Below are 57,671 nucleotides of genomic sequence, written 5' to 3'. Positions count from 1 at the left end.
GACCGAATGCCCGATGATCGTATCCAAGGCGAATCGCCGGTTGGCACGGTAATTGTTTAACGGGATGCAAACGGCCTATCGGGGTCGGTTCGTCCGAGGGGATCGGCAAGGCGAATGAAGAAGATCGAGGCCATCATCAAGCCGTTCAAGCTGGATGAGGTGAAGGAAGCGCTGCACGAGGTTGGCGTGAGCGGGATCACCGTGACCGAGGCCAAGGGCTTCGGTCGGCAGAAGGGCCACACCGAACTGTATCGCGGCGCGGAATATGTCGTCGATTTCCTGCCCAAGGTGAAGCTGGAAGTAGTGGTCGAGGACGGCCTGGCCGAGCGCGTCGTGGAGGCGATCGCCGCGGCGGCACAGACCGGCCGCATCGGCGACGGAAAGATTTTCGTCATTCCGGTCGAGACCGCCTTGCGCATCCGCACGGGTGAGCGCAACGACGACGCGATCTGACGCAACGCAGCATTATTTCGAATCACGGGGCGTTCCGGGGCGATTGATTGCGCCGGAGCGTGGGGTTTAATCCAGAAAGGGCAGTTTCCGATGGCTACTACCGCCAGCACCATCCTGAAGCGGATCAAGGAAGAAGAGATCGAGTGGATCGATCTGCGCTTCACCGATCCCAAGGGCAAGTGGCAGCACCTGACCATGGTCGCGTCGATCCTGGGCGAGGACGAGCTGACCGACGGCCTGATGTTCGACGGTTCGTCGATCGAGGGCTGGAAGGCGATCAACGAATCCGACATGGTGCTCAAGCCCGATCTGGACGCGGTCTACACCGACCCGTTCTCGGCCACCCCGATGCTGGTCATCTTCTGCGACGTGGTCGAGCCGTCGACCGGCGAACTCTATGCCCGCGACCCGCGTTCGACCGCGAAGCGCGCCGAGGCGTATCTGAAGACCACCGGCATCGGCGACACCGTCTATGTCGGGCCGGAAGCCGAATTCTTCATGTTCGACGACGTGCGGTTCGAAAACAGCTATTCGACCAGCTACTACAAGATCGACGACATCGAACTGCCGGGCAATTCGGGTCGCGAATATGAAGCGGGCAACATGGGCCACCGCCCGCGTGCCAAGGGCGGTTACTTCCCCGTCGCCCCCGTCGACAGCGCCGTCGACATCCGTGGCGAAATGGTCACGACGATGCTCGAAATGGGCCTGCCCTGCGACAAGCATCACCACGAAGTCGCCGCCGCGCAGCACGAACTGGGCCTGACCTTCGGCACGCTGACCACGACCGCCGATCGCATGCAGATCTACAAATATGTCGTGCACCAGGTCGCCCATGCCTATGGCAAGACCGCGACCTTCATGCCGAAGCCGATCAAGGAAGATAACGGCTCGGGCATGCACACCCACTTCTCGATCTGGAACGGTGGTTCGCCGCTGTTCGCCGGCGACGGCTATGCCGGCCTGTCGGACATGTGCCTGTATTTCATCGGCGGCATCATCAAGCATGCCAAGTCGGTGAACGCCTTCACCAACCCGACGACCAACAGCTACAAGCGCCTGGTCCCGGGTTACGAAGCGCCGGTGCTGCTCGCCTATTCGGCGCGCAACCGGTCGGCATCGTGCCGCATCCCGTACGGCACCGGTCCGAAGTCGAAGCGCGTCGAAGTCCGCTTCCCCGACGCGATGGCCAACCCCTATCTCGCCTATGCGGCGCTGATGATGGCTGGTCTCGACGGCATCCAGAACAAGATCCATCCGGGCGAAGCGATGGACAAGAACCTGTACGACCTGCCGCCGGCAGAACTCGCCCAGGTCCCGACCGTGTGCGGCAGCTTGCGCGAAGCGCTCGACAGCCTCGAAGCCGATATGGACTATCTGCTGAAGGGCGACGTGTTCTCGAAGGACCAGATCGAAGCCTATATCGAGATCAAGCGCGGCGAAGTGGCGCGGTGGGAAATGACCCCCAGCCCGGTCGAATATGACATGTACTACAGCGCCTGAGGTTGCCGTGCCGGCAACCGGTGGCACGCAAGCGTGCCACCGGTGCTGTCGGCCGGCCTCGCCTTACGGCGAGGACCGACGACGTGGCTTCGCCACGTCGCGCTGATGGATAAGAGGCGTCGGGCGCATGCTCCGGCGCCTTTTTCCATTGTCCGATCTACCACGCATAACGCTCGCCGAAGAAGAAGCGGGACCCCGGATCAAGTCCGGGGTGACGATGGACGATGGCTTTCGATAACCGCAAACGCCCCCTAACCGCGCACGCCGGCTCGCCCGCCCCACCCACCAACGTCATCCCAGCGAAGGCTGGGATCTCCCGGTACGAGCCCACCGCAGGAGCCGCGAGAGACCCCAGCCTTCGCTGGGGTGACGGGCTGATTGTGAAGGGGATTAGGCGATCCCCCCTCACCCTCACCGCCACACAATCGTCACATCGCCATGCTCCAAGGCCCGCATTCGCCCGTCAACAGGAACGCCCATGACCGTCATCCTCGACCGCCGCACGTTGCTCGGCGGGTTCGCCATCGGCGCGGCCAGCCTGGGCGTCACGCCGTCGCGCGCGCGGAGTGCGAACCGCGCGACCTTCGCCGTCCTCGGCGACTGGGGGCGCGATACCCCCGAACAGCATCATGTCGCCGCCGCGATGGGCCGTACCGCCGCAACAGCACAGGCCGATTTCGTGCTGGCGATCGGGGACAATTTCTACACCGACGGCGTCGCGTCGGTAGACGATCCGCTGTGGCAGTCGGTGTTCGAGGGCGTCTATACCCACCCGGCGTTGCAGGTGCCGTGGTATGCGCTGCTCGGCAATCACGACTATCGCGGCAACCCGCAGGCGCAGATCGATTATGCCGCGCGCAGCAAGCGGTGGCGGATGCCGGCGCGCTATTATCAGGTCGCCGATGCGGCGCTGGTCCGCGCCGACGCCGATCTGTTCGCGATCGATACCTCGCCCTTCGTCGAACGCTATCGCAGCAACGACGGCGTGATCGGCAGCAACACGCGGTCCCAGGATACGAAACAGCAGCTGGCATGGCTCGACCATGCGCTGTCGCAGTCGCGTGCCAAGTGGAAGATCGTGACCGGCCACCACCCGATCCGATCCGGCGGCAGCGGCCATGGCGACCAGCCGGAGATCATCGCGCAGGTGCTGCCGATCCTGAACCGCCACGGCGTGCAGGCCTATATCGCGGGCCATGACCACGACCTTCAGCATATCCGTCGCGACGGGATCGACATGATCCAGTGCGGCGGCGGCATGGAGGCACGGCCGGTGCAGCCGGTCGAGGGCACCCGCTTCTGCCGCGCCGCCGCCGGCTTCGGCATGGTGCAGATCGCGGGGGACCTGTTGTCGTTCGACCTGCGCGACGAACGCGGCGCCAGCCTCTACAACGCGTCGATCCCGGTCCGCGCCCGCGCTACGGCATGACCGGCGGGGTGTAGGGCAGCGTAAACGCCAGCGCCCAGAGCAGGAACAGCACCAGCGGCAGGTGGACGATCAGCTGCAGGAAGCTGAACCCGACAATGTCGCGCGCCTTCAGCCCGAGAATGCCCAGCAAGGGCAGCATCCAGAACGGATTGATGAGGTTCGGCAGCGCCTCCGACGCATTGTAGATCTGCACCGCCCAGCCGAGATGGACCTGCAGGTCGTTCGCCGCCTGCATCACATAGGGCGCCTCCAGCAACCACTTGCCGCCGCCCGAGGGGATGAAGAAGCCGAGGATCGCCGAATAGACGCCCATGGTGATCGGGAAGGTCTCGGCGGTGTTCAGCGACACGAAGGCATGGGCGATGACGTCGGACAGGGTCGATCCGTCGGCGCTCCTGGCGGTCGTCATCATCGCGGCGATCGCGGCATAGAAAGGGTATTGGATCAGGATGCCCGCCGTCGCCGGCACCGACCGGGCGAGCGCGTTCAGGAAGCGTTTGGGCCGCCAGTGCAGCACCAGCCCCGCCATCAGGAACAGGAAGTTGTAGGTGTTGAGGTTGGAGATGGCGATCATCCACGGTTGCCGCGCGAACTCCTGCACCAGCCACCCGGCCGCCAGCAGGCCGATCAGCACGGTCAGCAGCGGCGCATGTTCCAGCCATTCGCCGGGCTGGGTCCGCGGCGGCAGTGCGTCGTCCTCGCGTGCCGGATCGATCCCCATGTCCTGCGCGGTCACCGCGCTGTCGCGACCGGGGGCGGAAGCGACCGCGATCACCGTCGACACCACGACCAGGATCGCGGCGATCAGCATCGATTGCCACAGGAAGATCGTCTGGCTGAACGGGATGACGCCGGTGATCGGCAGCAGCCCCGGTGGCAGGCTGGCCGGGTTCGCCTGTAGCTGCGCTGACGACGACGACAGTCCCATCGCCCAGGTCGCGCCGAGGCCGAGATAGGCCGCCGCCCCGCCTGCGCGGTAATCCATGCGCAACTCGGTCCGCCGCGCCACTGCACGGGTGAGCAGGCCGCCGAAGATCAGGCTCAAGCCCCAGCTGAGCAGCGAGGACAGCATCGTAGCGATGGCGATCAGCCCGATTGCGCCGCGTCCGCTCTTCGGGATCAGCGCCAGCCGATCGATCAGCCGCTGCATCGGCGCGGAGGTCGCGACGACATAGCCGCCGATGGTGACGAACACCATCTGCATGGTGAACGGGATCAGCGTCCAGAAGCCGTCACCGAAGCTCTTCGCAACCGACGCCACCGGCGCGCCATTGGCCAGCACCGCCGCGGCGACGACGACCACCGCCAACGCGACGAACACGAAGGCATCGGGAAACCAGCGTTCGGCCCATTCGGTGAAGCGCAGGGCGATCCGGGCAAGGCGGCCATCGGTGGCGGGGGCGGCGGCGGTCATCGGCGTCTCCGGTGGTTCGGACATTATACGAACCGCCCGGCCAATCGTTGCGCAGCCGGTTCGACCGCGGGTCAATAATCGCGGGAGATGCGGACGTTGGTGCTCTGCCGACCGATGGTGGAGATCGACGCCAGCAGCGACAGCCAGCGCGTGACCTGAAACTCGATCCGGGTGGCGGAATAGCCCTGCCCGTCGGTCACGATCTCCGCATAGAAACGCCGCGTCAGATATTTGCCGGCAGCGACCGAGGTCCCCTGTCCGGTCTGCGGGTCGGCGGGCAGGATGCGCAGGCGATCGAGGCCGGCGGCACGACGCACCGCGTTGATCGGGTTCAGCCCGCCCTCGCCATTCTGGAGCGCGGCGACGGCGGCTGCCAGCTGCAACGCCTCCGGTGCCGACAGGTTGGTGATCGAGGTGCCGAACAGCAGGCGGGACAGCAATTCGTCCTCGGGCAGCGCCGGCACGCTCTGGAAACTTATTTCCGGACGCGTGGCAGTGCCGGCAACACGAATGGTCGCGTTCAACCCCTGCGTATCGGCATTGGCGACGATGTCGAGCGCGGGGTCGGCCGGGCTTTCGCCGTTGAATCGCAACGCCCCGCGATCAAGCTGAAACTCCCGCCCGGCAAATTCATAATCGCCGCGGACCAGATCGGCGCGACCGTTGATGATCGGATTGGTCGGTTCGCCGGTGATGGCGAGGTCGGCGGACCATTCGCTGGTGAGACCCAGGCCGGTGACGATCAGGCCGCCGGGCGCACGGGCGCGCAGGTCGAGCTTCCACGGCACCACCGCCGCGCTCGCCTCGTCATCGCCGTCGGGGCGGTTGATCTCGCGGATGTTGAGGCGGGGGATCGGCGCGGTGGCGGTCGCGCGGCCGAGGCGATAGCGGCTGCCATCCATCCGGACCTCGCCCGAGATGGTGCCGCCCGCGCCGTCGCTGCGCACGCGGATCGGACCGGTGACGGTTGCCCCAATCGAGTCGGTATTGATGAGCCGCGCGCGGTCGGCGGTGAGCGACAGGTCGATGCCGAAGCCGCGCACCGCGGCGAATTCGAACGCGCCGGTGCCGGTCACCCGCCCCTGCCGACCGTCATTCGCCGCGAAGCGATCGATCACCAGCCGCGATCCGTCGAAGCGCCCCTGCGCCTCCACGCCGGTCAGCACGGTGCCGGTGATCGCGCTTTCGATGCGCGCGCCGCTGGAACGGAGCACGCCCCGGATGCGTGGGTCGTTCAGTCGGCCGGTCACGTCGGCGCCGACCGATACCGGGCCGGACAGGTCGAACAATTCGATGCCGGTCAGTCGCCATAGCGTGTCCGCCGGGCCGCCATAGCGTAGCTGCGCGAAGAGCGGCGCATTGCCCAGCCGGGTGGCGAGATCGCCCTGCCCCAACGGCGCGAGGCGTGCCTGCGCCCGGCCGATCGTCCTGCCGCCGCTGGCCATTACCGCACGCACGCCGGCGCGGTTCGCGTCGAGCACTGCCGCCACGCCGACGTCGATCGGCGTCGACGACAGCACCAGCCCCGACCGGCTCAAGCCCCGGATGGTCAGGTCGACCCGGCCGCTGGGGGTATCGCCGCGCGTGGCATAGGCGATCTTGCCCGACGCGCTGCCGCTCAGCCCCAGCCCCGGATAGCCGATGTCGAGCACCGCCAGCGGCATGCGCGTCACGTCCAGCGCCAGTTCGGTCGTGTCCGGCCCGACCGCGCCACCGACCGTCGCCGTGCCGCCGGCAAAGCTGAACCGGGTCGGTGCCAGCCGCCAGCCATCGCCTTCGCGCCGGACCACCGCCGGGGTTTCGAGCTTCAACGGCCGGCGGTCCAGCGTGCCCTGCGCGCTGATGCGATATTCGTCGGCGGTGACCTGGGTCACGCTCTGGATCGAGAAGGCGCGACCGCGCGAGCCGGCGATGGCGGCGCGGACTTCGCCGACGCCGTCGACCAGCTTCGCGCTGCCCGCCAGCCGCGGGATCGACAACTGGCCACGCCGGAACCCTTGCGCGGTCATCGTCGCGTCGAGCGTGGTGCCGCCATCCGCGAGCAGTACGCCCGCCTCAAGCCGGGCGCGCCGCACCGATCCGGCGACGCCGAGGCGCGCGCGCGTGGCGTCGAGCGCGATGTCGATCCGCTGGTCGCTGCCCTGCGGCGCGAAGTCGATCGTGCCGGCAATGCCGCCGCCATCGACGTTCAGCCGGCCAAGGAACCCTTCCGCGACGATGTCGACGCCACCGGTGGCGCGGGTGCCGCTGACCTCCAGTTCGTCGACCGCGATGCGTGCGGTGCCGCCGCTCGGCAACAGGATACGGCCGTTGGCGGTGAACGGCCCGAGCCGCGAGTTGCCCTGGGCACGATAGGCGAAGCCTTCCGCCGTCGGATCGAGATGGGCGACGACATTCGCCAGTCCCAGCGTGGCGTTGGGCGAGGCGAAGCGCAGGTCGAGCGTAGGCTTGGAGATATTGCCGTCGAGGACCAGCTGCACCGGGCCATAGGTCACCTGCCGTCCGCTGCCTTCGAAATGGAAGGTGCCGTCGCGGCGACGATAGCCGATGCCGGTCAGCGTCAGGCCGGGTGACGTGAGCCGCAACCCGCGCAGATAGAGGATGCCGTCATTGCCGCGCTCCAGCCCGGTCTCGATCCGGGGCAACCCTTGCGTCAGCGAGCGGAAGAAGCCGTTGTCGAGCCGGCGGACCTGCGCCATGCCGCGGCCGACGATCCGCGTGCCGCCGCCGGGGATCGGCACCGCCGTCAGCCGGGTCTGCACATCGACCAGCCCCAGTCCCGGAATCAGATAGCGTTGCAGTGCGCCGCTGATCCCGACCTCGTAGCGGCCGGTGGTCAGGTCGAGCGTCAGCATGATCCGCCCGTTAAGTTTGTCGGAGCGGACGATCAGGTCGTTGCCGACCAGCGTCCGGGCATCGACCGCGAGCTTGCCGGTCACCGACAGGTTGCGCAGGATACCGCCCGCAACATCGCCGACCCCGGTCACGCGCGCCGCCGCCAGCCGGATCGGCACGATCACCGGCGCCTTGGAAAAACGTCCCTGCCCGGCAGCCACCACCTGTTCGAACCCGGTCTGATCGAACGCCAGTCGGGCCGCACGCAGGCGATAGTCGAAGCGCGCAGTCGAGAATTCGCCGTCGAGGATCGCGCGCAGTTCGATGTCGCGCCCGGTCATGTTCGGGAACATCGCCGCCGGACGCAGCAGCCGTGCGCGCAGCCGCAGGTCGCGGAACGCGCTGGTGCCGAGATCGACGATGCCGTCCGCTTCCATCGCCAGCGCAGCGCTGCGCAACGCCAGCACGCCGTCGATGCGGCGGTCGGCGAAGGTCGCGCTGCCGGTCACGCGGACTTGGCGGGCGGTCAACCGCTGGAGCTTGCCCTGCAATAGCGATGACGGGGCGAGCGTCCCGCCCAGCGTATAGCGACCGGCGCGTACACCCAGCGTCAGGTCGACGATCCGCGCACGACCGGCATCGGCGACCGCCCGCCCGTCCCATGCCGACCAGCGCCCGTCGCCCGATATCTCGACCGACAACGGGCGGCGAATACCGCTGGCCGTCGCGAGCAGCCCGTCGCCCGCCCCGCGGGCACGAACGTCGACGTCGAACCGGTCGCGATCCGGTTCGGCGTCGAGGCGCAGGCGCAACCGGTCGCTGGCGGCGATATCGAGCGCGAGGTCGACCAGCGCCCGGCCCGAGCGGACATCCGCCTGCCCGGCCAGCTTGCCGATCCGCGGCGTGCCGGTGACCGCCTTGGCCAGTTCCAGCCGCTCGACGCTCAGCCGGCCGATGCGAATGTCGAAGCTCGGCAGGATCGGCGTCTTGCGCCCGGTCGGCGTCGGCTGCGGCAGTTTGGCAAGGATCGCGCGCGGAATGGTCAGGCTGTTGATCGACAGCCGGTTCGACACGAATTCCCACGGCCGCCAGTCGAGTTCGGCCAGCGGTGCGCGCAGGATCAGGCCCTTGGAATCATAGATCCGCACGTCGATCAGCCGTGCGCGGGTATAGATCGACCCGTCGATCCGCCCGATGCGATAGCGCAGGCCGTTGGCGGGCTTCATCGTCGCGATGCGGTTCGCGATCAGCCGGTGGCCGGGACCGGTGTCGATCAGCACCAGCAGCCCGGCGATCAGGACGATGATCGCCAACACCAGCTGCGCCAGCCGCCGGCCCCAGCCGATACGGCGCTTCGCCACGACCGGCGGCGACGCTGCGACGGGTTCGTCGGTCAAAATGCCTGCCCCAGTGAGACATAGACCGCGACGCGCGGGTCGCCACGCTGCGGGTTGATCGGCGTCCCGACATCGACGCGGATCGGACCGAAATTGCTGTAATAGCGCACGCCGACCCCGGCGCCGTAGCGCATGCCGGTGAAGCGCGGCAGCGTCGAGGTATAGATGTTGCCGGCATCGAGGAACGGCACGACGCCGAAATTGCCGAACGCCTTGACCCGCGCCTCCAGCGAGAATTCGGCAAGGCTGCGGCCGCCGATCGGATCGTTGTTGGGATCGCGCGGACCGATATCCTGAAAGCCATAGCCGCGCACCGACGCGCCGCCGCCGGCATAGAAGCGCCGCGACGGCGCCACCGCATCGCGCGGCGCGCCGAGGATCGACCCGATCCGGGTACGCGCCGCCAGCACGACCCGGCCGGTGATCGGACGATACACGCTCGCATCGATCTGCGCACGGGTATAGCCGAACACATTGCCCTGCAGCGACAATTCGGGGCTGATCCGCCCGCCCAGGCGGAAGCCGCGCGTCGGGTTGAGCAGGTCGTCCGAGCCGTCATAGTTGAGGCTGCTGGGCAAGGCGCCGATGAAATAGGTGCGGCGGCGCGGTTCGCCGGTCGCGACGATCACGTCGCGTTCGTCGGTCGCGACCAGTTCCCCGCCCAGCGACCAGGTCCAGGTCTTTTGGAAGAAGATGTTGGTCTGTCGCTCGAGGCTGCCCGACAGCGACAGCGTGTTCGCCTCGAACGCGTTGCGCACCAGGTGGGTCGCCGCCATCTGCGCGGTCAGCACCCGGTCGCGACCATGGAAATTGTTGCGGCGGAAGGTGACCGCCGCCACCTGTTCGAGGGTGCCGATCACGCCGCGCAGCGTCAGCGCGCCTTCGGGCGGGAACAGGTTGCGATGGGTCCAGCTCGCCTCGACCCGCGCGCCTTCGCCGGTGCCATAGCCGATTTCGCCGGCGATGGTGCGCGGCGGCGCCGGCTCCATCGCGAGGTCGAGGTCGACCGTGCCCGGCGCCTGTCCCTCGACCGGGGTCAGCCGCACCTGCGAGACGAGGCTGGTCTGCACGATCGCGCGGCGCAGATCGTCGACCAGCGCCGAATCATAGGTTTCGCCGGGCTTGAACCGGGCGATGTCCTGCGCATGATCGCCATCGAAGATGCGGTTGGGCCGGGCGACGATCCGCCCGAACCGCCGCTCGCCGCCCGGCTGCACGTCGACCTCGATCGTCGCGGTGCGGGTCGCATGGTCGACGGTGATCTGCGGATCGCCGACCTTGGCGAAGGGAAAGCCTTCGCGCCCGATCGTCGTCTCCAGCTTTTCCTGCGCCGCAACCACCGTGTCGCCCTGTACCGGTGCTTCGGGTTTGAGGCCGAATGCCGTGCGCAGGTCGCCGGCCTTCTCGCCCGCCGCCGCAATACCTGGCGTGCGGACCTGCGCGAAGCGGTAGAGCTGGCCCGGCTCCACCTCCAGATACACGATCAGCCGGTCGCCTTCGGGCCGGACGCTGGTCGCGATGCGGGCGTCGAAATAGCCTTCGTTGCGCAGCAGGTCGTCGAGCAGCCGGGCATCCTCGCGCGCGCGGCGGTCGATCTGCGCCGCGTTCGACGGTTCGCCTTCGTTCGCGCGCAACGTCGAGAGTTCGTTGAACCGCTGGCGGAACAGGTCGTTGTTGATCTCGTCAATGCCGGTGATGCGGTAATTATAGCGATATTCGCCGCCGGCACGCTGCGGCCCGGTGGCGAGCGTCGGGTCGGTCGGCGCGGTCGACAGATCGGGCCAGGCGACGCCGATATCGGGCAGGTCGGTCAGCGGCGCATTCGGATCGAGCGGGGTTTCCTGCGCGGCCGGCGGGGTCTGCGCGAACGCCATCGGACCCGCAAAAGCGAGCCATCCGGCGCTCAACAGCACGGCTAGCCGGCAGCTCGACATCGTTTCGTCCTAGACCGGCAGGGCACTTGCCGCCAAGGGCAAACCGGCCCGAAACGTCAGTGAATCGTGCCCCAGGCGCCCGGCTGCTCCAGCAGCGTGACGAGCCGCGCGACCTGTCGCCAGCGGCAGAATTGGACGACATTGTCCCGGTTGCGGGCCTGACCGGCACGGGCGGCGGCTTCCTCCGCGGCGACCGGGCCGTATTCGGCCATCAATTGCTGTGCGATACCCACGTCGGAAAGGTCGGCGATGTAGGGCGGCAGCGGTGCAGGGTCGAGCATGGCATCCCGTGGTTCATGGATCGTGCCGGAAGCGAACCGACCGCCTTCCCCGCCGCCTTTGATCGTTAACGGCCGCCGCGCAATCCCGGATCGGCACGCCACCCTGTCCCGATGCGACACAGGCGGGACGGGAGTGGCGCGCGGCCGTCGACTATGGCAAGCGACGGGGATGAACAAGACACCGCATACTCCGAAGGCCGGCGGAATGCCGATCGCGCTGGGCGTGATGGGCGGCGCGATCATCGGCGCGGTGTTCGGCGAAGCGACAATGGGGCTGCTGATCGGCCTTGCGCTCGGCATCGCGATCGCCGTCGCCATCTGGCAGCTGGACCGGCCGAAGCCGTGATCCGCCTATAGCGCGCGCGACAGCCACACGACGCGTCCGACGATATCGGGCGTGCCGTCGACCCGGATCGGGGCATAGGCCGGATTGTCGCTGACCAGTTCGACCCCGTTCGGCACCCGCGCCAGCCGCTTGACCAGCAACACCCCGTCATGGCGCACGACATGGATCGCCCCCGACACGCCGCGCCGGTCGCCGCCATCGACCAGGATGGTGTCGCCATCCGCCAGCGTCGGCAGCATCGAATCGCCTGCGACCGCGATCACCGACGCCTGTCCCGGGCGCACCCGCAACTGGCGTAGCAGCGCGCCGTCGATCCGCATCGCGCCGTCGCCGCGATCGTCATCCACCAGCCCACCCGGCCCCGCCGACGCCAGTGCGTCGACTCGTGGCACGGCGACCAGTTCGCGCGCCTCCGGGCCGCCCAGCGCCGCCTCCGACACGCCTAGGTAGCGCGCCAGCGTCGCCCGGTCGCCCTCCGACAATCGGCGGGGCGAACCGCGTTCGATGAACTGCTGCATATAGGCCGGATTGCGCCCCAACAGGCGCGACAATTCGGACAGGCTGGCCCCGCGTTCCGCCGCGACCCGCGCGATCGTCGCGCGGACATCGTCCATTTCCATCGCCGTCCTCCTTGTAGGAATTTTCCTAGACATGTTGGATTCCAAGGAACAGATCAAGAACATTGTCGAGTCGAGGGAGCGGACGGGAGGTTATGGATGCACACCATATTGCAGCGAATCAGCCGGCATCTGCAGGAAACGGGAACGCCCGAAACGCTGTTCGGGCGGCGCGCGGCGGGCGATCCGCGACTGGTGGGCGACCTGCGCAACGGGCGACAGCCGCGCCCGCCGCTGATCGCCCGGATCGAGGCCTATATCGACCGGCAGGAGCGTTCGCAGTGAGCCGGGGGCCGGACGTCACGACCCTGCTCGAACGGCGGCTGCGCATTGCGGCCGAAGCGGCGGGGATCGCGATCGAGATCGTCGCATCGGCGGCGACGCCTTGGGCGAGTGCCACGTTCAACGGGGCGCGGCACCACCTGACGCTGATCGGCGACGGGGCTGGATTCGCCCCATGGCTGGCGAACTTGCCCGAAGCGGACCTGCCGCTACGCGGACATCTGGTCGCCGACCTGGTCGTCACGAGCGCGGCCGAACGGACGGCAACGATCGACATACTCAGCGTCGAGGAACGCTGACCCCCTACTCGCCCCGCGCCATGCGGCGCAGCGCCCCCAGTGCCAAAGCGAGGCCGGCATTGGGGGCATCCGCATCGGGATCGCCCCGTTCCCCACGCCGACGCTGCAACCCGTGGTCGAGCCGGTCGATCAACGCCGACAGGCTGGGCGCAGGTTCGGCGGATCGGGCTTGCGGTTCCACCGGCGAGGGGGGAACGGGTTCGCTCTCCGCCACCGGTTCGGGTTCGGGCTCGGGTTCGGCGGCCGGACGGAACAGCGGGCGAACGGTCGGCGGTGGGGCGGCCGGCACCATCGGCAGCGCGTCCGGGTCGAACATCGCCATCGGCGTGTTCAGGTCGCGCGGCAGGGCGACCTCCGGCTCGGCCGGCGCGACCGGATCGAGGAACGGCTGACCCAGATCGCGCACGGCGCGGACCGGCGGGCGCGGCGGGGCGTCGGGATGGGCATCGGCGCGGCGGACGCTGGGCGGCGCTTCCTCTTCGACCGCTTCCGCCGATGGCAGCGCGACCGGGCCGCGATCGAGCAGGCGCAGCGCGATCCAGACCGGGACCGCAACCGCCAGCCCTGAAAGAAGCATCAGCGCCGCGCGCGCCGTTATGCCCAGCGGCGGCTCCGCGATCGACAGGAAGGCGGGCAGCCCGGTTTCGGACACCACCGTTTCGATCCGCCACATCGGTACGAAGGCGATGGCGATCGCGACGGCCAGCCCGACCAGCGTGGCGACCGTCAGGGGCAGTGCGCGGTTCATGCGTCCACCATCGATGCATCGCCGACCACCGCGCCCGGTCGCCGTGCGGCGATGAGGCGCTGGTAGAGCGGCTGATAGCGCGCGACGTTCGACGCCCAGTTGCGCTCCGCCTCGACAAAGGCGCGGCCGCGGTCGCGCATCGCGTCCCAGCCGGAGCGGTCGGCGAGCAGCGCGGCGACGCGCGACGCCAGCGCGGCGGGATCGTCGGGTGCGAACAGCGTGCCGGTATCGCCGTCGCGGATCAGTTCGCGATGGCCGCCGACGTCGGACGCAGCGACCAGCCGGCGCTGTGCCATGGCTTCGAGGGGTTTGAGCGGGGTGACGAGATCGGTCAGCCGCATCGCCTTGCGCGGATAGACCAGCAGGTCGACGAGGCCATAATAGCGTTCGACCTCCTGATGCGGCACGCGGCCGATGAAATGGATGGCGTGCGCGACGCTCGACGCCGCCGCCTGGGCGCGCAAGGCCGCTTCCATCGGGCCGCCACCGACCATCAGCAGCCGGACGTTCGGCCGCGCCGCAACCAGTGCCGGCATGGCGGCGATCAGCGTGTCGAGCCCTTCATAATCGTAGAAGCTGCCGAGATAGCCCAGCACCTCCATGCCGGCCAAGCCGAGTTCGGCGGCGAGCGCGGTGTCGGGCGGGGGCGGATCGCCGAACAGGGTCAGGTCGACTCCGTTGGGCGACACCATGATCTTGCCCGCGTCGATCCCCCGCGCGACCAGATCGCGGCGCAGTCCTTCGCAGATCACCGCGACGCCATCGGCGCGGCGCACGGCCCAGGTTTCGAGCGCGCGAGTCGCACGGTAGCGGGCGGAGCCTTCGGTGCCGGTGCCGTTGCCGACCGCGGCGTCTTCCCAGAAGGCGCGGATTTCGTAGACGAGGGGCAGCTTGCGCCGGCGGGCGACGCGCAACGCGGCGAGCGCGTCGAGCACCGGCGAATGAGCGTGGAGGATGTCGGGGCGAAACTGGTCGACGACCCGGTCGATCGATGCGGAAAAGGCGCGGATTTCCGCCAGTTCGCCGAGTGGCGCCGGCAGCTGGCGGGGCGGCACGGTGCGGTGGAAATCGATGCCGTCCACCGTTTCCTGCGCGACCGCCGTCACGCCCTGCCGCGCGCCGGTGACGGCGGCGACCTGCCACCCGCGCGCCATCTGCGCCGTCAGGATCGCCCGCGTGCGGAACGTATATCCGCTGTGCAGGGGCAGGCCATGGTCGAGGATGTGAAGGACTCGCATGCCAACCTCCTGCCACGACAGGGTTAAAGGAGACGTAACGCCGTCATAGCGTGTGGTCAGTCGCCGGCAAAGGCGAAGGGGGTCAGCCCGCCCTCTCGGTCGTCCAATCGCATGGCGCGCCCGGCCGGCGGGGCGGAGCGTTGCGGGCAGTCGCTGCGGGTGCAGGCGCGGCAGCCCGGCCCGACCGGCATGCCCGGCGCCGACAGGTCGATGCCCCGCGCCGCCGCGAGGCCGCCCGCCTGATCGGCGGCGACCCCCAGCATCACGACGAAGCGCGCCCGCACCTCTCCGGCCAGGGCGCCGGGCGGAGTGACGGTGCGCGACAGGGTCAGCCAGCGGCCGCCCTCTTCCGGTTCGACCAGCTGCACGATGCTCTCCCCGCCGCGTGCGAAGGCGTCGAAGGCGCCGAGCAGCGGACAGGGTGCCCCCTCGACCAGCGGCGACTGGCTGGCGCCGGCGAAGCGCTTCGACACCTGCCCCGCCCGGTCGAGCCGGAGCAGGCAGAAGGAGAGCCCCCGCGCGCCGACGCGGTTGAGGGTGGTCAGCCGGTGGGCGACATGTTCGAACCCCGCCCCGAAACGGCGGCCGAGCAGCGCGAGGTCGTAGCCGGTCGCCTCGCACGCGCGCAGGAAGCGGGCATAGGGCATCATGACGGCGGCGGCGAAATAGCCGTGGAGGTGGCGACGGAGCCATTGTTCGGCGGTCCGGTCGGACAGGCCGGCACCGCGCACCACCGCATCGACCTCGCCCCGTGCCTCGGCATGGCCCAGCGCGCGGGCGAGCGCGAAGCTGCGCGAGGCGGGGTCGAGCCGTTCGGACAGTTGGAGCTGCCGGGCGTGGAGGTCGGTGCGGTGCAGCCGGTCGGGCATCGCCTCCACCGGCAGCAGCCGGACCGAGAGGTGATGGCGCACCCGCAGCCGGTCGGCCATCGCCGCCGCCGGATCGCCGCCGGCCAGCCGCAGTTCGTCGGCCAGTGCCTCGGCCTGGGCGTCGAGGTCGGGGAAATGGTTGCGCCAGCGCTCGATCGTCGCGCGCGCTTCCGCCGCCGGGTCGGCGGTGACCGGCGCCCCCGCCCCGCCGCTGCCCAGCCGGTCAAAGGCGCGGGCGAACGCCTCCGCCCCGCCCGGCGCGCCGGCCAGCCATTCGGCGATATCGGCGCGGTCGAGCGCGAGGTCGGCGAACATCGGATCGGCCAGCCGACGGCGCAGCGCCTCCGCCCCGCCGCCCGGCTCGCTGGCCGCCAGCGTGCGGGCATCGAAGCCATAGCGTTCGGCAAGCGCCACCAGCAGCGTCGCGGTCAGCGGGCGCTGATTGCGTTCGATCAGGTTGAGATAGCTGGCGGAAATGCCCAGCGCCTGCGCCATCGCCGCCTGGGTCAGCGCGTGGCCGCGGCGCAGGCGGCGGACGGCGTGGCCGGCGAACATCTTGCTTTCCATCTGCCCTGCCCCCTTTGTGCGCTTGTAAAGAGATTACAGGTGCCGGCAATCGACGCAAGATGGGCGAGCACACCTTTTTTGTTGCTACGGTATCGGCTATCCATCCCGTAACGATGCCAATTCGAACATCGGGTTTGTGGAGAGACGATGTGATGGATACCAGCAGCCTGTTCCGGCTCGACGGACGCACCGCGCTGATCACCGGGGGATCGCGCGGCATCGGGCGGATGATCGCGGCGGGCTTCGTGGCGCAGGGGGCGCGGGTGTTCGTGTCGGCGCGCAAGGCTGACCAGTGCATCGCGACCGCCGAGGAGATCGGCGCGACCGCCCTGCCGCAGGACGTATCGACCATCGAAGGGTGCCGCGCGCTGGCAGACCGGCTGGCCAGCCACACCGACCGGCTGGACATCCTCGTCAACAATGCCGGTGCGGCATGGGGACAGGCGTTCGAGGACTTTCCCGAAAGCGGCTGGGACAAGGTCATGGACCTGAACGTCAAGTCGCCCTTCTTCCTGACGCAGGCGCTGCATCCGATGCTGAAGGCGGCCGCATCGCGCGCGCGGCCGGCCAAGGTCATCAACATCACCTCGATCGACGGCCAGCGTGTCAATCCGTGGGAAACCTACAGCTACCAGGCGTCGAAGGCGGCGCTGATCCACCTGACGCGGCGGATGGCGGCGCGGCTGGTGATGGACGCGATCCACGTCACCTCGATCGCGCCGGGGGCATTCGCCAGCGAGATGAACAAGGCGGCACGCGACCATGGCGACGGCGTGGCCAAGCAGATCCCGGCGGGCCGGATCGGCGCGGACGAGGATATGGCGGCGGCGGCGATCTACCTCGCCGCGCGCGCCGGTGATTATGTGGTGGGCGAGACGATCACCGTCGATGGCGGGCTGGTCAATGCGTCGATGGGCGGATCGATCGACGGATAGCGGCCAAAGTTCACTAAGTTCACACTGGTGGCGTGTTGCGCGCCACGTCTTCGTTGGCTTGGACTTGATCGAGAGGTTCCGCTTTGGGTGGCGGTGGAGAAGAAGAAGCGGGACCCCGGGTCGAGCCCGGGGCGACGGTTGGGGTGGCGGTGGAGAAGAAGCGGGACCCCGGGTCGAGCCCGGGGTGACGGCCGGGGGTAGCTGGCATTGGAGCCTCGTGGCGGTTGCGGCGCCAAAGTTCACTAAGTTCACACTCGTCGCGTGTTGTGCGCGGCGTCTTCGTCGGTTCGGACTTGATCCAGGGTTTCGCTCTGGGCGGCGGTGGAGAAGAAGCGGGACCCCGGGTCGAGCCCGGGGTGACGGCCGGGGGTAGCTGGCATTGGAGCCTCGTAGCGGTTGCGGCGCCAAAGTTCACTAAGTTCACACTCGTCGCGAGCTGCGCGCGGCGTCTTCATCGGTTCGGACTTGATCCGGGGTTTCGCTTTGGGCGGCGGTGGAGAAGATGAAGCGGGACCCCCGGGTCAGGCCCAGGGTGACGGTTGGAGGTGGCTGGCGTTGGAACCTCGTGTCGGTTGCGGTGGCCAAAGTTCACTAAGTTCACACTCGTCGCGGGTTGCGCGCGGTGTCTTCGTCACCCCGGACTTGATCCGGGGTTTCGCTCTGGGCGGCAGTGGAGGAGAAGAAGCGGGACCCCGGGTCGAGCCCGGGGTGACGCGTGGAGGTGGCAGGCGTTCGAACTTCACGTCGGTAGCGATGGCCAAAGTTCATTAAGTTCACACTTGCGCGCAAGACGCGGCGCTTCGGGCGGCGCGGGCGCGGTGGGGTGGCGGACGATGCGAAAGAGCGTCGTCGACGGTGGCAGACGGGCGGCGTGTAGGAAAGTTACGGTGTGATTTCCGCGCCGTCCCATGCGAAGATGCGGCCGCTTTGCGCCGGGGTCAGGCCGTCGAGCACCGCCAGGAGCCGTTCGGCGCTATAGGCCGGGGCGAACAGTTTTTCGGCCGGCACCCCGCGCTGGAACGGCTTGCTCAGCCCCGTGTCGACGGTGCCGGGATGGAGCGCGACGCAGACCGCCTGTGGCCGGGTGCGGGCCAGTTCGATCGCGGCGGTGCGCACGATCTGGTTCAGCGCCGCCTTCGACGCGCGATAGCCGTACCAGCCGCCCAGCCGGTTGTCGGAAATGCTGCCGACGCGCGCCGAGATACAGGCGATGGCGCTCGGCGCGTCCTTTACCAGCAGCGGCGCGAAATGCCGCAAGACCAGTGCCGGGCCGATGGTGTTGATCGCAAAGAGATGGGCGAGACGGTCCGCGTCGAGGTCGCGCAGGCTGCGCTCGGGGCCGCCCGCTTCGTCGTGCAATATGCCGGTCGCGACGATGACGCGGGTGAGCGGCGCGTCGATACGCGCGGCGGCGGCTTCGATCGAGGCGGGATCGGCGAGGTCGATCGGGTGGTAGTCGACACCATCGGGCAAGGCGGCGGGCGCGCGGCGGGCGGCGGCGATGATGCTGGTGTAGCGGCCGGAACCGGCAAGCCCCGCCACCAGCGCCGCACCGATTCCGCCATTGGCACCGATCACCATCGCCGTCGTCATCGCCGCCTCCGTTGCCGCATCGTAAACGATAACGGTCAAAATGCTGCCGCTATCCCCAGGTGGCCCGTGCCGGTTTGACCCGCCAGCGCCCGACCGTAGAACGCGCCTGCACTACAAGGGTCCGTTCGAACCATGGCTATTGTCCGTTTTGCCGCGCTGCTGCTGACGCTGGTCGGCGCCGTTCCCGCCGCCGCGCGCGACACCACCGACTATCCGCATATTCCCGAACCGATGGTGTTCGACATGGTCCGCCCGATGGGCGCGCGGCGGGGCGAGCTGGAGACCAACGTCCTCGCGCTGTCGCCGCTGTCGGGGCAGGAACGCGCAGTCGAATGGGCGCCGGAGATCGAATATGCCGTTGCCGACGGCTTCGCGCTGGAAATCGAGCTGCCGTTCGAAGGCACGCGGCTGGCCGAACTGAAGATGGGCGCGCAGGCGACGATCGGCACGTTCGACCGCGGGCGCGCCGTGCACGGCGTGCAATATCTGGGCATTTACGAGCGCGAGAGCGGGCGGACGTCGCAGGCGCTGCTCTACATGCTGGGGCGCCGGCACAATGAACGGCTGAGCACGATGACGATGGTCGGGGTCGGCGACGTGCGGCTCGGCCAGTCGGAAAGCGATGCCGGGCTGCTGGTCAACCATTCGACCTTCTACGACCTGGGGCGCGACCGGATCGCCGGGGTCGAGGTCAATTACAAGTCGCACCGCGATGGCGGGGTGGCGATCATCCCGCAATTCCATGCGCCGCTGGCGGACAAGGTGAATGTGCAGTTGGGCGTCGGCGCCGACAAGCAGCGCGGCGAACGGGCGCGGCCGGTGGGGGGCGTGCGGTTGATCAAGGAGTTTTGAGGGGGGCTCGTGCGCATCCGCGTCTTGCGGCACCGCCCCGATTCGAGCATTCTTCCGTCGCTTCTGTGATGGGAGTGATATGCCATGAGCGCAATATTGGCGTCGGTAGGGTTGGGCGGTGAAAATCGTCGACAGGACGTGATTGCCGTTCAATCGCTGTTGCAAAGCGTCGGCGTCTCGCCGGTCCGATCGACGGGCTCTGTGGGCGAAAGACGATCCGGGCCATCGAGCAGTTTCAGCGCGATGTGATACGACGGCCCGATGGGCGGATCGACGTTCGTGGCCCGACTTTTCGACATCTATCGGCAAAGGCGGCGGCATCCCGCAACCGGCAGGCGCTGACGACACCACCTGTCCCGCCCCGGCACACTAGACCGCTGGAACGACCCAAGTCATCGCGACCTGTCGCATCGCCGCCATCTGCTTCGCCGAAACCCAGGTTCGAACCGTTGGTCGAGTATTGGCGGGAAAGAACCGTACTTCCCGGCCCGGCGATCAACGCTGGACTGGTTTGCCCGACCAGTTCGCACATGATGGCGCTGCTGGGCGATCCTAACAGCCAACGGATGAAAGGGTTGACCGCAACAGAATCGGTCGGCCCGTTCCGCGCAACCGGACTGAAGCCGGCGCTGGCAAGCCTGCGCAGTGTGCTGGCGACGGTTTTACGGAAATACCCGACGCTGAACGGCATCCTGGGGTATAACGGCATGCATCTCATTCGAAAGACGCGGAACGGTGCATCCTACTCGAACCATTCCTGGGGGATCGCGATCGACTTCGTCATCGGTGTCGACGCTCCTCCTTATGGTGCCGGTTACTCCATGCGCGGCTTGGACGTGATGGTGCCCCACTTTCACCGAGCGGGCTGGTATTGGGGCGGCGGCTATCGAAGTATCGGTCGTAAGGACGCGATGCACTTCGAATGCGGGTTGGCGCTTGTGCGGAGTTTCCAACTATGATCGGCCGTACGTTCGTCCTGGCGGCAGTTTTGGCATTGGCAGCGACCGCCGCTGAACCACGCTCGTCGCGTACGCCGTCCTTCCCTACCGCCTGTCGTGCCGCGGTGCCTGCGCGATATGCCGGCGAGCCAGCGCAATGGCTTGGCGATTGTGTGAAAAACCGGGCGGAAGGACTTGGCGTCTTGCGCATCGGTCGAGGAGCACCGTTCGCGTTTCTGGTAGGTCGAATAAAAGCGGGCCGCCCCGCCAGCGGTCTGCTGTTCAACCCGGACAAGTCCTACGCCGCCGCGCGTGGTTTCACCGCCGACGGCAGGATTTTGCCTGCCGACGGCAATTATTTAAAGGAACAGGATCAGGCTTGGGCCGATGCCGTCCTGGCCGCCCGACAGGTCGGCGATCGGTTCGTAAAAGCGGGCAATGCCGCGTCCGCTGCCTATTATCGACGGTTCGCGTCGGAGATCGAGAACGGCCGGCCGGAATAACGGCCGGGAGGGGGGCGCGATCGATCGCGCCCCCTGCCCTCACCCGACCATGCCGCCGGCGGCGAGCACCGCCAGCGTCACCAGTTCGTTGGCGGTGCTGGTCATCGGGGCGATCTGTACCGGCTTTTCCATGCCGATCAGCATCGGGCCGATCACGTCGTCGCCGCCCAGTTCGCGCAGCAGCTTGGCCGAGATGTTGGCCGATTGCAGTCCGGGCATCACCAGCACATTGGCCGGACCCGACAGGCGGGCGAAGGGGAAGTTCGCCATCTGGCGCGGGTTGAGCGCGACGTCGGGGGCCATTTCGCCTTCATATTCGAAACCGACCTGCCGCTTGTTAAGCGCGGCCACGCCGTCGCGGACATTGTCGATCCACTGGCCTTCGGGATTGCCGAAGGTCGAATAGCTGAGGAACGCGACGCGCGGTTCGTGGCCCATGCGACGGGCGACGGCGGCGGTGCGCTCGGCAATGTCGGCCAGTTCCTCGCCCGAGGGGCGTTCGTTGATCGTGGTGTCGGCCATGAACACGGTATGGCTCTGTCCCACGAGCAGGTGAATGCCGAACGGCACCTTGCCGTCGACCGGATCGATGACCCGCCGCACGCCGCGAAACGCCTGGGCATAGGTGCGGGTGATGCCGGTGATCATCGCATCCGCAACGCCCAGCTGCAGCAGCACCGCGCCGAAGGTGTTGCGGTCCTGGTTGATCATCCGCTCGACATCGCGCTTCAGGAAGCCGCGACGCTGCAGCCGCCCATAGAGGAAGTCGACCATCTGCGGCACCATCTCGCTGGTGCGGCTGTTATGGACTTCATATTCCTCGGGATTGGCGACGCCGAGCGCGCGCAGCTGGTCATAGACGTCGTCGCGACCGACCAGCACCGGGATGCCATAGCCACCTTCCTTGAAGGCGATGGCGGCACGCAGCACGACTTCCTCTTCGCCTTCGGCGAACAGCACGCGCTTGGGGTGCGCGCGGGCGCCCTCATAAGCCATGGTCAGGACCGAAGTGGTCGGGTTGAGGCGCGCGCGCAGCTGCTGGCGATAGGCCTCCATGTCGAGGATCGGGCGCGTCGCGACGCCCGAATCCATCGCTGCCTTGGCAACGGCGGAGGGCACCAGTTCCATCAGGCGCGGGTCGAACGGCGCGGGGATGATGTAATCGGGGCCGAAGCTGTGCTGCGTGCCATAGGCGAGCGCGACTTCCTCCGGCACGCGCTGGCGCGCGAGTTCGGCGATGGCGGTCGCGGCGGCGATCTTCATCTCGTCATTGATGCCGGTGGCGCGGACGTCGAGCGCGCCGCGGAAGATGAAGGGGAAGCCGATGACGTTGTTGACCTGGTTCGGATAGTCCGAGCGGCCGGTGGCGACGATCGCGTCGGGGCGCGCGGCCTTGGCCAGTTCGGGGCGGATTTCCGGCTCCGGATTGGCCATCGCGAAGATGATCGGCGACGGCGCCATGTCCTTGACCATTTCGGGCTTCAGCGCGCCCGCCGCGGAGAGGCCCAGGAACACGTCGGCGCCGTGCAGCGCCTCGGTCAGCGTGCGGCGGTCGGTGGCGGCGGCATGGGCCGACTGCCACTGGTTCACGTCGTCGCGGCCCTGATAGATGACGCCGGTGCGGTCGCACATGATGACGTTTTCATGGGCGACGCCCATCGCCTTCATCAGTTCGGTGCAGGCGATGGCGGCGGCACCCGCCCCGTTCACCACGACCTTGACCTCGGACAGCTTGCGCTTGGTCAGCAGGCAGGCGTTGATGAGGCCGGCGGCGCAGATGATCGCGGTGCCGTGCTGGTCGTCGTGGAAGACGGGAATGTTCATGCGTTCCCGAAGGGTCTGCTCGATGATGAAGCATTCGGGTGACTTGATGTCTTCCAGATTGATGCCGCCGAAGCTCGGCTCCATCAGCTCGACCGCGTCGATGAAGCGGTCGACATCCTCGGTCTTCAGCTCGATATCGATCGAATCGACGTCGGCGAAGCGTTTGAACAGCACCGCCTTGCCCTCCATCACCGGCTTCGACGCCAGCGCGCCGAGATTGCCGAGGCCGAGGATCGCCGTGCCGTTCGAGATGACCGCGACCAGATTGCCCTTGGCGGTATAGTCGTAGGCGGTGGCGGGATCGTCGTGGATCGCCTTCACCGGTACCGCGACGCCGGGCGAATAGGCGAGCGCGAGGTCGCGCTGGGTCGCCATCGGCTTGGACGCGATGATCTCGATCTTGCCCGGACGGCCTTCCGAATGGAACAGCAGCGCCTCGCGCTCGGAAAACTGGTCGGTGGTTTCGGACACTGGCGATCTCCCGTTTGGATGGGCTTTACGCAGGGGAAGGCGCGCGGGGCAAGGGTGAAGGGCGCGCGGATATGCTTTGATACGCTTGCGCGGGCACGCCGCCGGACGGTATCGCCCGGCGATGGCAAGCAAGGCTCAGGGAACCGATTCCCCCGCCCCCACCCCGATGATGCAGCAATATCTGGCGTTGAAGGCGGAGGCCGACGATTGCCTGCTCTTCTATCGCATGGGTGACTTTTTCGAGCTGTTCCATGACGATGCGAAGATCGCCGCAGCGTGCCTCGACATCGCGCTGACCGCGCGTGGCGAGCATGACGGCGCGAAGATCCCGATGTGCGGCGTGCCGGTGCATTCGGCCGAGGGGTATCTGGCGCGGCTGATCAAGGCGGGGCACCGGGTCGCCATCGCCGAACAGGTCGAAAGCCCGGAAGAGGCGAAACGCGCGAGGGGTTCCAAAGCGCTGGTCGCGCGGGCGATCGTGCGGGTGGTGACGGCAGGCACGCTGACCGAGGAAGCGCTGCTCGATGCGCGCGCGGCGAACTGGTGCGCGTGCATCGGCGAGGCGGCGGGCGGCGTGGCGATTGCCGCCGCCGATGTATCGACCGGCCGGTTCGAAGTGATCGAGACCGATGCCGCCGGCCTGACCGCCGCGCTCGCCCGGTTGCAGGCGGTCGAGGTGGTCGCGGCGGAGACGTCGACCTTTGCCGAGGTCGCGACGCTGCTGCGCGCCAGGGCCGATTTCGACAGTGCGTCCGGCGAGGCGCGGTTGAAGGCGCTGCACGGCGTCGCGACGCTCGACGGGTTCGGGCAGTTTTCGCGTGCCGCGCTGGCGGCGGCGGGTGGCCTCATTGCCTATCTCGACCATACGGCGCGGGGGCAATTGCCGTTCCTGCGCCCGCCGGTCTGCGCGGCCGATGGCCAGTGCATGGCGATCGATGCGGCGACGCGCGAGAGCCTCGAACTGACGCGGACGGCGGCGGGGGCGCGGGCGGGCAGCCTGCTGGCGGAGGTCGACCGGACGGTGACGGGCGCCGGTGCGCGGTTGCTGGCGAGCGATATCGCCGCGCCGTTGATGGACCGGGCGATGATCGAGGGCCGCCATGCCGCGGTGGCGTGGGCGCATGACGATCCCGGTTTGCGCGACGAGCTGCGCACGACGCTGCGCGCCTTGCCCGATATCGGCCGGGCGCTGGGGCGGATCGCGGCGCGACGCGGCTCCCCGCGCGATCTGGGGCAGTTGCGCGACGGGTTGAGCGCGGCATGGACGCTGGGGCAGCGGCTGGACAAACTGCCGGCCGTGCCGCCGCTGATCGTCGAGCTGGCGCCGCGGCTGCGCGGGCATGGCGAGCTGATCGACCTGCTGACGCGCGGGCTGGTGCCGATGCCGCCGATCGATGCGGCGGCGGGCGGGTTCGTGGCGGAAGGATATGACGCCGCGCTCGATGCGCTGCGCGATACCGGCGCCGGCGGGCGGCGGGCGATTGCCGCGCTGGAGGCGCAGTATCGGGAGCGGACCGGGATTTCGGCGCTCAAGATCCGGCACAATGGCGTGCTCGGCTATCATGTCGAGGTGCCGGCGCGCGCCGCCGACAAGCTGATGGCGGCCGATAGCGGCTTTACCCATCGCCAGACATTGGCCGGGGTCGTCCGCTTCAACGCGCCCGACCTGCACGAAGCGGCGCTGAAGGTGACCCAGGCTGGCGCGCATGCGCTGGCGGCGGAGGCGGCGCATCTGGAGGCGTTTACCGAAGCCGCGCTTGACAAGCGGGAAGCGATCGCCGCGACGGCGGATGCGCTGGCGCGGATCGACGTGACGGCGGCGCTGGCCGAACGTGCGGCCGAGGGCGGCTGGGCGCGCCCAGTGCTGGTCGATCATAGCTGCCTCGAGATCGTCGGCGGGCGGCATCCGGTGGTCGAGAGCGCGGTGGCGAGGAGCGGCGGGCGGTTCGTGGCGAACGACTGTCGGCTGTCGGAAAGCTCGCGGCTGTGGCTGGTCACGGGGCCGAACATGGGCGGCAAGTCGACCTTCCTGCGGCAGAATGCGCTGATCGTCGTGCTGGCGCAGGCGGGCAGCTTCGTGCCGGCGACCTCGGCGACATTGGGGCTGGTCGACCGGTTGTTCAGCCGGGTCGGCGCGTCGGACAATCTGGCGCGCGGGCGGTCGACCTTCATGGTCGAGATGGTCGAGACGGCGGCGATCCTGGCGCAGGCGACGCCCCGGTCGTTCGTGATCCTCGACGAGGTGGGGCGCGGTACGTCGACCTATGACGGCTTGGCGATCGCGTGGGCGGTGGTCGAGGCGATCCATGAGGATAATCGCTGCCGCTGCCTGTTCGCGACGCATTATCACGAGCTGACGCGGCTGGCCGAGCGGTGCGACGCGCTGTCGCTGCACCATGTCCGCGCGCGCGAGTGGAAGGGCGATCTGGTGCTGCTGCACGAACTGGCCGAGGGGCCGGCGGATCGCAGCTATGGCATCGCCGTCGCGCGCCTCGCCGGGCTGCCGCCGGCGACATTGCAGCGGGCGAAGGCAGTGCTGGCGAAGCTGGAGGCGGGCAAGGCCAAGACCGGCGGCATTGCGGCGGGGCTGGACGACCTGCCGCTGTTCGCCGCGATGGCCCCGGTCGAGGAGGCGCCGGTCGACGGGTTGCGGGAGGCATTGGGCGCGCTGGACGTCGATGCGATGTCGCCAAGGGAGGCGATGGAGGCGCTGTACCGGTTGAAGGGGCTGGTTTGAGGGGAATGGCGTCGTGTATCTCTCTGTCCGTCACCCCGGGCTTGACCCGGGGTCCCGCTTCTTACCGACCCGCGAAGAAGAAGTAGCGGGACCCCGGATCAAGTCCGGGGTGACGGACGGGTTGCGCCTCCCCTACCAACCTCCCGACAGTTTCCTCCGATGTCACCGGATACGACCGCGCGTCGATCGAACCGCACGCCGTTCACAACGACCGCTTTGCAAAGCGCCGCCCGCGCGATAGCCACGCCGGACGAACGGGAGAGACGCTATGCACGAACTGACGCGGCGGGACTTGCTGGCAGCCGCCGGTGCGACGATCGGCACCGCCGCCCTGCCCGCCTTTGCGGCCCCGCGTGGCGACGATGCGTTTCTGCTGAGCTACTTCACCGACAAGGACGAAGGGCGCGCGGGGCTGAAACTGGCGCGGAGCGACGACGGGTTCGTCTTCACTCCGCTAGGCGGCGGGCGCGGGTTCCTGATGCCCGAGGTCGGCAAGGACAGGTTGATGCGCGATCCGCATCTGTGCCAGGCGCCCGACGGGCTGTGGCATCTGGTGTGGACCAGCGACTGGTTCGGGCCGGTGATCGGCCATGCGACCTCGCGCGACCTGATGCACTGGTCGAAGCAGCAGACGATCCCGGTGATGACCGCGTTCGCGGGGGTGCGCAACAGCTGGGCGCCGGAAACGGTCTATGACCCCAAGCGGCGCGATTTCATGATCTTCTGGTCGAGCAGCATCGACGGCAAATACGGCGCGACGCCGGGCGAGCGGTTCGAGGGGCTGAAGCTCAGGCCCTATTACACCCGGACCCGCGATTTCCGAACCTTTTCGCCGACGAAACTGCTGTTCGATCCGGGGTTCGATTCGATCGACTTCACCCTGCTGAAGCTGCCGCAGGGCGGCTATCGCATGATCTACAAGGACGAGACGCACGACGTCGAACAGCGCCGCTGGGTGGTCAGCAGTTCGGCGGCGTCGCCGACCGGGCCGTTCGGACCGGCGAGCAAGCCGTTCAGCCCGACCATGACCGAGGGGCCGAGCGCGGTGTGGATCGATGGGCGCGCCGTCGTCTATTACGACGTGTACGAAAAAGGCTATTTCGGCGCGGCGTCGACCACCGATTTCGTGACGTGGCGGGACGAGACGGCGCGGGTGCGCTTTCCCAAGGAAGCGCGCCACGGCACCGTGCTGCGTGTGCCGCGTGGTTTCATCGACAAGATCGCCTGACGGTCATGGACCTGTCCGCGATCGTCGCCGACATCGCCGCCGAAATGGCCGATGCACCCGATCGCGGGCGGCCGGCCGACTATATTCCGCCGCTTGCCGCCGTCGATCCGAACCGGTTCGGCATGGCGGTGATCGAGGCGGACGGGACCTGCCATCTGGCGGGCGATGCCGAGGAGAGTTTCTCGATCCAGTCGGTGTCGAAGGTGTTCGCGCTGACGCTGGCGCTGGGCGCGGTCGGGGACCAGTTGTGGAAGCGGGTCGGGCGCGAGCCGTCGGGCAGCGCATTCAATTCGATCGTGCAGCTGGAAAGCGAACACGGCATTCCGCGCAACCCGTTCATCAATGCCGGCGCGATCGTGGTCGCCGACATATTGCTCGGCCGCTACGAACCGCGCGAGGCGCTGGGCGAGCTGCTGCGCTTCGTCCGCGCCGCGGCGGGCGAGGACGGGATCTTCATCGACGAGAACGTCGCGAAGGCGGAACAGGATACGGGGTTCCGCAACCTGGCGCTGGCCAGCTACATGCGCGCGTTCGGCAATCTCCACCATGACCCGCACGTGACGCTGGGCGTCTATTTCCACCAATGCGCGCTGGCGATGAGCTGTCGGCAGCTGGCGCTCGCCGGGCGCTATCTGGCGGCGGGCGGGGTCAATCCGACCACCGGGCGCAATGTCGTGTCGGCGCAGCGGGCGCGGCGGATCAACGCGCTGATGCTGACCTGCGGCCATTATGACGGGTCGGGCGAGTTCGCCTTCCGCGTCGGCCTGCCGGGCAAGAGCGGGGTCGGCGGCGGTATTCTGGCCATTGCGCCGGGCATCGCGTCGATCGCGGTATGGTCGCCGGGGCTGAACGAACGCGGCAATTCGCAGCTGGGGACGGTCGCGCTGGAACGGCTGGTGCAGCGGACCGGGTGGTCGGTGTTCGAGCCGCGTTGACGGTCGATTGGGGCAGTTGCTCTCGCGTCACCCCGGCCTTGAGCCGGGGTCCCGCTTCCTTACCGGCCGCAGAAAAAGAAGCGGGACCCGGATCAAGTCCGGGGTGACGAAGACGGCAGGTGGTGCGAACTGGCCGATACGCACCGTACCCCCGCGCAGGCGGGGGTCCAGAGTACCAGATGCCGCCGGAGCGATCGTGACCCTGGATCCCCGCTTGCGCGGGGATACGGTGGCGCGTGGGATTACCGTTGCGGTGCCGGCTGCGGCGTGAAGCTGGTCACGTTCGCCATGCCGTTGGCGCCGAAGGTGATGATATGGCGCGACCCTTCCTGACAGGTGGCGACCCAGCTGCCCGGCTTTTCACCCCGTTCGGACGAGGTCACGCCCTGGCAGCGCAGCCCCGCGTCGCGGATTGCGCGGATGAACACGCCGTCGCGCTGGCCGGGCGACAGCGCCTCCACCTGGGTCGCCATCTGCTGCGCTTCGACCGCGTTGGCGGCGGCGGCTTCGTTGGCCGCGGCCTGCTGCTCGGCGCTCGGCCCGCAAGCCGCCAGCATCAGCGATCCACCCAGCATCACCAGCAACGCACGCATGTCTCGTCTCCCGTTCCAAGGCCGCAGGCGCGGCGACTGTCCGAAGCGGACAAAGCCCGATCGCGCCTGCGGGTTCCGTCATCCTTATCGCTGATACGCCTTGGGCAGGCCCTGTTCGACGGGGTTGAGATAGCGGTCGCGCAACCGGGTCTGGCGGTTGGTCAGCGGCTGTTCGACGCCGTCGATGAACAGCTGGGTCGGGGCCGATCCGATCTCCAGCGGATCGCCGTCCCAGATCACCACGTCGCCGCGCCGGCCGGGGCTGAGCGAGCCGATCTCCCCCTCCATCCCGATCGTGCGCGCGGGCAGCGAGCTGATCGTGGCGAAGGCGGCCCCCCAGTCGAGGCCCGAGGCGCCCGGCACCTTCGACAGCGCGACGAGATTGCCGGCATATTGCCGCACCAGTCGTGCCTGCCGTGCCTCGTCGTCGCCGATCGTGCCGATGCCGACGACCACGCCGGCGGCCTTCATCCGGCCGATATTGGACTGGGTGGCGGCGAGCTGTTCGAAGCTGGCGGGCAGGTCGGACAGCGCGCTGGCGAGTACCGGCACGTTCGCGGCCGCGATCTGCCGCGCGACGGTCCAGCCTTCGCTGGCGCCGACGAGGACCGGCTTCAGCCCGGCGAACTCGCGCTTGAGTGCCAGCACGCCCAATATGTCGGAGGCGCGTTCGACATGGATCAGCAGCGGCACCTGTCCGCTCAGCACCTTTTGCAGCGCCTGCGCATCGGTGCGGGTCAGCAGCGCTTCCTTGCCGCGATCGGCGAAGCTGGCCGGGTTGCGGGCATATGCCTGCGCCTCGAACAGCGCGTTGCGGAACATCGCCATCGCCGCCGGGCGGCTGCCGCCCGCCGCACGCGCGCCGGCTTCGCCCCATTCCATGAACTGGAACGCCTGCGGCCGGGTGACCGCATCCATGTCGTTGGCGAGGTCGATGACCGCGCCCTGGCCCGCAAAGATCGAGCCGGCATTGTCGGGCGCGACGATCGCGCGGGTAATGCCGTCGGTGCGGTTGATCGCGATCGGCGTCGCGCGCGGATTGACCGCCGAGGCGATGTCGAGGCCTGCATTGAACACGCTCTCGCGCGCCGAGGCATCGTTGGTCGCCGACACGCCGTCGACCTCGATGATGCCGAGGCGGGTGAAGCCGGCGACGAGGCCGGGCGTGACATAGCGCCCGCCGGCATCGATGGTGCGACCACCCGCCACCGCTGCGCCGCGACCGGCGCTGACAACGCGGCCGCCGCGCACGACGACGGTGCCGCCCTCGATCGGGGCCGATCCGTCGCCCAGCACGAGCCGGGCATTGGTGATGGTCACGTCCTGCGCGGCAGCAGGCATGGCAACGGCAGCGCTGGCGAACAGCGCGGCGAGGAACAGGCGCTTCACTTCGCATCCCCTTCGCCGGGCTGGCCGAGTTCGAAATCGGATACCGGTCGCATCTTCGGATTGTTCGCGTCGTAGAGCAGCGCGCCGTCGACCCACACCATCTGCGGGCGGGTATAGACGCTGAACGGATCGCCGTTCCACAGCACCACGTCGGCCATCTTGCCGGCCTTGAGCGAGCCGGTCACCTTGTCGATGCCGAGCGCCTTCGCCGGATTGATCGCCAGCCACGTCCACGCATGTTCGGGCGTCACGGTGATGCCGGCGCGCTTGGCCGAGGCGATGACCTTCGCGACCTCCTGATTAAGCCGCTGGATGCCGTTGGCGTCGTCGGAATGGATCATCGCGCAGGCGCCCTGCTGGTCGAGGATCGCCAGGTTCTCGCCGATCGCGTCGTAGCTTTCCATCTTGAAGCCGTACCAATCGGCCCACACCGCCGAGCAGACCCCGCGCGCCTTCAACAGGTCGGCGATCTTGTAGCTTTCGACCGCGTGGTGGAAGGCGGTGACCTTGTACCCCATCTCCTGCGCCATATCCATGACGATGGCCATTTCGTCGGCGCGGTAGCAATGGTTGTGGACGAGGATCTCGCCGTCCAGCACCCCGCGCAGCGTGTCCATGGCGAGGTCGCGGGTCGGCGCTTCGCCACCATCCTCCTCATATTTGTCCCATTTGCGGTCATAGTCCTTCGCGCGCAGCCACGTCGCGCGGTCGACCGCGACATTGCCCATGCGGGTCGACGGCATCCGCCCCTTCGACCCGTAGACGCGCTTCGGGTTCTCGCCGCACGCCATCTTGAAGCCATAGGGCGCGCCGGGGAACTTCATCGCCTGCATCGTGCGGCCATAGACGTTCTTCAATGTGACCGAGCGGCCGCCCATCAGGTTCGCCGATCCGGGCAGGATCTGCAGCGTGGTGACGCCGCCATTGGTCAGCGCGCGGGCGAAGCCCGGGTCCTGCGGCCAGACGCTGTGTTCGGCCCATACTTCGGCGGTGACCGGGCCGGTCATCTCGTTCCCGTCGCTATGCGCCTCGACGCCGGGGCTGGGATAATCGCCCAGATGGCTGTGGACGTCGATGACGCCGGGGGTCACCCATTTGCCCTGCCCGTCGATCACGGTCACGCCATCCGCAGCCGCGATGGCCTGCCCGACCTCGACGATCTTGCCGTCGCGGAACAGGACCGACCCGTTATTGATCCGCCCGCCCTCGCCATCGAGGATGGTGACGTTGGTGACCAGCGTCGCGCGGCCCGGATAGGCGCGATAGGTCGAGGGGAACGGGTCATGGTCATAGCCCTTGCCCGCGCCGGGCCCCTTGCCCTTCGGCGCGTCGGCGGAGGCGGAGCGCACCTCCCTGCCATCGCCGGTACAGGCGACCAGCCCGGCGGCCAGCGCCGCCAACGTCAATGTTCGGATCACGCGGAAACTCCCCCTTTTTACGATCATGGTCACGCGAAGACGGTTTCGAGGTCGTGGGTCCCCGACCCTTCCTTCGCGGTGCGGATTTCGTGGTAGACGGCGGCGGTGCCGGTCGCGGGCAGCACGCCGAGCAGCGTCGCGAAGACCGCGCGGATCACCGAAGCGGTCCAGCCGCCACCGGCACCCAGCAGCAGCACGATCGGCCCCTGCACGAGCAGGCTGACGACCAGCCACAACAGGCCGACGATGACGAGCAGCAGCAACAACCGCCAGCGCATGCCGCGCATCAGCTGGCTGCTGCGGGAAAAACATTCGAGCGCGCCCCGCCCTTCGGCCGCCATCACCGGCACGACGACGAACCAGGTCAGGATCACGAAGATCGCGGGCAAGAAGAACAGCACCATGCCGGCGAATACCGCGATGCCGAACAGCAGGAACATCGCCAGCGCCGGCAGGAACCGCCGCAACGCCATGCGCAGCGTCGCCGCCGGATCGACCGGTCGCCCCGCCAGCGTGTCGACCGCTAGGCCCGCCATGAACACCATGACCGGGGGATAGAGCAGCAGCCCGAGCATCCCCAGCGGCGCGACCGACGACCCGGCCTCGACCAGCCGGTCGGCGTCATAGGCGTTGGGCGCGAACAGCGGCATCAGCAGTTGCGCGGGCGCATTGAGCAGCGCGCTGGCGGCGAACAGCGGTAGCGGGGCACCGCCGATCGCCGCGAAGCTGTTGGAGATCACGCGGCCCATCGCAAAGGGATAGGGCGAGCGCCGCGCCTCGAAAAACGCACCCACGATCGCCGCCACCAGGAACAGGAGGGGCAGCAGCAACAGCAGGAATAGAAACGTCATCACCGGCAGGTCCCCCGGAGCCGCCCCGGCCCTTAACCGAAAGTTAGGGTGGAAAAGCGTTGCATGTAAATCGGCGATTTGCTCCAAGCGTCGCCATGCCACCGGCGGTGACAGGGGGACGGGAGTTTGGCGGGGGCTGAAGCGGCGGACGGACTGGGCCAGGCCGCCGCATCGGTGCCGCCGATCGATTCGGCGAAGGTCGATGCCGCGTGGAAGACGATCCGCGCCGACGGGTCGATCCAGTTCGACCTGCCCGAAAAACTGCCCGAACCGCGCGATCCGCCGCCCGAATGGCTGGAACCGGTACTGCGCGCGATCGGCAATTTCGTCCAATGGGTCGGCGGCGGCTGGCAGGTGATCCTGTGGGTGATCGGCATCGTCATCGCAATCGCGCTGCTGTTCGCGCTGGTGCCGTCGCTCCGCGAATGGATCGCCGAACGGCTCGGCCGTCGCCGCGTGGTGGAGGAAGCGCCCCCCTGGACACCGACCGAAACCCGCGCGCGCGCGCTCTTGGAGGATGCGGACGCGCTGGCGGCTGAGGGTCGGTTCGACGAGGCGGTCCACCTGCTGCTGTTCCGCAGCATCGACGACATCGTCGCATGGCGCGGCGACGTGGTGCGCCCGGCCGATACCAGCCGCGACATCGCCCGTGCCGAGGCGCTGCCGCCGCACGCGCGCGGCGTGTTCGCCGGTATCGTCGCGGCGGTCGAGCGGAGCCTGTTCGGCGGGCGGGCGCTGGGCGCCGACGACTGGCAGCGCGCGCGGGCAGACTATGCCGGCTTTGCACTGAAGGGCGCGCGGTGAGCCAGCCCTCCCCCTTTGCCGCGCGGACGGTCGTCATCCTGGTCATCGGCGGCGCGCTGCTGCTGCTCGCCTCCATCCTGATGTCCGGCTTCGGCGACGAGATCGCGCGCGCGACCGGAGAGGCACCGGCGGCGGATCGCAAGGACGGCGCGGGCTATCATGCGTTCCAGCGGCTGGTCGAGGCGGTGCAGCCGCCCGAGGGGGACGTGACCGAATCGACGGCAGCGGCGTCGATCCTGATCCTGACCCCGACCGAGGCGACCCGGCCGGAGGATGTGCGCGCGATCGTCAATCAACGCATCGCGCTGGCATCGCGGATGACCGGCGGCGACGATTTCGTTGCAAGAGAGGGGCATCCGCTGCTGCGCTATGCCACGCTGATCATCCTCCCCAAATGGCAGGTCGAAAAGCTGCCGTTGCAGGGCGGCCGGGTGCAGCGCACCGGCCAGGTCGATGGCGCCAAGTTGCAGCAGCTGGTCCCGGCCGAGGCGGAATGGCATACCGAGGACCGGTCCGACATCGGCGTGATGCGGGCGGAATATCCTGGCCTGCGCGCCTTCGCCCTGCCCGACCGCCGGGTGAACGCGATGGCCGGCGACACCATCACCCCGCTGATCGGTGCGCGCGACGGCGCGGCGGTGCTGGGGCAGATCGGGTCGAGCGACACGTTCGTGCTGGTCGATCCCGATCTGGTCAACAATCGCGCCATGGCCGACGAGCGCAATGCGAAGGCCGCGCTGGCGATGCTCCGCGCGATCGATCCCGAACATGACGGGCGCGCGCTGTTCGATCGGTCGTTGCATTACACGCGGGGCGACCGCAATCTGGTCAAATTGCTGTTCCTGCCGCCGTTCCTGGGCGTCACGCTGGCGCTGATCGCCGCTGCCGTGCTGGCGGGGATCGCCGCCGCCGGGCGGTTCGGCCCGCCGCTGCGCGAAAGGCGCGCGGTAGCCGCAGGCAAGCGCGCGCTGATCGACAATATCGTCGCGCTGACCCGGCTGGCCGGGCGTACCCCGCTGGTCGGGCCGCGCTATGCCGACATGATGCTGGAGCTGCTGTCGCGGCGGTTGCTGGCGGGCGAAGCGCCCTCGGCCGACCGGCTCGACCGGGTGCATCCCGGCTATTCCGAACTCGACCGTCGCCTGCGCGATGCCCGCACCGAGAGTGAGGCATTGGCGGCGGCGAAGGACCTGACCGCATGGAAGAAGGAAACAGGCGCATGACGCTCGACGAGGTACGGTCGCTGGGATCGGCGATCGACCGGGAGATCGCGAAGGCGGTCGTGGGACAGGCGGATGCCGTCCGGCTGCTGACCATCGCGCTGTTCTCGGCCGGTCACGTCCTGTTGGAAGGGCCGCCGGGCACCGCCAAGACGTTGCTGGCGCAAAGTTTCGCGCGGACGCTGGGGCTCGATTTCGGGCGCATCCAGTTCACGCCGGACCTGATGCCCGGCGACATTATCGGGTCGAACCTGTTCAATTTCCAGACCTCGACCTTCGCGCTGACCCGCGGGCCGGTCTTCTGCGAACTGCTGCTGGCCGACGAGATCAACCGCACCCCGCCCAAGACGCAGGCGGCCCTGCTGGAAGCGATGCAGGAACGGCGCATCACCATCGACGGGCGGACCGAGCATCTGTCCGACCGCTTCACCGTCGTCGCGACACAGAACCCGATCGAGCAGCAGGGCGTCTACCCGCTGCCCGAGGCGCAGCTCGACCGGTTCCTGTTCAAGATCGCGATCGGCTGGCCGAGCCTCGACGCCGAACGCGCGATCGTCGCCCAATATGGCAGCCGCACCGGCACCCCGGCCCCGCAGGATTCAGGCGTGGCGCAGGTGGCGGACGGCGGCGCCATCGCCGCCGCGATCGATGCGGTGGGTCAGGTGCGGCTGGTCGACGAGGTGATCGACTATATCGTGCGGCTGATCCGCGCGACCCGCGAGCATGGCGACCTGTCGTCGGGTGCGTCCCCACGCGCCGCATCGGCGCTGGCGGCGGCGGCGCGGGCGGGCGCGGCATTGGACGGACGCGACTATGTGATCCCGGACGATGTGAAGGAACTGGCCCCCGCCCTGCTGCGCCACCGGCTGATCCTGTCGCCCAGCGCCGAGATCGACGGACGACGGGTCGATGACGTCGTCGCCAGCCTGATCGCATCGGTCGAAGCGCCGCGATGATCGTTCCCACGCCCCGTGCCATCCAGCTGACCGCGCTCGCCGCGCCGGTCGGGCTGGCGCTGGGCGTGCTGGCCCCGGCGGCGTGGATCGCGGCGCCGTTATGGATCGCGGGCGTGCTGGCGCTGATCGTCGCCGATGCGCTGCTGGCGAAGAAGCCGGTGCTGGCGATGCCGGAGGGGCTGCCCGCGACGCTGAACATCGGCGAGCGCTTCACGCTCGGCAATGCCGACATGGCCGCCGACTTCGACGGGCCGATCAAGCGGACCGCCCCGGGCAGCTTTCGTGCCGAGCGACGCGGCAAGGCGCGGCTGCGGCGGCTCTGGGCGCGGCGCGCGGGGCCGATGGGGCTGGCATGGCGACAGGCGACCGGCCGCGCCGATCGCGATATTCCGATATTGCCCGACATCCGCCCGGTTCGCGACCAGGGAATGCGGCAATATCTCAACAGCCTGAGCGTCGGGAACCGGCTGCGCCGCGACCATGGCGACGGGCAGGACTTCCAGGTGCTGACCGATTTCGAGGCCGGCATGGAACGCCGCGCGATCGACTGGAAGGCATCGGCCCGCCATGCATCGCTGCTGGCGCGCGAATTCCATACCGAACGCGACAATATGATCGCGTTCGCCATCGATGCCGGGCGGGCGATGACCGATCCGGTCGGCGATATCCCGCGCATCGACCGCGCGGTGTCCTCGGCCCTGCTGGCGGCGTTCGTGGCTCTAAAGTCCGGCGACCGGGTGCGGCTCTATTCGTTCGGCGCGCGGCCGCAGGTCGACAGCGGCAGCATCGGCGGGGGCACGCGCGGCTTCGCCCGGCTGCACCACGCCGCCGCCGATATCGATTACGGCGCGGAGGAGAGCAACTATACGCTCGGCCTCGTCACGCTCGACCAGAAGCTCGACCGGCGCGCTTTGGTGGTGATCTTCACCGAATTTACCGACACGACCAGCGCCGAACTGCTGCTCGCCGCCGCGCAGCGGATGCTGAAGCGGCACCGCGTCCTGTTCGTGCTGTTCCGTGATGTCGAGCTGGAGGGATTGCGCGATGCCGAGCCGGGCCATGCCGACGATCTTGTCCGCGCCCATGTCGCGCACCTGCTGCTGCGCGACCGGGCGATCGTGGTCGAACGGCTGCGGCGGATGGGGATCGACGTGATCGAGGCGACGGCGGACGCCATGCCGCTCGCCCTGGTCGAACGCTATCTGAACCACCGGGAGCGCGGCCGATGACCGTCACCTTCGCCACGCACCATTTCCGCGCCGAACGCGAGGGCGACTGGGCACGGCTGGAAGCGCTACTCGACCAGCTGGAAAAGAAATCGCCGCGCCGCCTGTCGGACGAGGATCTGGTCGACCTGCCCCGCCTGTACCGCGCGACCCTGTCGGCGCTGTCGATCGCGCGGGCGACGTCGCTCGACGCGTCGCTGGTCGGCTATCTGGAGGCGCTGTCGACGCGGGCCTATTTCGCGCTCTATTCGGCGCGCGAGCCGTGGTGGCAGCAGGTGAAGGCGTTCTTCGTCAGCGGCTGGCCGCGCGCGGTGCGGGCGATCGCGCCCGAACTGCTGCTGTCGACCGCGCTGCTGATCCTGAGCGCGTTCGCCGCCTATCACCTCGTCCGCAGCGATCCGGCATGGTATTCGGCGATGATCTCGCCCGAACTGGCGAGCGGACGCGACATGAATGCGAGCGCCGCGACGCTGCGCGCCTCGCTCTATTCGCCGCCGACCCAGGGCGGGCTGCACGTTTTCGCCACGTCGCTCTTCACCCACAATTCCCAGGTCGCGATCATGGCCTTCGCGCTGGGCTTCCTGTTCGGCATTCCGACCATCATCCTGTCGGTGCAGAACGGGGCGATGGCGGGTGCGATGTTCGCGGCGTTCGTGCCGCACGGGCTGGGCTGGGGCCTGTTCGCGTGGCTGATGATCCACGGCACGACCGAGATCGGCGCGATTGCCATCGCCGCGGCCGCGGGGTTGCATATCGGCCGCGCCATCGCCTTTCCCGGCGAACGTACCCGCATGGCGGCTGCTGCCGACGCCGGGCGGCGCGGGGCGGTGGTGATGATCGGCGTCATCCTGATGCTGCTGGTCGCCGGACTGCTGGAGGGGTTCGCCCGGCAGCTGGTCATCGACGACAGCGCGCGGCTGGCGGTGGGCGGGTTCATGCTGGCGCTGTGGACGCTCTATTTCACCGTCGGGGGCCGTCGTGGCAAGGCGTGAGCGAAAGCCCCGCCGGCCGCGCATGCCGCGCACGCTGGAACGGCAGCTGGTCACGCCCGAGGGGGTCCCGCTGAACCTGCGGCTGGGGTCGGCGGGTGCGCGTGCCGGTGCCTTCGTGATCGATGCGATCATCATGCTGGCGGCGCTGATCGGCGCGTCGCTGCTGATCCTGGCGCTGGCGATCGGGGGACCGAGGGGTGCTGCGTCGATGTATGCGGTGGTGTGGCTGCTGGGGTTCTTCCTGCTGCGCAATTTCTACTTCGTGCTGTTCGAGGCGGGCAAGCGCGCCGCGACGCCGGGCAAGAGGCTGATGAAGCTGCGCGTGGTGTCGCGGGATGGCGGGCGGCTGACCGGATCGGCGGTGCTGGCGCGCAACCTGATGCGCGAGATCGAGATATTCCTGCCGCTGATCTTCCTCGCCTTCGCCTTTGCCGAAGGGATGGCGACGGCGTGGACCGCGACGCTGGCACTCGGATGGTCGTCGATCCTGCTGTTCCTGCCGCTGTTCAATCGCGACCGGCTGCGCGGCGGCGACCTGATCGGCGGCACCTGGGTCGTCGAGCGGGAGACGCGCAAGCTGGGCGAGGATTTGCTGGTGCAGACCGCGCATGAACAGGACCGCGCCCGCATCGCGCCGTTCACCGCCGCCGAGCTGGACACCTATGGCGCGTTCGAACTGCAGCGACTGGAAGAGGTGCTGCGCCGCAACGACCGCGCCGACCTGTATGCCGTGGCCACCGCGATCCGTCGCAAGCTGGGCCGGCAGGAGGAAGGCTATGACCATGCCTTTCTCGAGGCCTATTACGGCGCGCTGCGCCATCATCTTGAACGAAAATTGCTGTTCGGACAGCGCAAGCGCGACAAATACGACCGGATTGAAGCGAGTTAGACTTAGGTTATACTAGGCGTTAACGGGTCCCGCGCCATGGAGACGCCATGGGGATGACGACGAACAGGCAACGGATCGGACTGGCGACGGCGCTGGCCTATTTCGTCTTTTCGTCGTTGACGATCCTGTCCAATCATCAAGGCGGCCTTGCCAGCCTGGCGCCCGCTACGCCGTTCGCGCTGGCACTGCTGATCGCGCGACCGCGGCGCGACTGGACCGCGATCCTGATCGGCGGAACGATCGGCAGCATGGCCGCGACGTCGCTGTTCGGCTTCGGCCCGCTGGCGGCGGCGCCGATGGCGATCGCGAAGGTTGGCGAGGTCGGCCTGGCGGCATGGCTGTTCCGCAAGTTGCGCGGACGGCGCGGCTATTTCGGGTCGCTCGACCGGATCGGGCGGTTCGTCGCATCGGTCGGTATCGTCGCCCCGGCGCTGGGCGCGACCGTCGCCGCCACCGTCGCCGCGCTGAAATTCGGCCTGCCGTTCGACCGGCAATGGCGCATCTGGTTCGTCGGCCACAGCCTGAGCATGATCACGCTGACGCCGGTGCTGTCGCTGATCCTGAGCGGTGCGATCGAACGGCGGTGGCGCGATGCCAGCCGGCAGTTGCGGATCGAGGCGACGGTGCTGATCAGCGCGACGGCGGCAGTGGCGGTGGCGGTGTTCTTTCAGAACGAACGGCCGCTGCTGTTCCTGCCCGCGCTGCCGGTGATGCTCACCACCTTCCGCCTGGGATTGCCCGGGGCGGCGGCGTCGGCGATCGTGCTGGCGGTGATCGGCAGCTATGCGACGCTGCACGGCATGGGGCCGACCAGCTTCATCGGCGGCGACCTGCAGGGGCGGATGGAGTTCCTCCAATTCTATCTCGCCTGCACCGTACTGACGACCTTTCCGGTCGCCGCCGACCTCAGCCGGCGACAGGCACTGTACCGCCGGTTGCGCGAAAGCGAGGCGCGCTATCGCCTGCTGGCCGACCATTCGACCGATATCGTGCTGGGCATCGATCGGGGCGGGCGCATCACCTACCTCTCCCCGTCGATCGAACAGATTGTCGGGCGCAACCCGGCGCAACTGCACGGGCGCCGCGCGCTGGAGATGGTACATCCGGTCGATCGCGACCTGGTGCTGGTGTCGCATCGCGACGCGCTGACCGATGTTCAGGGCACGCAGATCGTCGAATATCGGGCGCGGGTGACCAATGGCGCGCTGCGCTGGTTCGAATCGCATACCCGCGCGGTGCAGGACGATGACGGCCGGGTGACCGGCACCGTGTCGATGATCCGCGACGTGTCGCATCGCAAGACGCTGGAGGCCGAACTGTCGCGCGCGGCGTCGACCGACCCGTTGACCGGCCTGGCCAATCGCCGGGTGTTCGATGCGGCGCTGGCGCAGCGGATCGAAATCGCCGCGCAAGGGGGAATCGCCGGCTGCGTCGCGGTGTTCGACATCGACCATTTCAAGGCGGTCAACGACCGGCACGGCCATGACGCCGGCGACCATGTGCTACAGGCATTCGCCCGGATCGCGCGCGGGGTGATGCGCGACGGTGACGTCGTCGCCCGGCTGGGCGGCGAGGAGTTCGGCATCCTGTTCCCCGGCACCGGCATCGAACAGGCGCATTGCCTGTCCGAACGGCTGCGCACGACGCTGGCGGCGACCAAGCTGCGCCACGGAGTGGCGATCGTCGAGCTGACGGTCAGCGCAGGCATCGCGCCGATCGACGGCATGGGCGGTGCAGCGGCGGTGCTGCGCGCGGCGGATACCGCGCTGTACGGAGCCAAGGCCGAAGGGCGCGACCGGCTGCGGCTGGCGGCCTGACCTTCCCATCGCGGCACGCCTGGCGGCGATTGGCGGTGTCGACCGGTGCGCGATCGGTGCTAGGGTCGGCGGCTATCGGTGACTGTGGAGGGGCTGCTTTGCGCGAGACATGGTATCGCGACCCGCGACTGGGGCTGGCCGCGGCGGTGCTCGCCGCCGTCGTGGTCGGCATCGCGGCGGGATCGGCCGGACTGCCCGGTTGGCGCATTCTGCTGCTGGCGCTGGCCGGGTTCGCGCTGGTGGCGTGGGGCTGGTTCGCGGTGCAGGGCATCGCCTGGCTCTGGCGGCAGCCCGACCGCGCCGATGTGCTGCGCGCGCTGACCCTGCAGCGCAGCCAGCATGCCTTCAACCATGCCGCGTGGAGCCGGTTCGACCGCGACGCGGCGATGCTGCGGATGCTGCTGGCCGAACGCGCGCTGATCCCGATCGAGGCGGAACTGGTGCGCCACGCGATGGCGGTAGAGCAGTTCGACGCGGTGGCGGAGACGCTGCCCGGTTTCTCGCAAGCCGCGGCGCATTGGTACGATATCGCGTCGCAGGGCCATGGCGGCCTGCCCCCCGCCACCCCGGTGCCGACGCCCGCCGCGCTGGAGGAAGCCGCGCAGCAGGTGCCGGCGACGCTGACGTCAGAGGAGGATCGCCGCGCGGCGCTGCATTATCTGGCGGTGCGCAAGCGGCTGGCCGCCGACCGGGCGGCGGTCGAACGCGAGCGGACGGCGGCGCTGCGCAAGCTGGCCGCCCCGCCACCCAGCCCGCCGGTGGAGTAAGGTCGCTTCCCCTTTCGGGGAGCCGTGGCCGGGGGCGATGTTCGACGGGGTTCGCCTTCACAACGTAACCGCGTCGTCCGCTGACAGCCCCCTCCACCATGCTGCGCACGGTCCCCCTCCCCGTGCCGGGGAGAATTTAGCGTCGGGCCAGCACCCTGCGCGCCTGCTTCAGATGGGGGGCGTCGACCATGCGGCCATCGACTTGCAGCACCCCGGCCTCCGGGTTCGCGGCGAAGGCATCGACGATCACCTGAGCGCGCTCGACCGCCTCGGCCGAGGGGGTGAAGGCGGCGTTGATCGCCGCGACCTGTGCCGGGTGCAGCGCCATCATGGCCGTGAACCCGTCGCGGGCGGCGCGGGCGGCATAGGCGGCGAGGCCCGCTTCGTCGCGGATCGCGGGATAGACGGTGTCGATCGCGGCGACCCCGGCGGCAAGCGCGCCGAACAGGGTGAGCGAGCGGGCGAGTTCATAGGGCGCGGTGTAGCGGCCATCCGCCTCGCGCGAGGTCGTTGCACCGATGGCGGCGGGCAGATCCTCCGCGCCCCAGGTGATGCCCAGCAGCCGGTGGGCGACCGCGGCATAGCTGCCGAGCTGAAAGATCGCCGCCGGGGTTTCGGTCGCGATCGGCAGCAGCGGCACCTCGGCCAGTCCGCGCGCGGCGAGCAGCGGGTCGAGCGCGGTGATGGTCGCCTGCCCTTCCGCCTTGGGCACCATGATCGCATCCGGGCGGGTGCCGGCCAGCGCGTCGAGATCGGCGAGCGCGAGCGGCCCGTCGACCGGGTTGATCCGGACGATGCGCGGGAGCGATGCCTCCTCTGCCAGCCAGTCGCGAACGGCAGTGCGGGCGGTGTCCTTAGCAGAGGCGGCGACCGCATCCTCGAGGTCGAGGATCAGCGCGTCGGCGCCGCTTCCCGCCGCCTTGGCGAAGCGATCCGCCCGGTCGCCGGGGACGAACAGCAGCGAGCGGAGCCTCATGGGCGCCGCTTCAACAGCGCGGTGCGCAGGCAGCGGCAGACGACCTCGCCGCGCTGGCTGTGCAGTTCGTGGGTGAAGGTGACGATCCCGGCATCGGGACGCGAGCGGCTGTCCTTGAGCGCGGTCACCTCGGTCGTGGCGCGCAGCGTGTCGCCAAGGAACACCGGCTTGGGCATCACCAGCTGGTCGTAGCCGAGGTTCGCGACCAGCGTGCCGAGCGTCGTTTCCCCCACCGACAGCCCGATCATCAGCGCGAAGGTGAAGGTCCCGTTGACGAGGATCTGGCCGAATTCCGACGCCCTTGCCGCCTCCGCATCGATATGCAGCGGCTGCGGGTTGTGGGTCATGGTAGAGAACAGCAGATTGTCGGTCTCGGTCACGGTGCGGCGGATCGGGTGTTCGATCCGGTCGCCGATCTGCCAGTCGTCGTAGAAGCGTCCGGTCATGCGGCGTCCTTTTCGATGCGGGCAAGCAGCACCCCTTCGGCGACCTGTGCGCCCGGCGCGGCGGACAGGTCGGCGACCATACCGTCGAACGGGCTGAGCAACGCCTGTTCCATCTTCATCGCCTCCAGCACCACCAGCCGCTGCCCGGCGGTGACGCGGTCACCCGCCGCGACCTCGACCGCGACGATGCGGCCGGGCATGGGCGAGAGGATCGCGCCGTCGCCGGCCGAGGCGCCACCGCCCTGCCCCGCGACCGGCGCGGCGAAGGGAAAGGCCTCGCCATCGGCGAACAGGACGCGCTCACGGCCGAGCTGTGCGACGGTGCCGCCGGTAACGGGCGTGGCGATGCGGGTGGCGCCACCGATGCTGACCGCGACGCGATCGTCGGGCGCGGCGTTGAGGCGGAAGCCAGTCAGCGCGCGCCATGGGTCGGTCGGGTCCGCCCGTACCAGCACCGCAGCGGCAGCTCCGACGGCGGCGTCGGACACGTGGCCGTCGGGGACCAGCCGGTCGGCATGGCGTTCGATGAAGCCGGTATCGATCCGCTGCCCCACGAAATCGGGGTCGCCGGCACAGCGGGCGAGGAAGGCGGCGTTGGTGCGGACCGGCCAGACCTGGACCGATGCGGCTGCGGCGGCGAGCTTCGCGGCGGCGGCGGCGCGGTTGGGGGCATGGACGATCAACTTGGCGATCATCGGGTCGTAATGCGGCGTCACCGCATCCCCCTGCCGCACGCCGGCATCGACGCGGATGTCGGTGGGGAGATGCAGGTGGGTCAGCGGTCCGGTCGAGGGCAGGAAGCCGGTCGCCGGGTTCTCGGCATAGAGCCGCGCCTCCATCGCCCAGCCGGTGATCGACAGTTCGTCCTGCCGTTTGGGCAGAGGCTCGCCGGACGCGACGCGGAGCTGCCATTCGACGAGGTCGGTGCCGGTAATCGCCTCGGTCACGGGATGTTCGACCTGCAGCCGCGTGTTCATTTCCATGAACCAGATGCGGTCGGCGCGCAGGCCATCCGAGGCATCGGCGATGAATTCGATCGTGCCCGCCCCGGCATAGTCGACCGCGCGGGCGGCGCGGACGGCGGCGTCGCAGACCGAGGCGCGGGTTTCCGCGTCCATGCCGGGGGCCGGCGCTTCCTCGATCACCTTCTGGTGGCGGCGTTGCAGCGAGCAGTCGCGTTCGAACAGATGGACCGCATTGCCATGGGTGTCGCCGAAGACCTGCACCTCGATATGGCGGGGCGACAGGATGTATTTCTCGATCAGCACGCGGTCGTCGCCGAACGATGCAGCGGCTTCGCGGCGGCAGCTGTCAAGGGCGTCGGCGAAGGCGGACGCGTCGTCGACGCGGCGCATCCCCTTGCCCCCGCCGCCGGCCACCGCCTTGATAAGGACCGGATAGCCGATCGCGTCGGCCTCGGCACGCAGGCGCTCGGGCGACTGGTCCTCGCCGAGATAGCCGGGGGTGACCGGCACGCCGGCGGCGATCATCCGAGCCTTGGCCGCGTCCTTCAGGCCCATCGCGCGGATCGCGGCGGCGGGCGCACCGACCCAGACGAGGCCGGCGGCGACGACCGCTTCGGCGAACTCGGCATTTTCGGACAGGAAGCCATAGCCGGGATGGATCGCGGCGGCGCCGGTCGCGCGGGCGGCGGCGAGGATTTTCGCCTGGTCGAGATAGCTTTCGCGCGCCGGGGCCGGGCCGATGCAGACGGCCTGGTCGGCTTCGGCGACGAAGGGCAGGCCGGCATCGACGTCGCTATGGACGGCGATGGTGCGCACCCCCAGCCGGCGGGCGGTGCGGAGGATGCGGCGGGCGATCTCGCCCCGGTTGGCGATCAGCAGCGATTCGATCATCGCGCCGCTCCGAAGGTGGCGAAGGTGCCGCATAGCGATGCTTTTTCGGGGGCGTCGGCGCGGCGCCCGGCGGGCGGGACAGGATAGGTCGGGCGGGCGTTGTAGGAAAGGGTCATGGATGCGCCTCCGGAAAGCCGTGACGGACGTGCAGCGCGTGGAGCAACGCTTTCAGATCGCTGACGAACCAGGTGCCGTCATGCCGTCCGTCGGCGAGGGCCGGATCGGCATTGGGGGCGAGGACCAGCAGCGGCAGGTTCTGGTGCGCCTCTCCCACGACCGCGATCACCGCGTCGCGCGGGCGGGGATAGGGGATGCGGATGACGTCCAGCATCGTCGCCTTGTCCGGAAAACGTGCCAGCAGGCCGTCGATGGTGATGCAGTCGCGGCAGTAGAAGGTCCGGTCGGGATAGGCCGGGTCGGTAAAGCTCGCTTCGAGCAGATAGAGGCGGTCGCGCATGGGCTGTTCCATCAGGGTCGGGTCGCGGTCGGGATCGGTCGCGCGGGGGTCGGTGGTCGGGATCGGGCGGTCGGGGTCGACGCGCGCGCCCATCAGGGCGGCGGCGGCGAGCGCGAGGTCGCGGGCGCTGACCTCCGCCGGGGTGGCGGGCGGGGGTTGCAGCGGATCGGTGATGGCGGCGCGCGCGGTGGCCGGGTCGGCGGCGAAGGCGGCGGCGAGCGCCCGCGCGACCGCTTCGGGGAGCGGCGTCGTGGCACCCTGCGCCGGGGTTGCGGTCGGGGCCATCCCCTGCCCGTCGGCCGGCGGGTTCGCGGCGACCTGCGCCTCCACCTCCGCCGTCACGCGGGCGACGGTGGCGATGAAGCTCGACAGCGCCAGGCCCGGCGGCAGGCTGGCGATGGCGCGGGTGACCATCGCCACGATCGCGTCATAGGCGACGGTGTCGATGCCGAGCGCGGTCGTGGGGGTGGTGGAGGTCGCGGGGGGCTGTGGTTTGCCGGGGGTGACGGTGACGTCGTGCGGGCCGGGCGGGCGGATGGGAGGGAGGCTGGGGATGGTGGTCATGCCGTCAGCCCCTCACGGCAGTCGCCGTACCCCGGCCAAGGCAGGACGTCTGCGAAAGTCCGCTTCACCGTATCCCCGCGCAGGCGGAGATCTAGAGCCACACACGCAAGCCCCAGTTTTGCCTGGCCCTGGACCCCCGCCTGCGCGGGGGTACGGTTGCGTTTTCGGGTACGAGCAAGACTTTCGCAGCAGTCTCGCGAAGGCCGGGGTCCGGTTGTGGGCCGGGTGCGGTTATGCGGCAGCGTCGCCCGACTGGGCCCCGGCCTGCGTCGGGGTACGTCCAGTTTGCTGGGTAAGGCTCCGCCCCACGCGACCGCGTACCCCCGCGCAGGCGGGGGTCCAGGGTTATCAGCCACCACGGCCGGCGTTCGTGGCTCTGGATCCCCGCCTGCGCGGGGATACGGGGGGCCGTAGGGATACGGGCGGGGTGCGCGGAGGGCCGCCATCACATCCGGAAGATGCCGAACTGTGCGCGGTCGGCGATCGGTGCGTTGAGTGTCGCCGACAAAGCGAGGCCCAGTACGTCGCGGGTCTGTTCCGGCAGGATCACGCCGTCGTCCCATAGCCGCGCGGTGGCGTAATAGGGGCTGCCCTCCGCCTCGTAACGGTCGCGCACCGGGGCCTTGAACGCTTCGGCCTCCTCCGGCGTCCAGTGGTCGGCGTCGCGGTGGACGGTCGCCAGCACGCTCGCCGCCTGTTCGCCGCCCATCACCGAGATGCGGCTGTTCGGCCAGGTGAACAGGAAGCGCGGCGAATAGGCGCGGCCGCACATGCCGTAATTGCCGGCACCAAAGCTGCCGCCGATCAGCACCGTGAGCTTGGGCACCTGCGCGGTGGCGACGGCGGTGACCAGCTTCGCGCCGTGCTTGGCGATCCCCTCCGCCTCGTACTTGCCGCCGACCATGAAGCCGGAGATGTTCTGGAGGAACAGCAGCGGCACGCGGCGCTGGCAGGCTAGTTCGATGAAATGCGCGCCCTTTTGCGCGCTTTCGGAGAACAGCACGCCGTTGTTGGCAAGGATCGCGACCGGCATCCCCCAGATACGGGCGAAACCGCAGACGAGCGTCGTGCCGTAGAGCGGCTTGAATTCGTGCAGCTCCGATCCGTCGACCAGCCGGGCGATCACCTCGCGCACGTCATAGGGCGCGCGGACGTCGGTGGGGATGATGCCGGCAAGATCGGCGGGGTCGTGCAGCGGGGCGCGAGGTTCCGCCACTGCGATCTCGGCGCGGCGCGGCGGCGGCAGGGTCGCCACGATGTCACGGACGATCAGCAGCGCCTGTTCGTCATCCTCCGCGACATGATCGACCACGCCCGACTTGCGGCCATGGGTGTCGGCCCCGCCCAGTTCCTCGGCGCTGATGACTTCGCCGGTCGCGGCCTTGACGAGGGGCGGGCCGGCGAGGAAGATCGTGCCCTGATTGCGGACGATCACCGTCTCGTCGGACATGGCCGGCACGTACGCGCCGCCGGCGGTGCAACTGCCGAGCACGCAGGCGATCTGGGGAATGCCCTTCGCCGACATCTGCGCCTGGTTGAAGAAGATGCGGCCGAAATGGTCGCGGTCGGGAAAGACCTCCGCCTGATGCGGCAGGTTCGCGCCGCCGCTGTCGACCAGATAGATGCACGGCAGATGGTTTTCGGTCGCGATCTCCTGTGCGCGGAGATGCTTCTTGACCGTCATCGGGAAATACGCGCCGCCCTTCACGGTCGGATCGTTGGCGACGATCATCACCTGCCGGCCATGGACCTGACCGATGCCGGCGATGACACCCGCCGCCGCCGCTTCGTCGCCATACATGTCCGTAGCCGCCAGCGCGCCGATTTCGAGGAACGGCGAGCCGGCGTCGAGGACACGGTGGATGCGGTCGCGCGGCAGCAGTTTCCCGCGGGAAACATGGCGTTCGCGGCTGCGTTCCGGTCCGCCCAGCGCCGTCGTGGCAATGCGGGCGCGCAGTTCGTCGGCGAGCGCTTCGTTATGCGCGGCGTTGGCGGCGAAGGCATCCGATCCGCGATCGATCAGGCTCGGCAGCACCGTCATTGTGCGCGCGTCCCCTCGCCCAGCAATTCGCGACCGATCAGCATCCGGCGAACTTCGTTGGTCCCGGCACCGATGTCGAGCAGCTTCGCATCGCGGAAATAGCGTTCGACCGGCCAGTCGCGGGTATAGCCCGCGCCGCCCAGCGCCTGGATCGCGTCGTTGGCGACCTTTACCGCATTTTCGGACGCCAGCAGGATCGCGCCCGCCGCATCGTGGCGGGTGGTACGGCCGGCGTCGCAGGCGCGCGCCACGGCATAGACATAGGCGCGGGCGGAGTTGAGCGCGACCGACATGTCGGCGATCTTGCCCTGCATCAGCTGGAACGCACCGATCGGTTTGCCGAACTGCTTGCGCTCCGCGACATAGGGCAGGACGGTGTCGAGGCACGCCTGCATGATCCCGAGCTGAATGCCCGACAGCACGACGCGTTCGTAATCGAGACCCGACATCAGTACGCCGACGCCGCCGTTGAGCGGCCCCATGACGTTGTCGTCCGGCACGAAACAGTCGTTGAAGACCAGTTCAGCGGTGGGCGAGCCGCGCATGCCCATCTTGTCGATCTTCTGGCCGATCGAAAAACCGGCGAAGTCCTTCTCGATCAGGAAGGCGGTGATCCCCTTCGATCCGGCATCGGGCTGGGTCTTGGCATAGACGACCAGGGTCGCGGCATAGGGCGCGTTGGTGATCCAGAATTTGGTGCCGTTCAGGCGCCAGCCGCCATCGACCTTGTCGGCGCGCAGCTTCATCGAGACGACGTCCGAGCCGGCGCCGGCTTCGGACATGGCCAGCGAGCCGACATGCTCGCCGCTGATCAGCCTGGGCAGGTATTTGGCCTTCTGCTCCGCATTGCCCCAGCGCGCGATCTGGTTGACGCAGAGGTTGGAGTGGGCGCCATAGGACAGGCCAACCGAGGCGGAGGCGCGCGCCACTTCCTCGCAGGCGACGACATGTTCGAGATAGCCGAGGCCGAGGCCGCCATCCTCTTCGCTGACGGTGATGCCGTGCAGGCCGAGCGCGCCCATTTCGGGCCATAGCTCGATAGGGAAGCGATCCTCCGCATCGACCGCCGCCGCTACGGGTGCGATGCGGTCCGTCGCGAAGCGCTGCGTGGTCTCGCGAATGGCATCGGCCATCTCGCCGAGCGCGAAATCGAGCATGTCTCTCTCCAATGGTCCGGTCTCCGCCGGATCGTATCTGTCGTTACTATTAGGCCGGCAGGCCTGGTCAACGCAAGCATCGCATCGTCAGCCCGGAAGCAAGGTAAGACCGGCGGCCAGCCCTCCATTCCGTATCCCCGCGCAGGCGGGGATCCAGAGCGACCAGCACCAGCCCTCGCTTTGTGTGGCGCTAGACCCCCGCCTGCGCGGGGGTACGTGCTGGCACTTCCAGCGGCATTGGACGCCGACGCCTGGACCCCCGCCTGCGCGGGGGTACGGGTGTCGCCATCGACCTCGCCCTCCTTGCTGGGCCTGGCCCCCCGCCTGCGCGGGGGTACGGTACGGTTCTGCTCGGCGGTCGGAACGACCATTCATCGCAACGCATTGCCAGCCGGACCGTCGAGACAGCGCAGGACGGCGGCACGATCGAACGGCGCTGCGGCAGGCGCGGTCGTCGGGGCGATGTCGACCGGGCGGCCGATGGTGGCCGCGCCGAAGCGGCGGTCGCCCTGCCCTGCGCAACGCTTCGCCTCGGTGAGCAATTTGGGCGGCGTCGCCCAGCCTTCATAGGACAGGCGGAAGGTGCCCCAATGGATCGCCAGCCCCTGCGATGCGCCCAGCCGTCCGAAGACGTCGAGCGCATCGACCGGGCCGATATGCGCGCCGCTCGCCATCTGTCCGGGCTGGAAGCGGAAGGCGCCGATGGGGATCAATGCGAGGCGGATCGGGCCGAGCGCGGCGGCCTCTCGCACCCACTTGCCGTCGCCCATGCCGGTGTCGCCCGCGAAGAACAGATTGCCGCCGGGCAGTTCGACGACGAACGCCGACCACAAGGCGCGGTTGCGGTCGACGAACCAGCGGCTCGACCAGTGATGGTTGCGCACGACATGAACGGTGGCGCCGCCCACGCGCTCCGCCTGTCGCCAGTCGAGCGCGGTCGCGGCCATGCCGGCGCTGCGCAGGATCGCGTCGTTGCCGAGACTGGTGACGATCGCCGGGCGGTCGCGGTCGTACAATGTCTTGAGCGTCGACAGGTCGAGATGGTCGTAGTGATTGTGGCTGATGAGGATCAGGTCGATCTTCGGCAGGTCGGCAAGCGCGATGCCGGGTGCCGCGACCCGCTTCGGGCCGAAGCCGAACGGGCCGGCGCGGTCGCTCCAGACGGGATCGGTCAGGATGTTGAGGCCGGGGGTCTGCACCAGCACCGACGCATGGCCGACCCAGGTGACGCGCATCGGCGTCCGCGCCGGTTCGCGGGCGGGACGGGTCGTGGCGGGGAGCAGCTCGGCGGGCTTGGCGGGGGTCACCGGCACGTGATCGGGCCAATCCGGTCGGCCGTCGGTTCCCGTCGCCTGTCGCCAGAGATAGCCACGCCTGCTGCCGCCCGGAGGCGCGGTCGTGTCGTCGCCATCGGGGTTGAAAAAGCGTGCGCCATCGAAATGGTCGCCCGCGACCCCGCGATAATAGATGCGGTCGAGGAAGCGCGGCACGATCGTGATCGCGAGGCACAGGGCCGCGACGAGCCACACGACGGTCCAGACCAGCCCCTTGATGATGCGCCCCATCAAGCCCGAACGTCCGGGTGCGATTTTCGATGCGCCGGCACTCTTGTGTTGCTCGTTTACCACACCATATCGCCGGCAACATCACAGGGGAGCATCCCATGAACCTAGAGAAATTCACCGATCGCGCGAAAGGCTTTTTGCAGGCCGCGCAGACGGTCGCGATCCGCAACAGCCATCAGCGGATCAGCCCGGAACATATCCTCAAGGCACTGCTCGACGACGAGCAGGGCATGGCGTCGGGCCTCATCAACGCCGCCGGCGGTGACGCGCGGCGCGCCAATGCCGAGACCGATGCCGCGCTGGCCAAGGTGCCGTCGGTTTCCGGATCGGGGGCGCAGTCCTCGCCGGGGCTGGACAACGACACGGTGCGCCTGCTCGACCAGGCCGAGCAGATCGCGACCAAAGCGGGCGACAGCTTCGTCACCGTCGAGCGGCTGTTGCTGGCGCTTGCGCTGTCGCCCGGCGCGGCGGGCAAGGCGCTGACCACCGCTGGCGTCACCCCGCAGGGGCTGAACGCCGCGATCGACAAATTGCGCGGCGGGCGCAGCGCCGACACGGCGGGGGCCGAGGATCGCTATGACGCGCTCAAGAAATTCGCCCGCGACCTGACGGCGGCGGCGCGCGACGGCAAGCTCGATCCGGTCATCGGCCGCGACGAGGAAATCCGCCGCACGATCCAGATTCTTGCCCGCCGGACCAAGAACAATCCGGTGCTGATCGGCGAGCCGGGCGTCGGCAAGACCGCCATCGCGGAAGGCCTCGCGCTGCGTATCGCCAATGGCGACGTGCCCGATGGCCTCAAGGACCGCGCGCTGATGTCGCTCGACATGGGGTCGCTGATCGCCGGCGCGAAATATCGTGGCGAGTTCGAGGAACGGCTGAAGGGCGTGCTCGACGAGGTGAAGGGCGCCGATGGGCAGATCATCCTGTTCATCGACGAGATGCACACGCTGATCGGTGCGGGCAAGTCCGAAGGGGCGATGGATGCGGGCAACCTGTTGAAACCGGCGCTTGCCCGCGGTGAACTCCACTGCATCGGTGCGACCACGCTCGACGAATATCGCAAGCATGTCGAAAAGGACCCCGCGCTCCAGCGGCGGTTCCAGCCGGTGTTCGTCGGCGAACCGACCGTCGAGGACACGATCAGCATCCTGCGCGGGCTGAAGGAGAAGTACGAGCTGCACCATGGCGTGCGGATCACCGACGGCGCGCTGGTGTCGGCAGCGACGCTCAGCAACCGCTACATCACCGACCGCTTCCTGCCCGACAAGGCGATCGACCTGATGGATGAGGCCGCCAGCCGCATCCGCATGGAGGTGGAGAGCAAGCCCGAGGAGATCGAAAGCCTCGACCGTCGCATCCTGCGCATGAAGATCGAGCGCGAGGCGCTGCGCCGCGAGAGCGATGCGGCGAGCATCGACCGGCTCGACACGCTGGAGGAGGAACTGGCCAATGCCGAGGAGCAGCTGGCGGGCCTCACGACGCGGTGGCAGGCGGAGCGCGACAAGATCGCTTCCGAAGCCAAGCTCAAGGAACAGCTCGACGCCGCGCGTGTCGCGCTGGAACAGGCGCAGCGGTCGGGCGACTTGGCCAAGATGTCCGAGCTGACCTATGGCACCATCCCGACGCTGGAAAAGCAACTGGCCGAGGCGCAGCAAAATGCCGGCGGCGCGATGCTGCGCGAGGAAGTGACCGCCGACGACATTGCCGCCGTGGTCAGCCGCTGGACTGGCATCCCGGTCGACCGGATGCTGGAGGGCGAGCGCGAGAAGCTGCTGACGATGGAAGCGGCGCTGGGCAAGCGGGTGATCGGCCAGGCCGAAGCGGTGCGCGCCGTCGCCACCGCCGTCCGCCGTTCGCGTGCCGGTCTACAGGACCCGAACCGGCCGCTGGGGTCGTTCCTGTTCCTTGGGCCGACCGGCGTCGGCAAGACCGAGTTGACCAAGTCGCTGGCCGAGTTCCTGTTCGACGATCCCAACGCGATGGTGCGGATCGACATGAGCGAGTTCATGGAAAAGCACGCGGTCGCCCGGCTGATCGGTGCGCCTCCGGGCTATGTCGGTTATGAGGAAGGCGGCGTGCTGACCGAAGCCGTGCGGCGTCGGCCCTATCAGGTCGTGCTGTTCGACGAGGTGGAGAAGGCGCATGGCGACGTCTTCAACATCCTGTTGCAGGTGCTGGACGATGGTCGCCTGACCGATGGGCAGGGTCGCACGGTCGATTTTTCGAACACGATCGTGATCCTGACGTCGAACCTCGGCTCGCAATACCTGACCAACCTCGCCGACGGGCAGCCGGTCGAGGAGGTCGAGCCGCAGGTGATGGACGTGGTCCGCGCGCATTTCCGGCCGGAGTTCCTCAACCGGCTGGACGAGATCATCCTGTTCCACCGCCTCGCCGCCGATCACATGGCGCCGATCGTCGACATCCAGGTCGGGCGCGTCGGCAAACTGCTGGCGGACCGCAAGGTGAAGGTCGAACTGACCGACGCCGCGCGGGCGTGGCTGGGGCGGGTCGGCTATGACCCGGTCTACGGCGCGCGACCGCTGAAGCGTGCGGTGCAGCGCTATCTGCAGGACCCGCTGGCCGACCTGATCCTGCGCGGCGAGGTCCGCGACGGGTCGACGGTGCGGGTCGACGAGGGTGACGGGGCGCTGAGCCTAAGCGTCGCGTAACGAAAAAGGCGGCGGGGGATCGCTCCCCCGCCGCCCATTCGTCTGGCTGGACCGGCTCGCTTAGAAGCGGGCGCGAGCCTGGACCGTGTACGACCGACCGAAGATGATCGGGCCGTACCAGGTGGTGTCGACGCCACCCTGATCGAAATAGCCGTTCGGGGTGCGCTTCGCCTTCGCGTTCAACAGATTGTTGACGATGAAGGTGAAGTCGAACTTTTCGCCCACGCCCTGACGCACGGTCAGGTCATAGTAGCTGAGCGTCGGCGTGACCGGATTGACCGGCAGACCGAAGTCTTCCTCGACGCGCGAGACGAAGTTCCAGCGGCCCTGGATCGACGTCCGGTCGAGGTCATAGCCGACCGTCAGCGTCGACTTGTACGCTGGGATCGCACCACCATTGCCGCCCGACGACTTGCCGGCGAACTCCGTATCGTCGAGCTTGTAGCTGTTGGTCCAGGTGAAGACTTCCTGGAAGCGCAGCTTGCCGTTGAAACCGAACTGATCCAGCGGGAGGATCAGGTTCGCCGCCGCATCGATACCGTTGGTGCGGCGCGTGCCCTGGTTGCCGGTGGCGGTATTGATCGCGTCGATCTGCCCCGTACCGGCGTTACGACGGATGCGGTCGCAGGCCGTCGAGACATTCTGAACGTAGCACTGATTGATGAAGAACCCGGCACCCAGCGTGGTGATCAGATTTTCAATTTTGATGTTGTAGTAGTCAACGGTCAGCGAAAGCGTACCGAAACCGATCTTCGGCGTCAGCACCGCACCGAGCGTGTAGGTTTCGGCCTTTTCTTCCGAGATATTCGGGTTGCCGAACGCAAAGGCTTCGACCTGGCTGTTGTTCTGCAGGAACCCGTTATAGCCACCCGCCGCTGCGAATGCCGGGGTCTGCGCCGAACAGATGGCGAGCGCTTGTGCGGTGCGGCTGGCACCGGCGTTGCAGGGATCGACATAGCTCGGGAAGCCCTGATCGCCGTTCTGGAAGAGTTCGATGATCGAGGGAGCGCGTGCTGCCTTGTTGTAGATACCGCGGAAGCGCATCCAGTTGATCGGTGCCCACTGGGCGCCGGCCTTCCAGTTGAACAGGCTGCCAATGGTCGAATAGTCGGAGTAACGGGCACCGGCTTCCACGGACAGGTCGTGGAAGAACGGAATTTCGGCGAGCAGCGGAACGCGGATTTCGCCGTAGCCTTCCTTCACGTTAATCGAACCGCCCTGACTCTGCACAGCGTTGAAGCCGTAGATGTTGCCGGTGCGCTGCGCATCATCGACGGTCACGGCGCCGCGGTCGGTGCGAACTTCACCACCGAGCGCGATCTGGACGTCGCCATAGGGGAGCTTGAACAGCGAACCCGACACGTTGGCAGCGGCACGGACCTGTTCGAACTCGCGTGATTCCTTGGTGTCGATGCGTACGAACGACAGCATCGCCGGGGTCAGCGTATTGGCGCCGAAAATATTGACCGGCACGCAGCCCGGCAGCGAACCGGTCGGGCAACCGTTCAGCCCCTGAGCGACTGCAGTGCGGTTGATATTACCCAGCGACGTCGCCAGCGCATCGACCTTGCCATAGCTGACCGTCGCGTCCCAGTTCCAATCTTCGCTCAGTTTGCCCGACAGCGTGCTGCGAATGGTGAAAGTCGTCGAATCGTAGATGCCGACGCGTGGGCCGGTTTCGCTGAAACGACGCGCATAGGTGAACGGTGCGGTCGGGTTCGGACGGCTAGCCAGGGCAATACGCAGGTCGGCCGGCAGCAACGGGCTGTTGTACGGAACGCTGATGCCCGTAGCGGGCGTCGGCGCGAGATTGACCGTCTGCGAGGTATCGACGTAGTTCGCCAGCACCTTCAGCTGGATGTTGTCGGTGATCTCGTACCGCGCCGTCGACGTCAGGATCAGCCGTTCGTACGGAGTCTGCAACAGGTTCAACGGATTGAAGTTGAAGCGGCTCGATCCCGACGCGCGATCGGCATAAGCACACAGGCCGCTGCCGAAATAGGGGCTCAGCTGGCCGTTGCTGTTGAACGACAGCGTACCGCCGTTGACGGCCACCCCGGCAGTCGCCGGATTACAATCGGTATTGGCCGCCGCAAAGGTGCCGGGAAGCAACGTAGCAAGATTGCGGAACGGGTTTGCAGCATTGTTCGACACCTGGCCCCACGGCGGCGTACCCGAGCCACCGGACGCGTATAGATAGTCGTTGTTGGCAGCGGAAATCAGCTCCAGCGGACGGCCAACGCGGATTCGGTCGTCGCCTTCCGCCTCAGTGCCCGCATCGTTGTAAATCAGGACCGATGCCGGCGTCGTAATCCGACGATCGCCTTGGCCGATCGCTTCACGGGTATAGTAGCTACCCGACAGAGTCAGATTGCCGCGACCGTCGTTGAAATTGCCTCCGAGCACGCCCTGGACGTTGAAGGTCGCCCCGTCACCCTGCTCGTTGATGCCGTACTGGGCCGACAGTTCGGCACCTTCGTAGCGGTCCTTGAGGACGAAGTTGACGACACCCGCGATCGCGTCCGAACCGTACACGGCCGACGCACCGCCGGTGACGACGTCGACGCGCTCGATCAAGCCGGTCGGAATGGTGCCGATATCAACGACGCCGGTCGCCGACGATGCGGGAACGCGCTCGCCGTCGATGAGGATCAGCGTGCGCTGCGGGCCCAGACCGCGAAGATCGAGGGTCGAGAAGCTCTCACCGCCCTGGTTGTTGGACACGCGGGTGTTGCCTGGGATCAGCTGCGGCAGTTCGTTCAGCAGCGTTTCAACGGTGACGGTGCCGGTCAGGTTGAACTGCTCGGCGGTAACCGTCGTCACCGGGCTGGGTGCGTCCAGATCGGGACGGGCGATACGCGAACCGGTGACGGTGATTTCCTGGGCGGTATCGTCGGTCGACGAATCTACCGGCCCCTGCGCGACCTGCGCCATCGCGGGCGATGCCACGCCGAACAAAAGCGTGGATGCCAGCAGAGCGCTACGTGCGTTCATCTTCATATATGCCCCTATTCCCCAAAGCACCGTAATCCCGATGCAATATTGCGAGACTAACGGCGTCCGAAGTTGCGAGGCAATTCTTGGAAACGGACCAGACACAAAATGCGAGATATCGTGTTTTTTCGGTAACAGTGGCAACTACAGGGGCACTTTGGCGGTAATTTTAGTCAAATAATTGCAATGCATGGGCTAATAGCAGTATCAATGTATTCTTACGATTGTCAGACGACCGTTGTTTTCTGATAATCGATACATGCCAATGTACTAAAAAATTGTACTATTTTACTGTACTATAACAGCATAGCGCCAGCAAATTTGCCGCTTCTTACGGCAACATGCACAAAAAATGGGCGCCCCGTTGCCGGAGCGCCCATCAGTTTCACCAAGGTCGGTGGATTTAGAAGTCGACCCGTGCACCGACGCGGATGAAGCGGCCGAGGATGTTCGCGCCGGACCAGGCCGGGTTGAACTGGCCCTGGCTGTAGGCGGCGCTGGGGTCGAACGGGGCCTTCAGGTCAAGGACGTTCAACACGTTGGTGTAGATCGAGAAGCGGTCGCTGACCTTGTAGGTCGCCGACGGACTCCAAGGAAAGGAAGTCCGAGGTCAAACTACTGCGCGACCAGTGCAGGGAGCAGGCTCTCCACGAGACTTCAGCATCCGCCAAACCTCACCCACCCAAACAAAAAGGGGCAGCTCCTTGCGGAGCCGCCCCTCTTCTGGCGTCGATGGAACGGTTCTTACAGACCGACCTTCACACCCGCGCGGAAGTACCGGCCGAGGATGCCGAGGCCGCCCTGCACCGGGTTGTAGAGGTGCGCGCCATAGGTGACGTTGTCGAGCGGCGGCAGCCGGTCGAACAGGTTGATGGCGTTCACGTAGAAGGTGAAGCGATCGTTGACCTTGAACGAGGTGTTCAGATCGACGGTGATGTAATCGCTGACCTTGCAGGGGATGGTGCCGTCCGAAAGGCCGCAGTCACCCGCGGTGCCCGGACCGGTCTGGTCCTCCGCCGACAGGTCATACCCGTCGAAATAGTTGACCGTCGCGCTGACCAGCACGTCACGGAACTCGACCGTGTTCAGCCACGTACCACGCCACTGCGGCGTGCCCGAGCCTGCCGTCAGGTTGTAGTTGCCCAGCGTCCCTTCGTAGCGTTCCTTCGAACCGTCGGGGAAGGTCGTGCTCAGTTCGAGTATGTAGCTCGCCTCGAGGTTGCTCGACACGCGCAGGTCGTCGTTGAAGCGATAGTTGGCGTTGATCCCGAAATCGATGCCTTCTGACTTGATCGTGTTGGCATTGATGAAGGGCGACTGCACGAACGCGATGCGCGGACGCGCGGTCGGGTTGTTAATGTCGACCGCGTCCGGGATGACCGTGTAGCCGGCCGGGATCGCCTGACCCGCATAATAGGCGGCAATCGCCGGAGCGTTGTTCGCGGTCGTGATCGCGTCGGTCTTCTTGATGTTATAATAGTCTACCGTGAACGACACGTTGCGGATCGGTTCGAACAGGATGCCGGCAGTGTAGCTGCGCGACTTTTCCGCCTTCAGGTCCGGGTTCGAAATGCTCGTCTGACCGTAGGTCGCTGCCGAGATGTAGGACGGGCAGCGGGTATAGGTCGCCAGCGAGCAGCCATATTGCGACAGGAAGGCGTCGTTGTAGATGCCCTGCGTCGCGCTGACGTAACCGGTGGTCGGGAAGGTCGCATTGGCTTCGCCGAACGACGGGATACGGAAGCCCTTCGACCAGGTACCGCGCACCACCAACTGGCGGATCGGGGTGA

General features: G+C 68.0%; 46 protein-coding genes (1 of these 46 only partly in view). 22 read left to right on the top strand and 24 right to left on the bottom strand.

The annotated features are described in order from the left end of the window. Positions 1-114 precede the first annotated feature (114 nt). From AVT10_RS05900 to AVT10_RS05890, 3 genes are all read left to right on the top strand, one after another. The gene (locus AVT10_RS05900) at positions 115-453 is read left to right on the top strand and encodes a P-II family nitrogen regulator (protein WP_055759592.1); all 339 of its coding nucleotides are present in this window, start codon (positions 115-117) and stop codon (positions 451-453) included. A gap of 90 nt (positions 454-543) precedes the next feature. Next, positions 544-1,956: a type I glutamate--ammonia ligase gene (gene glnA, locus AVT10_RS05895; RefSeq protein WP_066689345.1), complete on the top strand. Its 1,413-nt coding sequence runs from the start codon at positions 544-546 to the stop codon at positions 1,954-1,956. A 478-nt stretch (positions 1,957-2,434) separates the two neighbouring features. Further along, positions 2,435-3,385: a purple acid phosphatase family protein gene (locus tag AVT10_RS05890; RefSeq protein WP_066689343.1), complete on the top strand. Its 951-nt coding sequence runs from the start codon at positions 2,435-2,437 to the stop codon at positions 3,383-3,385. On the opposite strand, the gene AVT10_RS05885 is transcribed toward AVT10_RS05890, so the two are convergent. The 4 genes from AVT10_RS05885 to AVT10_RS05870 form a co-directional block, all read right to left on the bottom strand. Continuing rightward, positions 3,375-4,823 carry a short-chain fatty acid transporter gene (locus tag AVT10_RS05885; RefSeq protein WP_066689341.1) on the bottom strand — a complete coding sequence of 483 codons (1,449 nt, stop codon included), beginning with the start codon at positions 4,821-4,823 and terminating at the stop codon, positions 3,375-3,377. The two genes, AVT10_RS05890 and AVT10_RS05885, sit on opposite strands and share 11 nt — an antisense overlap. Before the next feature lie 47 nt (positions 4,824-4,870). Next, positions 4,871-9,031: a translocation/assembly module TamB domain-containing protein gene (locus AVT10_RS05880; protein ID WP_198158507.1), complete on the bottom strand. Its 4,161-nt coding sequence runs from the start codon at positions 9,029-9,031 to the stop codon at positions 4,871-4,873. Then, the gene (locus AVT10_RS05875) at positions 9,028-10,905 is read right to left on the bottom strand and encodes an autotransporter assembly complex protein TamA (RefSeq protein ID WP_232307892.1); all 1,878 of its coding nucleotides are present in this window, start codon (positions 10,903-10,905) and stop codon (positions 9,028-9,030) included. Before AVT10_RS05875 ends, AVT10_RS05880 begins: the two co-directional genes overlap by 4 nt. A 116-nt stretch (positions 10,906-11,021) precedes the next feature. Further along, on the bottom strand, positions 11,022-11,246 hold the full coding sequence (locus AVT10_RS05870) for a hypothetical protein (protein WP_066689337.1): 225 nt from the start codon (positions 11,244-11,246) through the stop codon (positions 11,022-11,024). Between the two features lie 169 nt (positions 11,247-11,415). On the opposite strand from AVT10_RS05870, the gene AVT10_RS18500 reads away from it, so the two are divergent. Further along, complete coding sequence (locus AVT10_RS18500) at positions 11,416-11,592, top strand: hypothetical protein (RefSeq protein WP_164523844.1); 177 nt, start codon at positions 11,416-11,418, stop codon at positions 11,590-11,592. 5 nt (positions 11,593-11,597) lie between these two features. Here the strand turns inward: AVT10_RS18500 and AVT10_RS05865 are convergent, their stop codons facing one another. Beyond that, positions 11,598-12,212 (bottom strand): S24 family peptidase, encoded by a 615-nt coding sequence (locus tag AVT10_RS05865; protein ID WP_066689335.1) that lies wholly within the window; start codon positions 12,210-12,212, stop codon positions 11,598-11,600. A 96-nt stretch (positions 12,213-12,308) separates the two neighbouring features. On the opposite strand from AVT10_RS05865, the gene AVT10_RS05860 reads away from it, so the two are divergent. Both AVT10_RS05860 and AVT10_RS05855 read left to right on the top strand, forming a co-directional pair. Then, positions 12,309-12,494 carry a hypothetical protein gene (locus AVT10_RS05860; RefSeq protein ID WP_066689333.1) on the top strand — a complete coding sequence of 62 codons (186 nt, stop codon included), beginning with the start codon at positions 12,309-12,311 and terminating at the stop codon, positions 12,492-12,494. Next, positions 12,491-12,790, top strand: coding sequence for a hypothetical protein (locus tag AVT10_RS05855; protein ID WP_066689330.1), 300 nt, complete (start codon positions 12,491-12,493; stop codon positions 12,788-12,790). The genes AVT10_RS05860 and AVT10_RS05855 overlap by 4 nt, the downstream gene beginning before the upstream one ends. A 4-nt stretch (positions 12,791-12,794) precedes the next feature. Here the strand turns inward: AVT10_RS05855 and AVT10_RS05850 are convergent, their stop codons facing one another. The 3 genes from AVT10_RS05850 to AVT10_RS05840 are packed head-to-tail and all read right to left on the bottom strand — an operon-like array spanning position 12,795 to position 16,212. Further along, positions 12,795-13,538 (bottom strand): hypothetical protein, encoded by a 744-nt coding sequence (locus AVT10_RS05850; RefSeq protein WP_066689328.1) that lies wholly within the window; start codon positions 13,536-13,538, stop codon positions 12,795-12,797. Continuing rightward, positions 13,535-14,776, bottom strand: coding sequence for a TIGR04063 family PEP-CTERM/XrtA system glycosyltransferase (locus AVT10_RS05845; protein WP_066689326.1), 1,242 nt, complete (start codon positions 14,774-14,776; stop codon positions 13,535-13,537). Before AVT10_RS05845 ends, AVT10_RS05850 begins: the two co-directional genes overlap by 4 nt. A gap of 56 nt (positions 14,777-14,832) precedes the next feature. Next, entirely contained in the window at positions 14,833-16,212 is a 1,380-nt protein-coding gene (locus AVT10_RS05840; protein WP_066689325.1) for a helix-turn-helix domain-containing protein, read from the bottom strand. Positions 16,213-16,364: 152 nt separating this feature from the next. On the opposite strand from AVT10_RS05840, the gene AVT10_RS05835 reads away from it, so the two are divergent. Further along, positions 16,365-17,147: an SDR family oxidoreductase gene (locus tag AVT10_RS05835; protein ID WP_066689323.1), complete on the top strand. Its 783-nt coding sequence runs from the start codon at positions 16,365-16,367 to the stop codon at positions 17,145-17,147. A gap of 882 nt (positions 17,148-18,029) precedes the next feature. Here the strand turns inward: AVT10_RS05835 and AVT10_RS05830 are convergent. After that, positions 18,030-18,740, bottom strand: a complete 711-nt coding sequence (locus AVT10_RS05830; RefSeq protein WP_066689319.1) for an SDR family NAD(P)-dependent oxidoreductase — start codon at positions 18,738-18,740, stop codon at positions 18,030-18,032. 132 nt (positions 18,741-18,872) lie between these two features. On the opposite strand from AVT10_RS05830, the gene AVT10_RS05825 reads away from it, so the two are divergent. The 3 genes from AVT10_RS05825 to AVT10_RS18120 all read left to right on the top strand — a co-directional run bounded on the left by AVT10_RS05825 (position 18,873) and on the right by AVT10_RS18120 (position 21,033). Beyond that, on the top strand, positions 18,873-19,592 hold the full coding sequence (locus AVT10_RS05825; RefSeq protein WP_126013436.1) for a hypothetical protein: 720 nt from the start codon (positions 18,873-18,875) through the stop codon (positions 19,590-19,592). Between the two features lie 530 nt (positions 19,593-20,122). After that, complete coding sequence (locus AVT10_RS05820; protein ID WP_066689318.1) at positions 20,123-20,551, top strand: M15 family metallopeptidase; 429 nt, start codon at positions 20,123-20,125, stop codon at positions 20,549-20,551. Continuing rightward, entirely contained in the window at positions 20,548-21,033 is a 486-nt protein-coding gene (locus AVT10_RS18120) for a hypothetical protein (RefSeq protein WP_126014979.1), read from the top strand. The genes AVT10_RS05820 and AVT10_RS18120 overlap by 4 nt, the downstream gene beginning before the upstream one ends. 39 nt (positions 21,034-21,072) lie before the next feature. Here the strand turns inward: AVT10_RS18120 and AVT10_RS05810 are convergent, their stop codons facing one another. Beyond that, positions 21,073-23,328, bottom strand: a complete 2,256-nt coding sequence (locus tag AVT10_RS05810; RefSeq protein ID WP_066689314.1) for an NADP-dependent malic enzyme — start codon at positions 23,326-23,328, stop codon at positions 21,073-21,075. Positions 23,329-23,494: 166 nt separating this feature from the next. On the opposite strand from AVT10_RS05810, the gene mutS reads away from it, so the two are divergent. The 3 genes from mutS to AVT10_RS05795 all read left to right on the top strand — a co-directional run bounded on the left by mutS (position 23,495) and on the right by AVT10_RS05795 (position 28,228). Continuing rightward, positions 23,495-26,065 (top strand): DNA mismatch repair protein MutS, encoded by a 2,571-nt coding sequence (gene mutS / locus AVT10_RS05805; protein ID WP_066689312.1) that lies wholly within the window; start codon positions 23,495-23,497, stop codon positions 26,063-26,065. A gap of 268 nt (positions 26,066-26,333) precedes the next feature. After that, positions 26,334-27,293, top strand: a complete 960-nt coding sequence (locus AVT10_RS05800) for a glycoside hydrolase family 43 protein (protein ID WP_066689309.1) — start codon at positions 26,334-26,336, stop codon at positions 27,291-27,293. A 5-nt stretch (positions 27,294-27,298) separates the two neighbouring features. Further along, complete coding sequence (locus AVT10_RS05795; protein ID WP_066689308.1) at positions 27,299-28,228, top strand: glutaminase; 930 nt, start codon at positions 27,299-27,301, stop codon at positions 28,226-28,228. A gap of 242 nt (positions 28,229-28,470) precedes the next feature. Here the strand turns inward: AVT10_RS05795 and AVT10_RS05790 are convergent, their stop codons facing one another. From AVT10_RS05790 to AVT10_RS05775, 4 genes are all read right to left on the bottom strand, one after another. Further along, positions 28,471-28,821 carry a hypothetical protein gene (locus AVT10_RS05790; protein WP_066689307.1) on the bottom strand — a complete coding sequence of 117 codons (351 nt, stop codon included), beginning with the start codon at positions 28,819-28,821 and terminating at the stop codon, positions 28,471-28,473. Positions 28,822-28,905: 84 nt separating this feature from the next. After that, the gene (locus tag AVT10_RS05785) at positions 28,906-30,210 is read right to left on the bottom strand and encodes an amidohydrolase family protein (RefSeq protein WP_066689306.1); all 1,305 of its coding nucleotides are present in this window, start codon (positions 30,208-30,210) and stop codon (positions 28,906-28,908) included. Beyond that, entirely contained in the window at positions 30,207-31,628 is a 1,422-nt protein-coding gene (locus AVT10_RS05780) for an amidohydrolase (RefSeq protein WP_420038493.1), read from the bottom strand. The genes AVT10_RS05785 and AVT10_RS05780 overlap by 4 nt, the downstream gene beginning before the upstream one ends. A gap of 29 nt (positions 31,629-31,657) precedes the next feature. After that, a complete protein-coding gene (locus AVT10_RS05775) occupies positions 31,658-32,479 on the bottom strand; it encodes a hypothetical protein (protein WP_066689305.1) in 822 nt (273 codons plus the stop codon). A gap of 126 nt (positions 32,480-32,605) precedes the next feature. On the opposite strand from AVT10_RS05775, the gene AVT10_RS05770 reads away from it, so the two are divergent. From AVT10_RS05770 to AVT10_RS05735, 8 genes are all read left to right on the top strand, one after another. After that, positions 32,606-33,283 (top strand): DUF4129 domain-containing protein, encoded by a 678-nt coding sequence (locus tag AVT10_RS05770; protein WP_232307891.1) that lies wholly within the window; start codon positions 32,606-32,608, stop codon positions 33,281-33,283. Further along, complete coding sequence (locus AVT10_RS05765; RefSeq protein ID WP_066689299.1) at positions 33,280-34,506, top strand: hypothetical protein; 1,227 nt, start codon at positions 33,280-33,282, stop codon at positions 34,504-34,506. The genes AVT10_RS05770 and AVT10_RS05765 overlap by 4 nt, the downstream gene beginning before the upstream one ends. Further along, positions 34,503-35,459: an AAA family ATPase gene (locus AVT10_RS05760; RefSeq protein WP_066689295.1), complete on the top strand. Its 957-nt coding sequence runs from the start codon at positions 34,503-34,505 to the stop codon at positions 35,457-35,459. The genes AVT10_RS05765 and AVT10_RS05760 overlap by 4 nt, the downstream gene beginning before the upstream one ends. Then, complete coding sequence (locus AVT10_RS05755) at positions 35,456-36,688, top strand: DUF58 domain-containing protein (protein WP_066689293.1); 1,233 nt, start codon at positions 35,456-35,458, stop codon at positions 36,686-36,688. Before AVT10_RS05760 ends, AVT10_RS05755 begins: the two co-directional genes overlap by 4 nt. Beyond that, entirely contained in the window at positions 36,685-37,677 is a 993-nt protein-coding gene (locus AVT10_RS05750; RefSeq protein WP_066689291.1) for a stage II sporulation protein M, read from the top strand. Before AVT10_RS05755 ends, AVT10_RS05750 begins: the two co-directional genes overlap by 4 nt. Before the next feature lie 22 nt (positions 37,678-37,699). Further along, a complete protein-coding gene (locus tag AVT10_RS05745) occupies positions 37,700-38,566 on the top strand; it encodes an RDD family protein (RefSeq protein WP_066689290.1) in 867 nt (288 codons plus the stop codon). 47 nt (positions 38,567-38,613) lie between these two features. Further along, the gene (locus tag AVT10_RS05740; protein ID WP_066689288.1) at positions 38,614-40,383 is read left to right on the top strand and encodes a sensor domain-containing diguanylate cyclase; all 1,770 of its coding nucleotides are present in this window, start codon (positions 38,614-38,616) and stop codon (positions 40,381-40,383) included. A 98-nt stretch (positions 40,384-40,481) separates the two neighbouring features. Next, positions 40,482-41,150 (top strand): hypothetical protein, encoded by a 669-nt coding sequence (locus AVT10_RS05735; protein WP_066689287.1) that lies wholly within the window; start codon positions 40,482-40,484, stop codon positions 41,148-41,150. Positions 41,151-41,286: 136 nt separating this feature from the next. Here the strand turns inward: AVT10_RS05735 and AVT10_RS05730 are convergent, their stop codons facing one another. The 7 genes from AVT10_RS05730 to AVT10_RS05700 form a co-directional block, all read right to left on the bottom strand. After that, positions 41,287-42,126, bottom strand: a complete 840-nt coding sequence (locus AVT10_RS05730) for an HpcH/HpaI aldolase/citrate lyase family protein (protein ID WP_066689286.1) — start codon at positions 42,124-42,126, stop codon at positions 41,287-41,289. Beyond that, entirely contained in the window at positions 42,123-42,572 is a 450-nt protein-coding gene (locus AVT10_RS05725; RefSeq protein ID WP_066689285.1) for a MaoC family dehydratase, read from the bottom strand. The genes AVT10_RS05730 and AVT10_RS05725 overlap by 4 nt, the downstream gene beginning before the upstream one ends. Further along, on the bottom strand, positions 42,569-44,428 hold the full coding sequence (locus AVT10_RS05720) for an acetyl/propionyl/methylcrotonyl-CoA carboxylase subunit alpha (RefSeq protein ID WP_066689284.1): 1,860 nt from the start codon (positions 44,426-44,428) through the stop codon (positions 42,569-42,571). Before AVT10_RS05720 ends, AVT10_RS05725 begins: the two co-directional genes overlap by 4 nt. 112 nt (positions 44,429-44,540) lie before the next feature. Continuing rightward, positions 44,541-45,449, bottom strand: a complete 909-nt coding sequence (locus AVT10_RS18710; protein WP_232307890.1) for a DUF3088 domain-containing protein — start codon at positions 45,447-45,449, stop codon at positions 44,541-44,543. A gap of 445 nt (positions 45,450-45,894) precedes the next feature. Further along, complete coding sequence (locus AVT10_RS05710; protein ID WP_066689282.1) at positions 45,895-47,490, bottom strand: carboxyl transferase domain-containing protein; 1,596 nt, start codon at positions 47,488-47,490, stop codon at positions 45,895-45,897. After that, the gene (locus AVT10_RS05705; RefSeq protein ID WP_066689280.1) at positions 47,487-48,647 is read right to left on the bottom strand and encodes an acyl-CoA dehydrogenase family protein; all 1,161 of its coding nucleotides are present in this window, start codon (positions 48,645-48,647) and stop codon (positions 47,487-47,489) included. The genes AVT10_RS05710 and AVT10_RS05705 overlap by 4 nt, the downstream gene beginning before the upstream one ends. 371 nt (positions 48,648-49,018) lie before the next feature. Then, the gene (locus AVT10_RS05700; RefSeq protein ID WP_066689278.1) at positions 49,019-50,212 is read right to left on the bottom strand and encodes an MBL fold metallo-hydrolase; all 1,194 of its coding nucleotides are present in this window, start codon (positions 50,210-50,212) and stop codon (positions 49,019-49,021) included. Positions 50,213-50,310: 98 nt separating this feature from the next. Here AVT10_RS05700 and clpB point away from each other — a divergent pair, with 98 nt between their 5' ends. Further along, on the top strand, positions 50,311-52,887 hold the full coding sequence (gene clpB / locus AVT10_RS05695; RefSeq protein WP_066689276.1) for an ATP-dependent chaperone ClpB: 2,577 nt from the start codon (positions 50,311-50,313) through the stop codon (positions 52,885-52,887). Between the two features lie 60 nt (positions 52,888-52,947). Here clpB and AVT10_RS05690 read toward each other — a convergent pair whose 3' ends face one another. From AVT10_RS05690 to AVT10_RS05685, 3 genes are all read right to left on the bottom strand, one after another. After that, a complete protein-coding gene (locus AVT10_RS05690) occupies positions 52,948-55,887 on the bottom strand; it encodes a TonB-dependent receptor plug domain-containing protein (RefSeq protein ID WP_066689274.1) in 2,940 nt (979 codons plus the stop codon). Between the two features lie 397 nt (positions 55,888-56,284). Then, complete coding sequence (locus AVT10_RS18850; protein ID WP_269746891.1) at positions 56,285-56,419, bottom strand: hypothetical protein; 135 nt, start codon at positions 56,417-56,419, stop codon at positions 56,285-56,287. Positions 56,420-56,625: 206 nt separating this feature from the next. After that, positions 56,626-57,671, bottom strand: partial view of a TonB-dependent receptor plug domain-containing protein gene (locus AVT10_RS05685; RefSeq protein ID WP_420038494.1) — the 3' portion only. It continues 1,981 nt past the right edge of the window; only the last 1,046 of its 3,027 coding nucleotides appear in the window; its start codon lies beyond the right edge, outside the window — the gene reads right to left on this strand; the stop codon is at positions 56,626-56,628.

The sequence above is a fragment of the Sphingomonas hankookensis genome (assembly GCF_001619955.1).
GTDB lineage: Bacteria > Pseudomonadota > Alphaproteobacteria > Sphingomonadales > Sphingomonadaceae > Sphingomonas > Sphingomonas hankookensis_A.
This window is presented reverse-complemented; position numbering and strand designations above follow the sequence as displayed.

What these genes read in the sequence shown, in the direction of transcription:
- AVT10_RS05860 (WP_066689333.1), top strand. Translation starts at nt 12,309, where the DNA reads ATGCACACCATATTGCAGCGAATCAGCCGGCATCTGCAGGAAACGGGA.
- AVT10_RS05750 (WP_066689291.1), top strand. Translation starts at nt 36,685, where the DNA reads ATGACCGTCACCTTCGCCACGCACCATTTCCGCGCCGAACGCGAGGGC.
- AVT10_RS05690 (WP_066689274.1), bottom strand. Translation starts at nt 55,887, where the DNA reads ATGAAGATGAACGCACGTAGCGCTCTGCTGGCATCCACGCTTTTGTTC.
- AVT10_RS05875 (WP_232307892.1), bottom strand. Translation starts at nt 10,905, where the DNA reads ATGGCGTTCGCGCAGACCCCGCCGGCCGCGCAGGAAACCCCGCTCGAT.
- AVT10_RS05800 (WP_066689309.1), top strand. Translation starts at nt 26,334, where the DNA reads ATGCACGAACTGACGCGGCGGGACTTGCTGGCAGCCGCCGGTGCGACG.
- AVT10_RS05795 (WP_066689308.1), top strand. Translation starts at nt 27,299, where the DNA reads ATGGACCTGTCCGCGATCGTCGCCGACATCGCCGCCGAAATGGCCGAT.
- AVT10_RS05755 (WP_066689293.1), top strand. Translation starts at nt 35,456, where the DNA reads ATGATCGTTCCCACGCCCCGTGCCATCCAGCTGACCGCGCTCGCCGCG.
- AVT10_RS05865 (WP_066689335.1), bottom strand. Translation starts at nt 12,212, where the DNA reads ATGGAAATGGACGATGTCCGCGCGACGATCGCGCGGGTCGCGGCGGAA.
- AVT10_RS05705 (WP_066689280.1), bottom strand. Translation starts at nt 48,647, where the DNA reads ATGCTCGATTTCGCGCTCGGCGAGATGGCCGATGCCATTCGCGAGACC.
- AVT10_RS05745 (WP_066689290.1), top strand. Translation starts at nt 37,700, where the DNA reads ATGCCGCGCACGCTGGAACGGCAGCTGGTCACGCCCGAGGGGGTCCCG.
- mutS (WP_066689312.1), top strand. Translation starts at nt 23,495, where the DNA reads ATGATGCAGCAATATCTGGCGTTGAAGGCGGAGGCCGACGATTGCCTG.
- AVT10_RS05830 (WP_066689319.1), bottom strand. Translation starts at nt 18,740, where the DNA reads ATGACGACGGCGATGGTGATCGGTGCCAATGGCGGAATCGGTGCGGCG.
- AVT10_RS05725 (WP_066689285.1), bottom strand. Translation starts at nt 42,572, where the DNA reads ATGACCGGACGCTTCTACGACGACTGGCAGATCGGCGACCGGATCGAA.
- AVT10_RS05825 (WP_126013436.1), top strand. Translation starts at nt 18,873, where the DNA reads ATGGCTATTGTCCGTTTTGCCGCGCTGCTGCTGACGCTGGTCGGCGCC.
- AVT10_RS05835 (WP_066689323.1), top strand. Translation starts at nt 16,365, where the DNA reads ATGGATACCAGCAGCCTGTTCCGGCTCGACGGACGCACCGCGCTGATC.
- AVT10_RS05720 (WP_066689284.1), bottom strand. Translation starts at nt 44,428, where the DNA reads ATGATCGAATCGCTGCTGATCGCCAACCGGGGCGAGATCGCCCGCCGC.
- AVT10_RS05845 (WP_066689326.1), bottom strand. Translation starts at nt 14,776, where the DNA reads ATGCGAGTCCTTCACATCCTCGACCATGGCCTGCCCCTGCACAGCGGA.
- AVT10_RS05790 (WP_066689307.1), bottom strand. Translation starts at nt 28,821, where the DNA reads ATGCGTGCGTTGCTGGTGATGCTGGGTGGATCGCTGATGCTGGCGGCT.
- AVT10_RS05700 (WP_066689278.1), bottom strand. Translation starts at nt 50,212, where the DNA reads ATGGGGCGCATCATCAAGGGGCTGGTCTGGACCGTCGTGTGGCTCGTC.
- AVT10_RS05775 (WP_066689305.1), bottom strand. Translation starts at nt 32,479, where the DNA reads ATGACGTTTCTATTCCTGCTGTTGCTGCTGCCCCTCCTGTTCCTGGTG.
- glnA (WP_066689345.1), top strand. Translation starts at nt 544, where the DNA reads ATGGCTACTACCGCCAGCACCATCCTGAAGCGGATCAAGGAAGAAGAG.
- AVT10_RS05740 (WP_066689288.1), top strand. Translation starts at nt 38,614, where the DNA reads ATGGGGATGACGACGAACAGGCAACGGATCGGACTGGCGACGGCGCTG.
- AVT10_RS18120 (WP_126014979.1), top strand. Translation starts at nt 20,548, where the DNA reads ATGATCGGCCGTACGTTCGTCCTGGCGGCAGTTTTGGCATTGGCAGCG.
- AVT10_RS05710 (WP_066689282.1), bottom strand. Translation starts at nt 47,490, where the DNA reads ATGACGGTGCTGCCGAGCCTGATCGATCGCGGATCGGATGCCTTCGCC.
- AVT10_RS05840 (WP_066689325.1), bottom strand. Translation starts at nt 16,212, where the DNA reads ATGGAAAGCAAGATGTTCGCCGGCCACGCCGTCCGCCGCCTGCGCCGC.
- AVT10_RS05730 (WP_066689286.1), bottom strand. Translation starts at nt 42,126, where the DNA reads ATGAGGCTCCGCTCGCTGCTGTTCGTCCCCGGCGACCGGGCGGATCGC.
- AVT10_RS05760 (WP_066689295.1), top strand. Translation starts at nt 34,503, where the DNA reads ATGACGCTCGACGAGGTACGGTCGCTGGGATCGGCGATCGACCGGGAG.
- AVT10_RS05890 (WP_066689343.1), top strand. Translation starts at nt 2,435, where the DNA reads ATGACCGTCATCCTCGACCGCCGCACGTTGCTCGGCGGGTTCGCCATC.
- clpB (WP_066689276.1), top strand. Translation starts at nt 50,311, where the DNA reads ATGAACCTAGAGAAATTCACCGATCGCGCGAAAGGCTTTTTGCAGGCC.
- AVT10_RS18710 (WP_232307890.1), bottom strand. Translation starts at nt 45,449, where the DNA reads ATGACCACCATCCCCAGCCTCCCTCCCATCCGCCCGCCCGGCCCGCAC.
- AVT10_RS05820 (WP_066689318.1), top strand. Translation starts at nt 20,123, where the DNA reads ATGATGGCGCTGCTGGGCGATCCTAACAGCCAACGGATGAAAGGGTTG.
- AVT10_RS05870 (WP_066689337.1), bottom strand. Translation starts at nt 11,246, where the DNA reads ATGCTCGACCCTGCACCGCTGCCGCCCTACATCGCCGACCTTTCCGAC.
- AVT10_RS18500 (WP_164523844.1), top strand. Translation starts at nt 11,416, where the DNA reads ATGAACAAGACACCGCATACTCCGAAGGCCGGCGGAATGCCGATCGCG.
- AVT10_RS05850 (WP_066689328.1), bottom strand. Translation starts at nt 13,538, where the DNA reads ATGAACCGCGCACTGCCCCTGACGGTCGCCACGCTGGTCGGGCTGGCC.
- AVT10_RS05885 (WP_066689341.1), bottom strand. Translation starts at nt 4,823, where the DNA reads ATGTCCGAACCACCGGAGACGCCGATGACCGCCGCCGCCCCCGCCACC.
- AVT10_RS05900 (WP_055759592.1), top strand. Translation starts at nt 115, where the DNA reads ATGAAGAAGATCGAGGCCATCATCAAGCCGTTCAAGCTGGATGAGGTG.